At 29.3% G+C, this 56278-nt stretch carries 55 protein-coding genes, 2 tRNA genes and 1 rRNA gene (1 of these 58 running past the window's edge); 35 read left to right on the top strand and 23 right to left on the bottom strand.

The window, feature by feature from the left end; translation table 11 throughout:
* Positions 1-551: ribosomal RNA gene (locus tag BLV71_RS00780) — 16S ribosomal RNA — on the bottom strand; the annotation flags it as partial.
* A gap of 864 nt (positions 552-1415) precedes the next feature.
* Positions 1416-1556, bottom strand: a complete 141-nt coding sequence (locus BLV71_RS00775) for an ATP-binding protein (protein WP_093868711.1) — start codon at positions 1554-1556, stop codon at positions 1416-1418.
* 145 nt (positions 1557-1701) lie between these two features.
* Here BLV71_RS00775 and thrS point away from each other — a divergent pair, with 145 nt between their 5' ends.
* The 5 genes from thrS (at position 1702) to BLV71_RS00750 (ending at position 5584) form a co-directional block, all read left to right on the top strand.
* Positions 1702-3648: a threonine--tRNA ligase gene (thrS, locus tag BLV71_RS00770; protein ID WP_093868710.1), complete on the top strand. Its 1947-nt coding sequence runs from the start codon at positions 1702-1704 to the stop codon at positions 3646-3648.
* Positions 3649-3718: 70 nt separating this feature from the next.
* On the top strand, positions 3719-4237 hold the full coding sequence (gene infC / locus BLV71_RS00765; RefSeq protein WP_093868709.1) for a translation initiation factor IF-3: 519 nt from the start codon (positions 3719-3721) through the stop codon (positions 4235-4237).
* Between the two features lie 36 nt (positions 4238-4273).
* Positions 4274-4471: a 50S ribosomal protein L35 gene (rpmI, locus tag BLV71_RS00760; RefSeq protein ID WP_093868708.1), complete on the top strand. Its 198-nt coding sequence runs from the start codon at positions 4274-4276 to the stop codon at positions 4469-4471.
* A 92-nt stretch (positions 4472-4563) separates the two neighbouring features.
* Entirely contained in the window at positions 4564-4908 is a 345-nt protein-coding gene (gene rplT / locus BLV71_RS00755) for a 50S ribosomal protein L20 (RefSeq protein WP_093868707.1), read from the top strand.
* A gap of 91 nt (positions 4909-4999) precedes the next feature.
* Complete coding sequence (locus tag BLV71_RS00750; RefSeq protein WP_093868706.1) at positions 5000-5584, top strand: hypothetical protein; 585 nt, start codon at positions 5000-5002, stop codon at positions 5582-5584.
* 49 nt (positions 5585-5633) lie between these two features.
* On the opposite strand, the gene BLV71_RS00745 is transcribed toward BLV71_RS00750, so the two are convergent.
* Positions 5634-6758 carry a histidine decarboxylase gene (locus tag BLV71_RS00745; RefSeq protein WP_093868705.1) on the bottom strand — a complete coding sequence of 375 codons (1125 nt, stop codon included), beginning with the start codon at positions 6756-6758 and terminating at the stop codon, positions 5634-5636.
* Positions 6759-6908: 150 nt separating this feature from the next.
* Here BLV71_RS00745 and BLV71_RS00740 point away from each other — a divergent pair, with 150 nt between their 5' ends.
* A complete protein-coding gene (locus BLV71_RS00740) occupies positions 6909-7373 on the top strand; it encodes an Lrp/AsnC family transcriptional regulator (RefSeq protein ID WP_093868715.1) in 465 nt (154 codons plus the stop codon).
* A gap of 18 nt (positions 7374-7391) precedes the next feature.
* On the opposite strand, the gene BLV71_RS00735 is transcribed toward BLV71_RS00740, so the two are convergent.
* A complete protein-coding gene (locus BLV71_RS00735; protein ID WP_093868704.1) occupies positions 7392-8183 on the bottom strand; it encodes an energy transducer TonB in 792 nt (263 codons plus the stop codon).
* 151 nt (positions 8184-8334) lie between these two features.
* Between BLV71_RS00735 and BLV71_RS00730 the strand changes: the two genes are divergently transcribed.
* Entirely contained in the window at positions 8335-9591 is a 1257-nt protein-coding gene (locus BLV71_RS00730) for a sensor histidine kinase (RefSeq protein ID WP_093868703.1), read from the top strand.
* Between the two features lie 4 nt (positions 9592-9595).
* On the top strand, positions 9596-10294 hold the full coding sequence (locus tag BLV71_RS00725; protein ID WP_093868702.1) for a response regulator transcription factor: 699 nt from the start codon (positions 9596-9598) through the stop codon (positions 10292-10294).
* A gap of 77 nt (positions 10295-10371) precedes the next feature.
* Here the strand turns inward: BLV71_RS00725 and BLV71_RS00720 are convergent, their stop codons facing one another.
* The gene (locus tag BLV71_RS00720) at positions 10372-10731 is read right to left on the bottom strand and encodes a hypothetical protein (protein ID WP_093868701.1); all 360 of its coding nucleotides are present in this window, start codon (positions 10729-10731) and stop codon (positions 10372-10374) included.
* A 303-nt stretch (positions 10732-11034) separates the two neighbouring features.
* Here BLV71_RS00720 and BLV71_RS00715 point away from each other — a divergent pair, with 303 nt between their 5' ends.
* Complete coding sequence (locus tag BLV71_RS00715; protein ID WP_093868700.1) at positions 11035-13062, top strand: ComEC/Rec2 family competence protein; 2028 nt, start codon at positions 11035-11037, stop codon at positions 13060-13062.
* An 8-nt stretch (positions 13063-13070) separates the two neighbouring features.
* On the opposite strand, the gene BLV71_RS00710 is transcribed toward BLV71_RS00715, so the two are convergent.
* From BLV71_RS00710 to BLV71_RS00695, 4 genes are all read right to left on the bottom strand, one after another.
* A complete protein-coding gene (locus tag BLV71_RS00710; protein ID WP_093868699.1) occupies positions 13071-13589 on the bottom strand; it encodes a thioredoxin family protein in 519 nt (172 codons plus the stop codon).
* 95 nt (positions 13590-13684) lie between these two features.
* Positions 13685-15235, bottom strand: coding sequence for a peptide MFS transporter (locus BLV71_RS00705; RefSeq protein ID WP_093868698.1), 1551 nt, complete (start codon positions 15233-15235; stop codon positions 13685-13687).
* Positions 15236-15308: 73 nt separating this feature from the next.
* On the bottom strand, positions 15309-16862 hold the full coding sequence (locus BLV71_RS00700) for a peptide MFS transporter (RefSeq protein ID WP_093868697.1): 1554 nt from the start codon (positions 16860-16862) through the stop codon (positions 15309-15311).
* A gap of 13 nt (positions 16863-16875) precedes the next feature.
* On the bottom strand, positions 16876-19023 hold the full coding sequence (locus tag BLV71_RS00695) for a S9 family peptidase (protein WP_093868714.1): 2148 nt from the start codon (positions 19021-19023) through the stop codon (positions 16876-16878).
* A 146-nt stretch (positions 19024-19169) separates the two neighbouring features.
* On the opposite strand from BLV71_RS00695, the gene BLV71_RS00690 reads away from it, so the two are divergent.
* The 3 genes from BLV71_RS00690 (at position 19170) to BLV71_RS00680 (ending at position 22666) form a co-directional block, all read left to right on the top strand.
* Positions 19170-20441, top strand: a complete 1272-nt coding sequence (locus BLV71_RS00690) for a hydroxymethylglutaryl-CoA reductase, degradative (RefSeq protein WP_093868696.1) — start codon at positions 19170-19172, stop codon at positions 20439-20441.
* An 87-nt stretch (positions 20442-20528) separates the two neighbouring features.
* Complete coding sequence (locus BLV71_RS00685; RefSeq protein WP_093868695.1) at positions 20529-21458, top strand: GYDIA family GHMP kinase; 930 nt, start codon at positions 20529-20531, stop codon at positions 21456-21458.
* Positions 21455-22666: a BaiN/RdsA family NAD(P)/FAD-dependent oxidoreductase gene (locus tag BLV71_RS00680; protein WP_093868694.1), complete on the top strand. Its 1212-nt coding sequence runs from the start codon at positions 21455-21457 to the stop codon at positions 22664-22666. Before BLV71_RS00685 ends, BLV71_RS00680 begins: the two co-directional genes overlap by 4 nt.
* A gap of 47 nt (positions 22667-22713) precedes the next feature.
* Here BLV71_RS00680 and BLV71_RS00675 read toward each other — a convergent pair whose 3' ends face one another.
* The 4 genes from BLV71_RS00675 to BLV71_RS00660 form a co-directional block, all read right to left on the bottom strand.
* Complete coding sequence (locus BLV71_RS00675) at positions 22714-23001, bottom strand: hypothetical protein (RefSeq protein WP_093868693.1); 288 nt, start codon at positions 22999-23001, stop codon at positions 22714-22716.
* Positions 23002-23023: 22 nt separating this feature from the next.
* Positions 23024-23257: a hypothetical protein gene (locus BLV71_RS00670; protein ID WP_093868692.1), complete on the bottom strand. Its 234-nt coding sequence runs from the start codon at positions 23255-23257 to the stop codon at positions 23024-23026.
* A 74-nt stretch (positions 23258-23331) separates the two neighbouring features.
* The gene (locus BLV71_RS00665) at positions 23332-24381 is read right to left on the bottom strand and encodes a serine hydrolase domain-containing protein (RefSeq protein WP_093868691.1); all 1050 of its coding nucleotides are present in this window, start codon (positions 24379-24381) and stop codon (positions 23332-23334) included.
* Positions 24382-24415: 34 nt separating this feature from the next.
* Positions 24416-24775 (bottom strand): hypothetical protein, encoded by a 360-nt coding sequence (locus BLV71_RS00660; protein ID WP_093868690.1) that lies wholly within the window; start codon positions 24773-24775, stop codon positions 24416-24418.
* A 360-nt stretch (positions 24776-25135) separates the two neighbouring features.
* Between BLV71_RS00660 and BLV71_RS00655 the strand changes: the two genes are divergently transcribed.
* The 9 genes from BLV71_RS00655 to BLV71_RS00615 all read left to right on the top strand — a co-directional run bounded on the left by BLV71_RS00655 (position 25136) and on the right by BLV71_RS00615 (position 34986).
* Positions 25136-26047 (top strand): sensor histidine kinase, encoded by a 912-nt coding sequence (locus tag BLV71_RS00655; protein WP_233487155.1) that lies wholly within the window; start codon positions 25136-25138, stop codon positions 26045-26047.
* The gene (locus tag BLV71_RS00650) at positions 26040-26756 is read left to right on the top strand and encodes a LytR/AlgR family response regulator transcription factor (RefSeq protein WP_093868688.1); all 717 of its coding nucleotides are present in this window, start codon (positions 26040-26042) and stop codon (positions 26754-26756) included. The genes BLV71_RS00655 and BLV71_RS00650 overlap by 8 nt, the downstream gene beginning before the upstream one ends.
* A 34-nt stretch (positions 26757-26790) precedes the next feature.
* Positions 26791-27870: a diphosphomevalonate decarboxylase gene (locus BLV71_RS00645; RefSeq protein ID WP_093868687.1), complete on the top strand. Its 1080-nt coding sequence runs from the start codon at positions 26791-26793 to the stop codon at positions 27868-27870.
* 19 nt (positions 27871-27889) lie between these two features.
* The gene (locus BLV71_RS00640; protein ID WP_093868686.1) at positions 27890-28384 is read left to right on the top strand and encodes a toxin-antitoxin system YwqK family antitoxin; all 495 of its coding nucleotides are present in this window, start codon (positions 27890-27892) and stop codon (positions 28382-28384) included.
* 53 nt (positions 28385-28437) lie between these two features.
* Entirely contained in the window at positions 28438-29364 is a 927-nt protein-coding gene (locus tag BLV71_RS00635) for a mevalonate kinase family protein (protein ID WP_093868685.1), read from the top strand.
* Between the two features lie 14 nt (positions 29365-29378).
* Positions 29379-30296 (top strand): geranylgeranylglycerol-phosphate geranylgeranyltransferase, encoded by a 918-nt coding sequence (locus tag BLV71_RS00630; RefSeq protein WP_093868684.1) that lies wholly within the window; start codon positions 29379-29381, stop codon positions 30294-30296.
* A 46-nt stretch (positions 30297-30342) separates the two neighbouring features.
* Positions 30343-31182 carry a pseudouridine synthase gene (locus tag BLV71_RS00625; protein ID WP_176974317.1) on the top strand — a complete coding sequence of 280 codons (840 nt, stop codon included), beginning with the start codon at positions 30343-30345 and terminating at the stop codon, positions 31180-31182.
* A 272-nt stretch (positions 31183-31454) separates the two neighbouring features.
* Complete coding sequence (locus BLV71_RS00620; RefSeq protein ID WP_093868682.1) at positions 31455-34370, top strand: ligand-binding sensor domain-containing protein; 2916 nt, start codon at positions 31455-31457, stop codon at positions 34368-34370.
* A complete protein-coding gene (locus BLV71_RS00615; RefSeq protein ID WP_093868681.1) occupies positions 34363-34986 on the top strand; it encodes a response regulator in 624 nt (207 codons plus the stop codon). The genes BLV71_RS00620 and BLV71_RS00615 overlap by 8 nt, the downstream gene beginning before the upstream one ends.
* Before the next feature lie 6 nt (positions 34987-34992).
* Here BLV71_RS00615 and BLV71_RS00610 read toward each other — a convergent pair whose 3' ends face one another.
* The 3 genes from BLV71_RS00610 to BLV71_RS00600 all read right to left on the bottom strand — a co-directional run bounded on the left by BLV71_RS00610 (position 34993) and on the right by BLV71_RS00600 (position 38133).
* A complete protein-coding gene (locus tag BLV71_RS00610) occupies positions 34993-35355 on the bottom strand; it encodes a heavy-metal-associated domain-containing protein (protein WP_093868680.1) in 363 nt (120 codons plus the stop codon).
* A 33-nt stretch (positions 35356-35388) separates the two neighbouring features.
* On the bottom strand, positions 35389-37653 hold the full coding sequence (locus BLV71_RS00605; RefSeq protein ID WP_093868679.1) for a TonB-dependent receptor: 2265 nt from the start codon (positions 37651-37653) through the stop codon (positions 35389-35391).
* 63 nt (positions 37654-37716) lie between these two features.
* Entirely contained in the window at positions 37717-38133 is a 417-nt protein-coding gene (locus BLV71_RS00600; RefSeq protein ID WP_093868678.1) for an HYC_CC_PP family protein, read from the bottom strand.
* Positions 38134-38245: 112 nt separating this feature from the next.
* Here BLV71_RS00600 and BLV71_RS00595 point away from each other — a divergent pair, with 112 nt between their 5' ends.
* The 8 genes from BLV71_RS00595 (at position 38246) to rodA (ending at position 46189) form a co-directional block, all read left to right on the top strand.
* Positions 38246-38701: a GAF domain-containing protein gene (locus tag BLV71_RS00595; RefSeq protein ID WP_093868677.1), complete on the top strand. Its 456-nt coding sequence runs from the start codon at positions 38246-38248 to the stop codon at positions 38699-38701.
* Between the two features lie 92 nt (positions 38702-38793).
* Complete coding sequence (locus BLV71_RS18775) at positions 38794-38919, top strand: hypothetical protein (protein ID WP_255405063.1); 126 nt, start codon at positions 38794-38796, stop codon at positions 38917-38919.
* A gap of 147 nt (positions 38920-39066) precedes the next feature.
* Positions 39067-40599: a bifunctional phosphoribosylaminoimidazolecarboxamide formyltransferase/IMP cyclohydrolase gene (purH, locus tag BLV71_RS00590; protein ID WP_093868676.1), complete on the top strand. Its 1533-nt coding sequence runs from the start codon at positions 39067-39069 to the stop codon at positions 40597-40599.
* 83 nt (positions 40600-40682) lie between these two features.
* Complete coding sequence (locus BLV71_RS00585; RefSeq protein ID WP_093868675.1) at positions 40683-41711, top strand: rod shape-determining protein; 1029 nt, start codon at positions 40683-40685, stop codon at positions 41709-41711.
* 16 nt (positions 41712-41727) lie between these two features.
* Positions 41728-42546 (top strand): rod shape-determining protein MreC, encoded by an 819-nt coding sequence (gene mreC, locus BLV71_RS00580; RefSeq protein WP_093868674.1) that lies wholly within the window; start codon positions 41728-41730, stop codon positions 42544-42546.
* A gap of 1 nt (position 42547) precedes the next feature.
* Positions 42548-43054, top strand: coding sequence for a rod shape-determining protein MreD (mreD, locus tag BLV71_RS00575; RefSeq protein ID WP_093868673.1), 507 nt, complete (start codon positions 42548-42550; stop codon positions 43052-43054).
* On the top strand, positions 43051-44931 hold the full coding sequence (gene mrdA, locus BLV71_RS00570) for a penicillin-binding protein 2 (protein WP_093868672.1): 1881 nt from the start codon (positions 43051-43053) through the stop codon (positions 44929-44931). Before mreD ends, mrdA begins: the two co-directional genes overlap by 4 nt.
* Entirely contained in the window at positions 44912-46189 is a 1278-nt protein-coding gene (gene rodA / locus BLV71_RS00565; protein WP_093868671.1) for a rod shape-determining protein RodA, read from the top strand. Before mrdA ends, rodA begins: the two co-directional genes overlap by 20 nt.
* A 243-nt stretch (positions 46190-46432) precedes the next feature.
* On the opposite strand, the gene rpsT is transcribed toward rodA, so the two are convergent.
* From rpsT to proS, 4 genes are all read right to left on the bottom strand, one after another.
* Positions 46433-46684: a 30S ribosomal protein S20 gene (rpsT, locus tag BLV71_RS00560; RefSeq protein WP_093868670.1), complete on the bottom strand. Its 252-nt coding sequence runs from the start codon at positions 46682-46684 to the stop codon at positions 46433-46435.
* Positions 46685-46720: 36 nt separating this feature from the next.
* Positions 46721-46792: transfer RNA gene (locus tag BLV71_RS00555), tRNA-Glu, on the bottom strand.
* 121 nt (positions 46793-46913) lie between these two features.
* Positions 46914-46985 (bottom strand) — tRNA-Glu (locus BLV71_RS00550).
* A gap of 75 nt (positions 46986-47060) precedes the next feature.
* Complete coding sequence (gene proS / locus BLV71_RS00545; protein ID WP_093868669.1) at positions 47061-48539, bottom strand: proline--tRNA ligase; 1479 nt, start codon at positions 48537-48539, stop codon at positions 47061-47063.
* 148 nt (positions 48540-48687) lie between these two features.
* Here proS and BLV71_RS00540 point away from each other — a divergent pair, with 148 nt between their 5' ends.
* The 5 genes from BLV71_RS00540 (at position 48688) to BLV71_RS00520 (ending at position 53703) form a co-directional block, all read left to right on the top strand.
* Complete coding sequence (locus tag BLV71_RS00540) at positions 48688-49857, top strand: hypothetical protein (protein WP_143032739.1); 1170 nt, start codon at positions 48688-48690, stop codon at positions 49855-49857.
* A gap of 24 nt (positions 49858-49881) precedes the next feature.
* Positions 49882-51243 (top strand): OmpP1/FadL family transporter, encoded by a 1362-nt coding sequence (locus BLV71_RS00535; protein WP_093868667.1) that lies wholly within the window; start codon positions 49882-49884, stop codon positions 51241-51243.
* Between the two features lie 104 nt (positions 51244-51347).
* Entirely contained in the window at positions 51348-52241 is an 894-nt protein-coding gene (locus BLV71_RS00530) for a NifU family protein (protein WP_093868666.1), read from the top strand.
* 27 nt (positions 52242-52268) lie between these two features.
* Positions 52269-52997: a bifunctional demethylmenaquinone methyltransferase/2-methoxy-6-polyprenyl-1,4-benzoquinol methylase UbiE gene (gene ubiE, locus BLV71_RS00525; RefSeq protein WP_093868665.1), complete on the top strand. Its 729-nt coding sequence runs from the start codon at positions 52269-52271 to the stop codon at positions 52995-52997.
* A 1-nt stretch (position 52998) separates the two neighbouring features.
* Positions 52999-53703, top strand: coding sequence for a type IX secretion/gliding motility protein PorT/SprT (locus tag BLV71_RS00520; protein ID WP_093868664.1), 705 nt, complete (start codon positions 52999-53001; stop codon positions 53701-53703).
* A 307-nt stretch (positions 53704-54010) separates the two neighbouring features.
* On the opposite strand, the gene BLV71_RS00515 is transcribed toward BLV71_RS00520, so the two are convergent.
* Genes BLV71_RS00515 through BLV71_RS00505 form a run of 3 tightly spaced genes read right to left on the bottom strand, consistent with a single transcriptional unit; the run spans position 54011 to position 55633 of the window.
* Complete coding sequence (locus BLV71_RS00515) at positions 54011-54829, bottom strand: mechanosensitive ion channel family protein (RefSeq protein ID WP_093868663.1); 819 nt, start codon at positions 54827-54829, stop codon at positions 54011-54013.
* Between the two features lie 25 nt (positions 54830-54854).
* Positions 54855-55055, bottom strand: coding sequence for a hypothetical protein (locus BLV71_RS00510; protein ID WP_093868662.1), 201 nt, complete (start codon positions 55053-55055; stop codon positions 54855-54857).
* A gap of 5 nt (positions 55056-55060) precedes the next feature.
* The gene (locus BLV71_RS00505) at positions 55061-55633 is read right to left on the bottom strand and encodes an RNA polymerase sigma factor (protein WP_093868661.1); all 573 of its coding nucleotides are present in this window, start codon (positions 55631-55633) and stop codon (positions 55061-55063) included.
* Positions 55634-55855: 222 nt separating this feature from the next.
* Here BLV71_RS00505 and BLV71_RS00500 point away from each other — a divergent pair, with 222 nt between their 5' ends.
* Positions 55856-56278: the start of a sigma-70 family RNA polymerase sigma factor gene (locus BLV71_RS00500; RefSeq protein ID WP_093868660.1), read on the top strand. 441 nt of this gene lie beyond the right edge of the window; only the first 423 of its 864 coding nucleotides appear in the window; the start codon lies at positions 55856-55858; its stop codon lies off the right edge, out of view.

Genomic DNA, 56278 nt, shown 5'->3' with positions numbered 1-56278 from the left:
GGATAACGCTTGCACACCCTCCGTATTACCGCGGCTGCTGGCACGGAGTTAGCCGGTGCTTATTCTTACAGTACCGTCAAGGCCGTACACGTACGACTGTTTCTTCCTGTATAAAAGCAGTTTACAACCCATAGGCAGTCATCCTGCACGCGGCATGGCTGGTTCAGAGTTGCCTCCATTGACCAATATTCCTCACTGCTGCCTCCCGTAGGAGTCTGGTCCGTGTCTCAGTACCAGTGTGGGGGATAATCCTCTCAGACCCCCTACCTATCGTTGCCATGGTAAGCCGTTACCTTACCATCTAGCTAATAGGACGCATAGTCATCTTGTACCCATAAATGTTTAATTAAAAAGCGATGCCACTTCTCAATATTATGGAGTATTAATCTTCATTTCTAAAGGCTATCCTCCTGTACAAGGCAGATTCTATACGCGTTACGCACCCGTTCGCCGGTCGTCAGCGGAAGCAAGCTCCCCTGTTACCCCTCGACTTGCATGTGTTAAGCCTGCCGCTAGCGTTCATCCTGAGCCAGGATCAAACTCTTCATTGTATAATCTTTAATATTATTAATGAATAAGTTTCAAAAGAATTTTTTTAATCTAACTAATTAGACTGTGGTAATTCTACTCTTTAATTACGCTGTCAATTTCAATATTTTCAATGAACTTTGTTAATCTTAATACTTGATATCTCTCAATCAAAATCTTAATTAACTTCTTGTAGAAACGTTAGAATCGAACTAACTGACTTTTTAACAGTCTTTCCAAAATCTCTGTGATCGTGTCGCTTTCTCTAAGCGGATGCAAACCTACAAACTATTTTTAATCTGACAAAAACTTTTTTGAAGTTTTTTTTAATTTGTAAATTCCATAAATCAATGAACTATCCCCTAAAATTCGGACTGCAAAGATACTCACTTTCATTTGTTTTAAACAAGCTTTTTTTTACTTATTTTTTAACCCTCTCTTAATACCTTAATAACCCTATCTTAATGAACTTTGCTTACTTTTAAACTCTACGCTTATCCGTTTGCGGGTGCAAATATAGATCCCTTTTCTAACATGACAATGACTTTTTTGAAGTTATTTTTAAAGATTTCCTTAATCAACTACCTGCTAAGCTTTTAAACCAAAAAGTTTTTTTGAAGTTTATTATAAATACTCTTTTCTTCTAGTAATACCTATACATTATATAACTCTATACATATATAATTGTTCTCCATTCTTCAGCTTTTATCCCAAAAGCAAACTTCTTATTTACTCTAACTATTAGTTATAATGCACCTGTGTTAGGGATTGAAGCAGGTGTTTGAGCTCTTTTGTTCCTTTTTTAAAACAAAAAGCGAGCGCAAAAAGCCCGACGTTAGCTTTTTCTAACGGAACACCCTATACATATATATAGTAAACCTGATTTATTATTCTTGTATTGTTATGTAAAATGTAGTGCCTTTTCCTAAAGAACTCTCTACCCAGATTCTACCACCATTTCGCTCTATGATCTTTTTTACTAAAGCTAGACCTATATACAACTGTCTATTCCACCTAAAACAGATCATGTTTTAAGCTAAGAAAACAACTTACTGATTAAATTAATTTAAAATACACACATTATATTGTACAAAATCGGGTTTTACAATATCTTTGCATTTCCAAAAATCTTCACTTGTAAGAGGATTTAGCAATAATTATATATATAAAATAATGATTAAAATTACATTACCTGACGGAAGCGTTAAAGAATTTGAAGTAAATAGTACAGCAATGGATGTTGCTAAAAGTATTAGTGAAGGGTTAGCAAGAAATGTTATTTCTGCTAGTTTTAACGGAAAAACAGTTGAAACCACCACCCCTTTAACCACTGATGGTTCTTTGGTATTGTATACATTTAATGATGATGAAGGAAAAAATGCTTTTTGGCATTCATCTGCCCATGTATTAGCACAAGCTATTTTAGATTTTTATCCAAATTCAAAACTAACTATTGGACCAGCTATAGAAAGTGGTTTTTATTATGATGTAGATTTTGGAGAGGACTCTATTTCTGAGAAAGATTTTGAAAAAATAGAGAAGAAGTTTTTAGAGCGAGCAAGAGAAAAAGCTGAATTTAAATTACGTTCAATTTCAAAAGCTGACGCACTTTCTTATTATAAAGAACAAGGCAATCAATATAAAGTAGAGTTGATTGAAGGATTAGAAGATGGAGAGATTACTTTTTGTGATCATAGCGACTTTACAGATTTATGTAGAGGTGGACACATTCCAAATACTGGGATTATAAAAGCTATAAAAATAATGAGTGTTGCTGGTGCATACTGGCGTGGTGATGAGAAAAATAATCAGTTAACTCGTGTTTATGGAATATCATTTCCTAAACAAAAACAATTAAAAGAATACTTAGAGTTATTAGAGGAAGCGAAGAAACGTGACCACAGAAAACTTGGTAAAGAATTAGAATTATTTACTTTTTCTCAAAGAGTTGGTCAGGGATTGCCTTTATGGTTACCAAAAGGTGCTGCCTTAAGAAATAGATTAGAAGACTTTTTAAAGAAAGCACAAAAAAAAGCGGGTTATGAAATGGTAATGACTCCTCATATTGGTCAGAAAGAATTATATGTTACTTCTGGTCATTATGCTAAATACGGAGAAGACAGTTTTCAACCAATTACCACTCCAAAACAAGATGAAGAGTTCTTATTAAAACCTATGAACTGCCCTCATCATTGTGAAGTTTACAACCATAAACCTTATTCGTACAAAGACTTACCTAAGCGTTTTGCTGAGTTTGGTACTGTATACAGATATGAACAAAGTGGTGAATTACATGGATTGACTCGTGTAAGAGGGTTTACTCAAGACGATGCTCATATATTTTGTACACCTGATCAATTAGATGAAGAGTTTAAGAACGTTATTGATTTAGTATTATATGTTTTTGGCTCATTAGGTTTTGAAAAGTTTACAGCCCAAGTTTCTATTAGAGATATGGCGAACCCTGATAAATATATAGGTTCTGTTGATAATTGGGAAAAAGCTGAACAAGCAATTATTAATGCTGCAAAAGATAAAGGTTTAGATTATGTTATTGAAGAAGGTGAAGCTGCTTTTTATGGACCTAAATTAGACTTTATGGTGAAAGATGCTTTAGGAAGAAAATGGCAATTAGGAACTATTCAAGTTGACTATAATTTACCTGAACGCTTTGATTTAAATTATAAAGGAGCAGATAATCAATTACACAGACCAGTAATGATACATAGAGCTCCATTTGGATCAATGGAACGTTTTATTGCTGTTTTACTAGAGCATACGGGAGGAAACTTCCCTCTTTGGTTAACTCCTGAGCAAGTTATTATACTGCCTATCAGTGAGAAATACCAAAATTATTCAGAAAAAGTTTTAGATTTGTTAGAAAATTCCGAAATTCGCGCCCTGATAGATGATCGAAATGAGAAAACGGGTAGAAAAATTCGTGATGCGGAAGTAAGCAAAATACCTTTTATGGTTATTGTTGGTGAAAATGAACAAAAGGATGGTACGGTTTCTGTAAGGAAACATGGTGAAGGAGACTTAGGCGTCTTTACAATTGAAGAGTTTACCTCTTTAATTAATAAAGAAGTTAGCAAAACCTTAGTCCCTTTTGGAAAATAATTAGATAGTAATTTTAAATTTATAAGTCATAGCAATTAGAAGAAGAGGCGGACGTAGACCGCTCAGAGTAATTAAAGAAGATCAACATAGAATTAATGAAAAAATTAGGTATGTTGAGGAAGTTCGTCTAGTAGGCGATAACATTGAAGTAGGTGTGTACCCTTTAGCAAAAGCAAAAGAAATTGCTAAAGAACAAGAGTTAGATTTAGTTGAAATTTCACCTAAAGCTGTACCTCCTGTTTGTAAGGTTATTGATTACAAGAAGTATTTGTATGAGCAGAAAAAACGTGAAAAAGCCTTAAAATCAAAAGCAACGAAAGTTACTGTTAAGGAAATTCGTTTTGGACCTCAAACAGATGAACATGATTATGAGTTTAAAAAGAAGCATGCTATAAAATTTTTACAAGATGGAGCAAAACTAAAAGCATTCGTGTTTTTCAAGGGACGTTCTATCGTGTTTAAAGAGCAAGGGCAAATTTTATTATTAAAATTAGCACAAGAGCTTGAAGAGTATGGAAAGGTTGAGCAAATGCCAAAACTTGAAGGTAAACGTATGATTATGTTTATTGCTCCTAAGAAAACGAAATAAAGAAAGTTATAAGCAAGATAAAACGCAAAACAAAAGATGCCTAAAATTAAAACAAAATCTAGTGCCAAGAAACGTTTCAAGTTAACTGGTTCTGGGAAAATCAAAAGAAAGCACGCGTTTAAGAGTCACATCTTAACAAAGAAGTCTAAAAAACGTAAGCTTGCATTAACACATGCTGCATTAGTACACAAGTCTGATGAAGCTAACATTAAGCAACAATTAGTTTTAAAATAATTGTTAGCAAGGTAGTAAATTATTAACCATGGAGTTAGGCTCAAAAAAGTACTTTTAAATAAGTCGCCTACTACAAAAAAACAATTTGAATTATGCCAAGATCAGTAAATTCAGTAGCTTCAAGAAATAGAAGAAAAAAAATCTTGAAGCAAGCAAAAGGTTACTTTGGACGTAGAAAGAACGTTTATACAGTAGCAAAAAATGCGGTTGAAAAGGGAATGTTATATTCTTACAGAGACCGTAAAAACAATAAGAGAAACTTCCGTTCATTATGGATTCAACGTATTAACGCTGGAGCTCGTCAGTTCGGAATGTCTTACTCACAGTTTATGGGTAAAGTAAAAGCTAATGAAATTGAGTTAAACCGTAAGGTTTTAGCTGATTTAGCTATGAACAACCCAGAAGCTTTCAAGGCCATTGTAGAGAAAATAAAATAAGTTTCATAAACTTGCTTATACTAAAAACCCAAACTTTACGTTTGGGTTTTTTTAAACCATTAAATTATACTTTATACTTAAAAAACTTTTTATGAAATTTTTAAAAGTCATATTATTTTTTACTTTAACGAATGTAGCTGTTAGCCAAAATTCATCTCAAAACTCTACGAATAACTCGATTAAAAAACAATTTGAAACTCTATATAAAAAGTCGGGTAGTTATCAAAAATATAAAGTTATAGAAAAGACTTTATTCAATGCTTTACAAAGAAGGACTGTAGATACTATTAAAAATCTTAAATCGACAATTGTTTCAAAACAAGATTTAATAAACAATCAAAACAAAAAACTTACAAGCTTAGAAAATCAGATTACCTCTCTAAAGAATAACTTAACTGAATCTTCAGAAAAAGAAGATCAAATTTCTTTTATAGGTATTAACTTAACAAAATCAAATTACAACCTAATTGTTTGGATTATTATTTTCACAATACTAAGTTTATTAGTGTATTTTATATATCGATTTAAAAACAGTAATATCTTAACCAAAGAGACTCGCAGTTCATTTGATGAAATTGAACAAGAATTTGAGCAATACAAGAAAAAATCAATTGAGAAAGAACAACAATTGAGAAGGAAACTACAAGATGAAATTAATAAACAGCGTGGTGTTTAATTAAAAATAAACTCAAAAAAGGCCTCAAATTAAATTTGAGGCCTTTTATTTAAACTTCTAGTAAAACTAAATTTTCTTTTTCTTTCTTCTCATTTTCCAAATCAAAAAGTAATGAATCTATTCGTTCCTTTTTAATACCTGGTACACATATAATGTGAGCTATTGCTTCCTCTGATGCTAATTGATATTTTTCACACACTTTTTTAGATGGCTTATCAAAAACAACTGTTAGTGCTTCTTTATTTCTCCAAGCATTAACTCCTATTTCATTTAATTTTCGTTCGGTGTATGCTGCTAGTTCTTGTGATTCACATACCCTTCTTTTTAATCCGTCTTTACCATGTTTTTCAATAAATGACCATAAAAATAATGGTGTTAATCCATTTCTTGACCCTGTAATAGTTGTGTCTAAAGTACCTACATAAGATATGGAGTTTGCTACCCTGTTTCTATGAGCTCTTTTACACATTACTATTCCACATGGAATTGGCCCTCCAATAAATTTATGCCCAGAAATAGAAATACTATCTACACCTTCAGAAAAATCAAACTTAGGTTTTGGCTCAACAAATGGGGCTATTGTTCCTAAAAATGCTGCATCACAATGAATATAATAATCTTTAATTGCGTATTTTTTTATTATTGTTTTTATTTTTTCTAAATCATCTACAGCTTCTGTCATAGTTGTTCCAACATTCAAGAAAAAAACTGCTGGTTTATCTCTATGAATAGTTAAAATCTGTTCTAAATCTTCGTAATCAATTTCACCGTTCTCTTGACTTCTAACAACAATGTTTCTCATGTTTAATAAGTGAAGATTTTTCTTTACGCTATAATGTGTAGATTCACTATAGTAAACAACGGCATCTGGATAACACTCCCTAGCTAGATATAAACCATACAAATTACCTTCTGTACCTCCATTAGTAACATACCCCCAAACATCATTTACTGTTGTAGATAATATATCTGCGAAGAACGAAATACATTTTTTCTCTACTTCTTTCGTGTCAATTGTTAATGTAGACTTAGCTTCTGGGTCTCCAACGTTGTTTATACAAAGGTCTAAAAATGGTGCAAATTCACTAAATGTAAAATCCTTTGCTAATGGATACCCTAAAAATTTATCAGAACTATCCTTAATTCTCTTATATATATTTTCTAAACCCTTCATCTTTATTAATTTCTAATACAAAAGTACAAACAAAGAATAATAAACCACAACCTAATAGTTTTATAAGTAATTTTTACCAATAATTATTTATTTAAAAGAAAATAACTACTTTTGAGATCTATTATATCTGCTTATATAAAAAAAAATTCTATGATTCACTTAGATCCTATAGACTTAAAAATAATAGAGGAGTTACAAAAAGATGGAAAACAATCTATAAAACAACTTTCTCAAAAAATAAACCTTTCCATTACTCCAACTCATGAGCGAATAAAAAAAATTGAAGCTAGTGGAATTATAGAAAAATATGTTGCAATAGTTAATCCTGAATTACTTGGGAAAAATTTAATTGTTTATTGTCAAGTTACATTAGTACAACATGAAGACAATGCATTTAAAAAATTTGAAGACTATGTTAATTCTATATCTAAAATTCTTGAAGTTTCATACATAGCTGGAAGTTTTGATATTCTTTTAAAAATCATATTAAAAGATATGAATGAATACCAAAATTTTGTTTTGAAAGAAATGTCACAATTAGAAATCATATCTAATATTCAAAGTTCTTTTGTTATAAAACAAATAAAAAATGACACTTTGATAAGTGTCATTTAATTAAAAATTCATTGATATTTAACACATTCCATCACGAATTGTAAATTTAAATTCTTGTATTACAGCTTCTCCTTTTATGTTTTTTGCTGGTTTCCAAGTAGGCATAGCTTTAATTAAATTGATTAATTCTTTATCTACTTCATAATTACCTGAAGTTTCTTTTACATTAACATTTATTGCTTTACCATTTTCATTAATAGCAAAACATACAACAGCTCCATTATTTGCTTGGAAATTACAGGCTTGAATATTCATTGAAGTATTCCCCCTTAGATAAGTAATCATTTTGTCATAACCTCCATCAAAAGCGGCTTCTATTTCTGGCACAACTACCATATTAATTATCATTTCACTATTTTCTAATTCTTCTGTTACAGAGTTTTTAGTTTTATAATCTACTTTTATTGTAACTACATCTGATATGTTTACTGAATTAATTAATTTAATTTGTTTTTCAGTAAACACATTGTTTTTTCCTAATTCTTTTACTTCTTTTCCATTTTTTATTATCCCCATTTTAACCGACTTGTAATTAACAATCCAACTTGATGGATAATACGCTATTAAATCACCAACACTATGTGCTTCTTTTATTTTCTTTTTAGTTATAGTTCGTTTATGTTTTCCTTTAACAGAGTACATTAAGCTTTTTTCAGCGACAAAATCATTCAAAAATGTATTATCGTTCGTAAATAAACTTTTATCAATTGGTTTGCAAGTAACTATATCTTTGTTATCTTTTACAAAACCATAGATTACAAGTAACATAACAGTCATAAAAAAACCAATAACAACAACCTTATTTTTCATACTAAACATATTTTATATTGCTTAACAAATTTAATACTAACCAATTACAATTTTAAAAACTAATTGTAAATAGTTGTTATTGAAGTGTAAAAAAATGTTATTGAAATGTAAATTACAAGTAACCAAACAAGAATTAATATAACTTTGTTATATGTCATCAAAAACAATACGAACTATTTTATCTTTAATGTTGCTAACTATATTTGGATTATTTATAACTCAGGTATATTGGTTTAAAAAATCTTTTTCTTTAGAAGGAAGACAGTTTGATGAAAAAATAAACATTGCTCTTAGAAATGTTGCAAATACACTACTAATATTAGATAATAACAATTTATCGAAAATTCCCCCGATTTCAAAAACTGCCTCTAATGAATATTATATAAAAACCAACAGTTATTATAACTTAGCTACTTTAGATAGTTGCATTAGAAAAGAATTTTTACTAAGAAATATAAATGTAAATTTTGATTATTCTATTGTAAAAGCTAAAAATCAAGAACTTGTTTTAGGAAATACTATAACAAACTTGTTTGATGATCCAAGTATTGCTTGTATTGGAAGAATGGATGATAAAGAAAACCTTGATTTCAAAATTCGTATTAATAACAAAACTTCGCATTTATTAAATTCAATGGGAATATGGTTATACTCTTCCATTAGTTTATTAATACTATTAGCGGTTTTTACATTTATAATACTTTCTATTATTAAAGAAAAAAAACTAGCTATGCTGAAAAAGGATTTTGTGAATAACATGACGCATGAACTAAAAACCCCTATAACCAATATCTCAGTTGCTTCTGATGCAATTAGAAACAGAAATGATATGGATAATCAAAAGCTAAAAAAATATGCTGATATAATATATAATGAAAACACTAGGCTACATAATCTCGTTGATACCGTTTTACAAATTTCAACTATAGAAAAAAAAGAGGAATCTCTTTCATTCAAAATTATTGATTTACATACCATTATTAATAATGTAATTACTAGTTTTCAACCATTAATTCAAGAAAAAGAAGGTAGTCTTAAATCAAAACTAAATGCAAATCAATACCTTATTAATGCTGATGAAACTCATTTAACAAATGTAATTTATAATTTAATTGAAAACGCTATAAAGTATTCCAAAAACTATCCTGAAATAATACTTACAACAAAAAATGAAAAGGATGGCATTTTCATTGAAATTAAAGATAAAGGTATTGGAATGAGTAAAGAAACTCAACAACGCATTTTTGAAAAATTTTTCAGAGCTGAATCTGGAAACATTCATAACACCAAAGGTTATGGTTTAGGTCTAAACTATGTCAAAATTATTATTGAAAAACATTTAGGAAACATTACCTTTAAAAGTACAAGAAATGTAGGAAGCTGTTTTAAAATTTATTTACCTATTTAAATTTATGAATATCCAAAAACGTATTTTACTTATTGAAGATGATGAAAGTATGGGCTTTTTATTAAAAGACAGTCTTGAAGGATATAATTTTCACGTAACTCATTTAACAAATGGATTACCAGCTTTACCTTTATTAAAAAAACAATCTTTTGATTTATGTTTATTAGATGTAATGATGCCAAAAATAGATGGTTTTAGTTTGGCTTCCGAAATTAGATCTTTCAACCTAGACATTCCTATTATATTTTTAACTGCTAAATCAATGAAAGAAGATAAAATAAAAGGGTTTAAAGTTGGTGCTGATGATTATGTAACTAAACCTTTTAGCATAGAGGAATTAGTATTAAGGATAAAAGCTATTTTAAAAAGGGGGAAGACTACTAATTTAACCAATGAGTCAATAAATTTTGATGCTTATTCTTTAGATATTACTAATTTAATATTGCATACTCAACAAGAAAGTATTCAGTTAACTCAAAAAGAAGCTGATCTTTTATCATTATTCGTTAAAAACCCAAATACATTACTTAGAAGAGAATATATTTTAAAATCGATATGGGAAGATGATAGTTATTTTTTAGGTAGGAGTTTAGATGTTTTTATTTCAAAATTACGCAAGTACTTTAAAGAAACATCTTCAATTAAAATAAGTAACATTCATGGTACCGGTTATAAGTTTGTAATTTTAGATTCATCTTTATAATTATATTAATTTAAAAGCAACTACATGTATATGCAGTTGCTTCTTAATTTAATTAAAGTTTATTAAAAACTTATTTTTTAGCATTTACCAAATGTTTGGCTAATTACAGTTACCCCCCCAATAACAACAGAAAGTTTAACACCTGTAGGAATTCCCCAAGTTGTACAAATACCTATACATGCCTTACCTGCAGTTCCGTTTGGAATGCTAACAGGAATACTAAAACAATGTTTTCCAAAACCTAAAGGTAATTTTATACAAATCTTGTGATTTTCAACTGTAACTGACACACATTGTGCACTTACAAACAAATCTCCTCCTTTAGTTGTATCAAAACTAGCATTTGCTGCTTTTAATTCTCCGCCGCCATGTGTGTTTCTTGCTGCTTCTAGCGCTTGTTCAATTGCTTCATCATCGAACGAATAAAATGTTCCCATAATTTTTTATGTTTAAGTTAGTTTCTTACTCTTTTTAAAGGATTTTCAGACTTCTCCTTGGTAATAAAAAAGATGTAGCTACTTCTAATTTTTACTTAACCATTAATAAACTTAAGCTTATCAACACTGTAAATATCTGCATTACGCTCCCTTAAACTTCCAAAAACACCGCGACCGATTATTATAATGCTATCAACATTATAAAATACTTCGCAAACGAAAAAAGATAAATTAATTAATTGCAATTGTAAGATCAAAAAGGTTTTTGTCGATTAAAAAAGAAAAGATTAATTTTACCTAGCTATGAAAAAATTACTTGGTTACCCACCATTTCACTACCTCTTATGCTTAATTTTTGGAATAACTTTACAGTTTCATTTCAAAATATGGAGTTATAGTTTTTTTAAACTGTTTTTAACTTCCATACTATTAAGCTTGATTTTACTTATTTTAAAAAAAAATAAGTATGCTGTTGGATTTAAATTTATATCTCTTTTTACTTTCCTCTTCTTAGGGATTACATCAGTATATATTCAAAACCCTAAAAACTATTCAAATTATTTTATAAAACATGTAAACAATAATTCTTATACTACTATAACAGTTACTAAAAAATTAAAATCTAATACTTATTTTGATAAATATGTTGGCTCCATTAATTATGTTGATAAAAAAGAAGTTAAAGGAAATGTTTTAATAAATATAAAGAAAGACAGTTCTTTACAATTATTAAAAATCAACGATCAAATAGTAATAAAACCTATTTTTAAAGAATTATCCTCTCCTTTAAACCCTTATCAATTTAATTACAAAGACTATCTCTCAAAACAATATATATATCATCAAATATCTATCAGTAAGAAACACTATAAAATTACAACAAACAAAAAGTTTTCAATAGTTAGGTATTCAAATAGTTTTCGAGAAAAGATTCAAACTTCTTTAAAAAAACAAGTTTTTTCAAAAGACGTATATGCCATTATCAATGCCTTATTACTTGGTCAACGTCAAGATATATCAAAAAAAATTATTGCAAATTACACAAACGCTGGTGCCATACATTTACTAGCTATATCAGGATTACATATTGGTATCATTTTGTTAATACTCTTAAATATACTAAAACCTTTACATTATTTTAAACACGGTACTCGCCTAAAAACCCTTAGTATAATACTCGTTTTATGGTGGTTCGCTTTTATTGCTGGTTTGTCTGCATCAGTAGTTAGAGCAGTTACCATGTTTACTTTTATTGCAATTGCAGAACTATTTAAAAAGAAAAGTATCATAGAACATTCACTTATAAGCTCCATGTTTTTATTACTTCTTATAAAACCTTTATTTTTATTCGATGTTGGTTTCCAATTAAGTTATATTGCTGTTTTTGGAATTGTTTGGATTCAACCATTACTTTATAAGATTTGGAATCCTAAATTTTCATTATTAAATAAAATATGGAAATTATTTACAGTCTCAATTGCTGCACAACTAGCTATTTTACCAATTAGCTTATATTATTTTCATCAATTTCCCTCTTTATTTATCCTTTCTAATTTAATTATAATACCCTTCCTTGGTAGTATTTTATTCTTTGGAATTATAATTATGCTACTATCTACTTTAGATTTACTGCCAAACTTCTTAGCTAAAATCTATAACTATAGCATTCAATACATGAATAATTTTATGGAATGGATTGCAAATCAAGAAAACTTTTTACTGACAGAAATACCTATGTCTCTTTTACAAGCATTTTTATGGTATACTTTTATAATTTTTTCTTTTCAGCTCTTTTTAAAACCTACTACAAGAAAATTAATTTATACTTTACTTTCAATTAGTCTGCTACAATCTACTTATTTAGTAGAAAAACACAAAAGTGAATCGAGGAATGAATTTGTCATTTTTCATAAAAATCAACACTCAATAATTGGGGAACAAAAAAAAGGAAAACTTCTCATTTATCATGACTCTTTAAAAGTATTAAATATCACTAATGAAAAATTAGTAAAAGCATATCGTATTGAAAAAAACATTAATACAATTTATAAAAACACTATCCCTTCAATGTTTTTAACAAAAAAAGATACTATTATGATAATTGATAAACTCGGTATTTACAATGTTAAAAACCTTAAAAACTGTATTGTTTTATTAATAGACAATCCAAAAATAAATTTATCTCGTTTAATCAAACAAGTAAAACCAAAATTAATTATAGCTGATGGCAGTAATTATAAAAGTTATACTAATCAATACAGGCTAACTTGTAAGAAACAAAAAACACCCTTTTGGAGTACTTACCAAAAGGGTGCTTATATATTAAATTAGTTCTTTAACTATATAGAACTTTTAAAGTTTTCAGAAAAATCTTTCCATTTTGTAGTTTTATAATTTTCACCTGAAAAGAAGGCTAATATTTTTTCAAAACGCTGTTCAGCTAAATAGCCAGGAACATTTTGTATGAGTTGTTTATCTTTATTTAAAAAAGCTGTTGATGGGTAACTAAGTTTTCCATTCATTATTGCCGCAGCTAGTTCATGATATCCTCTCCTACCTTGTGCTTTATAGGTAAATTTTCTTCCTTGGTAGTTTATATCTCTCTTCTCTTCTCCATTTAATTTTACAGCATAATAATTTTCATTAATATACTTTACAATTACTTCATTCTTATAAGTAGTTTTATCCATTTTCTTACACCATCCGCACCAATCGGTATAAATATCAATTAAAATAGGCTTCGGGTTTTTCTCATTTTTCTCTATGGCTTCTTCAAAAGTTAACCATTTAACCTTGTTTTGTGCTTTAACACTTATAGAAGCTACTACTAAAACTACTACTATTATAAAATTTCTCATACTCCGTTTGTCTCAATAAGTATTCCAAATTTACAAAAAAACCTGTTAATTTTTTCAAACTAACAGGTTATATATTTTTCTACTGATAAAAATTATTATCGAATACCGTGCATTAATTTCTTAATTAATGGATTTAATACCAAAAAGATTATCCCAACTGCTCCAGGGATTATAGTAAATATTAAAAAGAAAAAGGACATAGAATATTGTTCTACAATAGGATCTATATAACTACCTACTTTAGCAGCAATAAAATTACCTAGGGCATTTACTAAATACCAAATTCCGAACATCATACCTATTTTTTTCGCAGGCACTAATTTTGAAACATAAGAAAGTCCTACTGGAGATACACATAATTCTCCCATAGTGTGAAATAAATATGCTAACACAAGCCAAATTAAACTTACAGATGCTGTTTTAGCTCCTTGAGGAATAGCACTAGAACCATAAGCTAAAGCACCAAATCCAATAGCTAAAAGTACCATTCCAATTCCGAATTTTACTGCCGCAGATGGATTAAACTTACTTTCCCACCATTTAGAAAATAGTGGAGCTAAGAAAATAATAAACAATGAATTTAATATTAAAAACCAAGATGCCTCAATTTCTGCATTTTGCTGAGGAATGATTACACTTAATTTCCATATTACTATTGCCCAAATACTCACAAAGCTAATACCTAAAACTATATTAGATAAAGATATTTTTTTAAATGTTTGTCCAAATAATTTTAACAATACCCAAGAAATAATAATTAAAGGCACTGTTGAAACTAAAACATCTACAATTTTGAATATAACTGCAGAATTACCTGTTAAAGCTCTTTGTGTATAATCTCTTGCGAAAATGTTCATAGATCCACTTGCTTGTTCAAAAGCTGCCCAAAAAAACACTGTGAAAAAAGCTAAAATACCAACTACTATGTATCTATCTCTTTGAACATTATTAGGAACTTTTTCTTCTTCAATAACCTCAACATTTTCAATAGCGTCTGATAAATCTACTTTTTTACTTGGTGCATTTCCTATATTTTCAAAAATGTCTCTACCAAACCAAAATTGTAAAGTTCCTAAAAACATAAAAATACCGGCAAGCCCGAATCCCCATGAATAACTTAAATTATTTGCTAAAAAACCACATAGAAGAACTCCTAAGAAACCACCAGCATTTACTCCCATATAAAAAATGGTAAAAGCCCCATCTTTTCTTTCTGGGTATTTGTCATATAAACCACTTACTATTGAAGTAACGTTTGGTTTAAACAAACCATTACCTATAATCAAAAGACCTATACCTAAATACAATGTCATTTCTGTTTCTAAAGCCATAGCTGCATGCCCCAATGTCATTGCCAAAGCTCCAAGCGCTACTGCTTTTTGATATCCTAAAAACTTATCTGCAATGATACCTCCAATTAAAGGTGTTAAATAAACAGAACTTGTATAAATACCTAATAATCCTAAGGCACGTTCTCTAGTCCATTCCCAGCCACCATCAGAAAATGATGCTGTTAAAAACAATACAAATATTGCACGCATTCCATAATATGAAAAGCGTTCCCACATTTCAGTAAAAAACAAAACAAACAGTGCTGGTTTATGTCCTAAAAGACTAAACTCATTAGATTTCAATGTTGTACTCATAAATATTTATTTAATTTATAAACAAAACAAACCTCATAATATTTCTATTATGAGGTTGTTAAATATATTTTTATTAATTATCAGCTAATTCAAATCCTTCTGCCTCTTCCTGCTTTAAATCCCTTTCCTTCTCTTCAGCTCCATGCGTTAAACGCTTTAAAGGTTTTAATATTAAAATAAATAAACCACCGATTAAAACAGTAAAAATTAATATTCCAGAAAAAATAGTTAACTCACCATAATCAGAAGCTGATTCTCCTACTATTCCTGCTACTTTATTACCTAAACCTGTAGCTGCAAAATAAACTCCCATCATTAAAGCAGCATATTTTACTGGTGCTAACTTAGTGATAAAAGAAAGTGCTACTGGTGAAATACATAATTCACCTATTGTATGAAATAAATACGCCAATACTAACCATAACATGCTAGATGTTCCAGATTTCTCGAACTCCATAGCTGCAAAAACCATAAAAAGGAAACCAAATCCCATTATAATAATACCTAAAGCCATTTTAAATAAAGAAGAAGCTTCTTTTGATTTCAGCTTTCTATTAGCCCAAAAACCAGCAACCCCAGTTGCAAATAAAATAATAAAACCAGCATTTAAACTTTGAAACATTACTGTTGGAATTTCCCAACCAAAAAGAACTCTATTTGTATTTGTTTCTGTATATAAGTTCATTAATCCTCCAGCTTGCTCAAATGCTCCCCAAAAAATAATAACCATAATAAAAGATAATAAAAGAACTAAAAAACGATCTTTAAAAACCTGAGTTTCTAATTCTTTGTAAATCATCATTAATAATGCTGTAATTGCTGTTAAAAACAAAAATAACATTCCATAACCCCATCCTAACTTATACCATCCAAACGCAGATGCCGCTAATAAAACTACAGTAAAAACCAACTGTTTAGGTGAACTAAACAGCTTTGAATATAACTTCCCGTAAGATATTGAGTTCTCATCATTTTTACTTGGCACGAAATTACCTACTTCTTTTAAATATTTTTGTCCATAAACATAGTTTATTAATCCTAATACCATTACAATACCTGCTAAACCAAAACCTGCATGCCATCCCCATTTTGCAACTACTAATCCTATTACCATCGTTGCTAAAAGAGAACCTAAATTTATTCCTATATAAAAAATAGAAAATCCTTTATCTCTTCTAATATCTCCTTCTTTATATAATCCTCCAACCATAGTTGAAATATTTGGTTTTAATAAACCAACTCCTAAAATAACTAACCCTAACCCTGTATAAAAAGCCCAAGTATCAGTCATTATTAGAACTCCATGACCTAGGCACAAAATAATTGCCCCTAATAATACCGATCTTTTTTGTCCAAGTAATTTATCTGCAATCATACCTCCGGGTATAGACATTACATATACCAACATGGTATACCAACCATATAAAGCTAAAGCTTCTTTACTTGTCCAACCTAACCCTGCTCCTCTTGGATCATCTCCCATTGCAGAAGTAGTCATATATAAAACTAATAAAGCTCTCATTCCATAATATGAAAATCGTTCCCACATTTCGGTTAGAAACAGGATATATAAACCTACTGGTTGCCCAAATAATTCTTTTTCATGCGGCTGTTTTACTGTACTCATGTTTGTTAGATTTTTATAAGTTGTTTTTAATAAAATTTGTCATTTTAGTATATAAATGTAAACGTGTATTACCACCATAAATTCCGTGGTTTTTATCTGGATACATTGCCCAATCAAATTGTTTATTAGCTTGAATTAAAGCCTCTGCCATACGCGTAGCGTTTTGTACATGTACATTATCATCTCCTGTACCATGAACTAATAAATATTTTCCTTTTAATAATTCTGGATAGTTCAATGGTGAATTATCATCATACCCTGTTGGATTTTCTTCAGGAGTACGCATATAACGTTCAGTATATATTGTATCATAAAAACGCCATGTTGTTACTGGAGCAACTGCTATTGCTGCTGCAAAAACGTCATTCCCTTTTAAAATACAATTGGTACTCATATGACCACCAAAAGACCATCCCCAAATTCCAATTCTATTTGCATCTACATATGAAAGTTTTGCTAACTCTTTAGCAACCGCAATCTGATCTTCAGTTTCATGCTTTACTAAATTCATATAAGTAACTTTCTTAAAATCTCTACCTTTATAACCTGTACCTCTTCCATCAACACATACAACAATATACCCGTTTTGAGCTAGCATTTGGTGCCAGTAATCATTTGAACCATTCCATCTATTAGCTACATTTTGAGATCCTGGCCCAGAATATTGATACATTAAAACAGGGTACTTTTTATTTGCATCAAAATTTGATGGTTTAATTGTATACATGTTTAAATCATTCCCATTTATGGATATTGTTGAGAATTCTTTTTTACTAAGATTGTATTGAGTAATAGTTTGCTTTAAACTTGCATTATCTTTAATTGTTTTTAAAACTTTACCTCCTTTATTCCTTAATGTATACACCTGTGGAGTATTAGCATCAGAAAACGTATTGATAAAGTAATTCATATTTTTACTAAAAGAAGCACCATTAGTTCCTGAAGGATTACTTAGTAACTTTTTGTTATCTCCTTTTAATGAAACACTATATACCCCTCTATTAATTGATCCGTTTTCTACAGATTGATAATAAATAGTTTTTTCTTTAGCATTATACCCGTAATAAGAAGTTACTTCCCAATTACCTTTAGTTACTTGATTTATTAATTTACCTTTATTATCATAATGATAAATATGGTTATACCCATCTTTTTCACTAGTCCAAATAAAGCTATTATCATCTAAAAAAGTTAAATCGTCAGTAACATCAACATAAGCCTTATCTGTTTCATTAAGTATTAATGTACTTGCAAATGTGTTAGCATTAACAAAATACATTTTCAAATCATTTTGATGGCGATTTAATGTACGTACAGCTAATAAGTTTGAATCTTTAGTCCAATTAATTCTTGGAATGTATTCATATTCTCCAAAAACTATTTCTGCAGTTTTATTGGTGCTTAATGAAAAAATATGCAATGAAACTTTTGCGTTTTTTTCTCCAGCTTTTGGATATTTAAAAACATGTTGAGTTGGATATTTCCCTTTACCATACACATCCATAGAAAATGTTTTCACTTTGCTTTCATCAAAACGTAAGTATGCAAGGTTTTTACTATCTGAACTCCACTCAAAAGCTTTTACAAAACCAAATTCTTCTTCATATACCCAATCAGTAATACCATTAATAATTTCATTTTTCTTTCCACTACTTGTTATTTTAAAAACAGTTTCATTTTCAGAAAAATCTTTAATGTATAAGTTATTATCCTTAGCGTATGCTATTTTTTTACTATCTGGTGAAAAAGTAGGTCTTTGTATATCTTCTCCTATTAATGATATTTTTTTTGAAGCAATATCATATAAGTAAAATGTACCTAAAAAAGAACGACGAAATATTGGTTTAAAGTTGGTACCTAAAATCAATTTAGTTTCGTCGTTATTAAATTTATAAGATTGAATGTATTTTAATTCATTTAAATCTTTACTATCAACAATTGTGGCTATTTTCTCTAATGTTTCATAACTGTACTTATCTACAGTTGAACTTTCTTTTGAATAATTTAAAAGGGAGTAAAAATCTCCATTCATTGAGTTTAAAGAATTCATATAATCAGCTCTAAACGTGCCTTTTCGCCATATATCCTCTAAAGAAATATCTTTTTTCTGAGCTTGTATAAACGTAGAAACTCCAATAAAAAATATTAACAGTTTTTTCATATTTAGTTGTTGTTTAAGTAAAAAGTTTGCCAAGTTTACGGAAAATTCATTAAATTCTGAGTTAAAAACCTTAGAAATATACATTATGAAAGCTATTTTAATAGGATTCATTTATCTTTGACCCCATTAAAAAACAAAAACAAAGAATGCCTAAAGTTATTTCTGGATTTTCTAAACTTTCTAAAGAAGACAAAATAGATTGGTTAGCTAAAAATTTTTTTAACAATCAAAATGAAACTATAAATGTTATAAAACAGTATTGGAATGACAATTCTAAGCTACAACAACTTCATGATGATTTTATAGAGAATACAATCACTAACTTTTATATGCCCTATGGTATTGCTCCTAACTTTATTATTAACAATAAAGAATACGTAATACCTATGGTAGTTGAAGAAAGTTCTGTAGTTGCTGCTGCTTCTCTTGTAGCTAAATTCTGGAGTACACGTGGAGGTTTTAAAACAACAGTTATTTCAACAACTAAAATTGGTCAAGTTCATTTTATGTTTGCTGGTAATAAAAAAGAACTCACTAGTTATTTTAATGAACAAAAATCTAAATTAAGAGAAGTAACTTCCTCTATTACCAAAAACATGGAAAAAAGAGGTGGTGGTATTTTAGATATTGAATTAATTGACAAAACTAAGCAACTTGATAACTACTATCAATTGCATGTTACTTTTGAAACCAAAGATTCAATGGGAGCTAATTTTATTAACTCTTGTTTAGAAGCTATGGCTAATCAATTTAAAAGACATGACATTGAAATAGTTATGAGTATTTTATCTAACTATGTTCCTGAATGTATTGTTAAATCTGAAGTTTCATGCTTAATTCCTGATTTAGGAGGAGAGAATCCTGAGAAGTTTGCTAAGAAATTTGAACAAGCCGTTAAAATAGCAGAAATTGAACCTTTTAGAGCTGTTACTCATAACAAAGGAATCATGAATGGTATTGACGCAGTTGTTTTAGCTACAGGAAATGATTTCAGAGCTATTGAAGCTGGTGCCCATGCATATGCCTCTAAAGATGGATGTTATAAAAGCCTAACTCACTGTGAAGTGAAAAATGGTATTTTTAAATTTTGGATAGAAATACCTTTGGCTGTTGGAACAGTTGGTGGATTAACAGCTTTACATCCTATGGCTAAACTATCACTAGATATGTTAAACAGGCCATCAGCACGAGAGTTAATGGAAGTAATGGCGACCGCTGGTTTAGCTCAAAATTTTGCAGCTCTAAGAGCTCTTACTACTAAAGGAATTCAGCATGGTCATATGAAAATGCACTTAATGAACATTCTAAATCAATTAGGAGCAACTGCTGAAGAAAAAAACACAATTGCTAAAAAATTTGAAAACGTAACTGTTTCTCATAGTGCAGTAGTGGAAGCTTTCAATAAATTAAGAGAATAGAAAGAATATGTCAACTCGAGTGGAGTCGAGAAGTCATATATTAATAATATAAAAAAGGTTTCGACTCCGCTCGACCTAATACTTGTTTTGAAAAAATTTTACTCAAACGGAAAGTTATTATTAACTGGTGAATACCTTGTTTTAGACGGCGCAAATGCATTAGCTATTCCTACAAAATCTGGCCAAGATTTAACAATACAACCAATTAACGAACCTCAACTCATTTGGGGCAGTTTTACCAACGAAGGCAATTGTTGGTTTGAGGCTACGTTTAACATTTCTAAACTACGTTTAACCTCAGCTACATTTGATTCCAATAAAGAAGGAGGGGCTGAATTTATAGCAGAAACGCTTCTAAATATTTTAAAAGAGGCTAAAAAATTAAACCCTGATTTTTTAAATATCGAAAATGGATTGATTGTAAAAACAAATTTATCATTTCCTAAAAACTGGGGGCTAGGAAGCTCTTCAACACTAATTAACAATATTGCTTCTTGGGCAAATGTAGACCCTTTCAGGTTGTTATGGAATGCTTTTTCTGGAAGTGGTTATGACATTGCTTGTGCCAAACATAATACTCCAATTATATATACTCTTAATAACGGAATACCTTCAATTAAGGAAACTCAATTCGTACCAAGTTATGCTGATGAATTATTTTTTGTGCATTTAAACCAAAAACAAAACAGTAGAGAAGGTATTGCTCAATATAAACAATACAAAGAAGAAGCAAAACTTCTAATTCCAGAAATAAATAAGTTAACTCAAGAATTTTTAGAAGCTTCTTCTACTGAAAAATTAAATAGTATTATTATAGAACATGAGCACATTATAAGTTCTATTATTAAACAAGAACCGGTTAAAAAACGTCTATTTTCTGATTATTTTGGAGAAATTAAAAGTTTAGGTGCTTGGGGTGGTGACTTTGTTTTAGCTACTGGAGGTAAAAATACCCCTGAATATTTTAAAAATAAAGGGTTCAATACAATTTTACCTTTTAAAGAAATGGCTTTATGAAAAAAGTAATAATTATAGGTGGAGGTGCTGCGGGTTTTTTTACAGCCATAAATGCAAAAGAGCTAAATCCCAATTTAGACATTACTATTTTAGAAAAAGGAAAAGAAGTTTTACAAAAAGTAAAAATATCTGGTGGTGGACGTTGTAATGTTACTCATGCTTGTTTTGAACCAAAAGAACTAACTAAATTCTACCCTAGAGGAGAAAAAGAATTATTAGGTCCTTTTCATAAATTTATGACTGGTGATACATTTGAGTGGTTTGAGAATCATGGAGTTCCTTTAAAAATAGAAAATGACAACCGTGTTTTCCCTGAGGCAAATACATCTCAAGCTATTATAGATTGTTTTACTAATGCTGTTAATAACCTAGGTATTAAAGTGTTTAAAAACCATGGTGTAACTTCAATTCAAAAACAAGAACCTATCTGGACTATCAACACTAAAGAACGTCAATTTAAAGCAGATGTTCTAGTAATTGCAGCCGGTAGTAGTAAAAAAATATGGGAGATGTCTGAAAATCTAGGGCATTCAATAATTAATACTGTTCCTTCTTTATTTACTTTTAACATTAAAGATTCTAGAATAATAGATTTAGGTGGCGTTGCTGTTCCAAATGCAGAAGTTAGTATTGCCAAAACTAAACTAGAAAGCTCGGGCCCATTATTAATTACTCACTGGGGATTAAGTGGTCCTGCGATATTAAAGCTATCTGCTTTTGGTGCTCGTATTTTAGCTGATAAAAACTATCAGTATAATGTTATTGTTAATTGGTTAGGAATTGATGCAGATACAGTTTTTGAAAAACTCCTTGAATTAAAAAATACCAATGCTAAGAAACAAGTTATTTTAAAATCACCATTTCCAGATATTCCTCGTCGCTTATGGGAACGTTTAGTTATAGCTTCAGCTATTAAAAACAACCAAAACTGGGCAGATATCAGTAATAAACATCTTCAAAACTTAACAAATCAATTAACCAACGGGTTATTTAATGCAAATGGGCGCACTACTTTCAAGGAAGAATTTGTTACTGCTGGCGGTATTGATTTAAAACAAATTGACTTTAAACGTTTTGAAAGTAAACTACATCAAAATTTATTTTTTGTAGGTGAAACATTAAATATAGATGCTGTTACTGGAGGATTTAACTTTCAAAATGCTTGGACAGGTGGATATATATGTGCTAAATCTATCTCAGAAAAATAAATAAAAATATAAAGGTCAAAATAAAATTATTTTGACCTTTATATTTTTTAATCTTCCTCTTCATAACAGTTAAAAACGATAGAATACCCATACTCTAGAGCTTCCGTATACAAGTCTTTCTGCTCTTCATCTACATCATCAATAGAGTCAAGTGTGAAATATTCGTCTTCTATTTCAGTAACTTTCCATCCTTCATCTTTAATATAAAAATTTGCTAATTTTAATGCGCCTTGAATATCCTTATAATCAATATACAAACTTACATACGCTCCTATTACTTCATCATAATGCTCAGATGATTTTTTAGGTTTTGCTAAGGCATTTATTAAATACATATTATTTGATTTTTTTATTTGTTTAAGCTATTTCTCCTCTGTGAGGTTTTAAGGTATCTCTAAATGTTTTCATATCTGATTCATTGACTATAATAAAAGCTATAGTATGTAAATCATTTAATTGGTTATACCCAACTTCATGATAATTCAAGCTATCAATTTGGGCAAATTCTTTTAAATGAACACAATGGTGTTTAGCAGTTTCTAATCCGTCAGGACCCTTAAAGTCCCATATAAGTTTTATTTTTCTATCCACAATTATAATTTAAACCACAAAAATACCTAATTCTAAATTGAATTAGGTATGCAATTATATTAACTAATTAAATATTAGTTGCTTTTTTGAGTTATTGTATACTTATAAGCTTTGAAAATCTTAAGTAATTTTTGACTATGAGAACCCGAAGATGCATTAAAAGTAAAACAAATTGTAAGTTTTAATTTTGGCATATATGCAGCTATTGAACGAAAACCATCAATTGCTCCATCATGCCCGTAAACCACTAAACCATTAAATTCATTAACTGAAATCCCCATACCCATTTCTTCTTTGGGTGTGGTCATTAATTTTAAGCTTTCTTTTGAAATCAATTTACCTGTAAAAAGGGCATTATAAAAAATACTTACTTCTTTCGCATTAGAAATAACACCACCTGCTCCCATTGTTCCTGTTAAATTAGTGTGGAAAGTAATTGGATGCCATTTACCATTTTCAGGATAATAACACATTGCTTCATTTTTAGAAAAATCAATATCTTTTCCAAAATCTGTTCTTTTTAAATTTAACTTGTCTATAATTCGATGATTAACAATTTCACCAAATGTTTTCTTATCTATGTTTTCAGCAATATAAGCAAGTAAGATATAATTAGAATTAGAATATTCTAATTTAGAATTTGGTTTAAATAAACTAGCTTTACTTTTTATTTTAGTTATCATTTCATTCCTACTTCTAGGTTCGCTTATCCAAACTTCAAAATTTTTATCTGTTGTAATATTATAAATACCACTTCTATGATATAACATATCAGAAATTGTAATATTTTCTGAATTTGGAATTTCTGGAAAATATTGACTTAAAGAATTTTTTAATGATAATTTCCCTTCATCTAGTAATTGTAAAATAATGGTAGCTGTAAATGTTTTACTGATAGAACCAATTCTAAACTTAGTTTCAGCATTGTTCTTTTTATCAAGTTCAATATTAGCGTATCCAATAGATTTTTCATAAAAATTATTTCCATTTTTTAAAATAGAAACAGTGCCCATTGCCTCATTTTCTTTCTCAAAATCATTTAATAATTCATTTAAGTTTTGGCTTTTAGTACAGCTCACAAAAAAGCATAAAGTTCCGAAGAATAAAAAAATTCTTTTTTTCATAATATATTAAATTTTGTATGTGATTAGTTATTAACTAGTGTTGTTTTTTTAAGTTTAAAGCTATAAGCCCTAATCTAACAATTAAAAACACTAACATTCCAAAAGTGGGACTTAACAATGCTTCTTTTAAACCAACTGCTAAAACTGAATGATGTATTCCTGTTGCTATTGAAATCGAATCAAAAGCCCAAATCATATTTATCATAAAACCTAAAAATCCCCAAACCAAAGTAAACAAACTTAAATGTCCTATTATTTTTTGTTTTTTGCCTTTTTTATCACCATCCATAAAAGATTTTATAAGTAAGATTATACACAAAATTAACAATATCATCATTGGATACATAAATTCAGGACCTCCTTCATATAATATATTCATAAATAAGAAATTCATAGTTTTAAGTTTTTTAAGTTATTATGTTTCAAATCTAAAAATAGTTTATTGTTCTTTTTTTAGATTGCGACGATTGAATGTTTTATAAAGACAAACTACTAATTGAAGCTTATATAGCAACGTTATTAATCTTATATGCAATATCACGTCTTTATTTTGAATTTCATCGCAAAAAACAATGCATTTAAATAAAAAAGGTATTATTGTACTCTTATGAAAAAATATTTTTCGTTAGTTAAAATCTTAATTAATATCTTAATACACTTGTTATTCTGGATTGGTGTGTACTTTTTTTATACTTATTTTTTAGGATATGGTAGTAGTAATATAAAATATGTAAACAAATTTTCATTCTATTTAATGCCTATAACAATTGTAATAGGTTATTATTTTTATTTTTATTTAATTCCTAATTATCTACTTTCAAAAAAACAATATTTCTTTTTATTATATACAGTATACTCTTTAATAATCTCTTTTTTTCTTATCTTATTTTCAGTTTTTTATGGAGTTATTTTTTCAGCTAGTTTAACTCCAGAAAACTCAATACCTTTAACTAAAAGTCTCCCAATAATAATCTTAGGTGTTTATTTTGTTATACTTATTGTTATAATGCTAGGTTTAATAGCACATCATTATAAATCAACATTAAAAAATGAAGATTTAAAAAACAAATTTCTAGAAACACAATTACAACTTAAAGAACAGGAGTTAAAGTTTTTGAAAATGCAAATCCATCCACATTTTTTATTCAACACACTTAATACTCTATATGGTTTCACACTAAAAAAAGCAGATGAAGCTCCAGATATGATTCTAAAGTTATCTAATCTATTAGATTATATCTTATATCAAGTAGAAAAACCTAAAGTTTTATTGTCTGACGAAATTCAACATATTGAAGATTATGTTTCTTTAGAGAAAATGCGCTTCCAAGAGCGTTTAATCATTGATTTTCAAAAGGAAACATATAATAATCATGTTCAAATTTCTCCAATGCTCTTATTACCTTTTGTTGAAAATGCTTTTAAACATGGTAGTCAAAAGAATGGCGCACTAGAAATATCTATCTTTTTAAAAACAACCAATTCTGAATTAATTTTTGATATTTACAACACAGCAAAAAATGAGAATATTAAAAAAGGAGGAATTGGATTAGAAAACATAAAAAAAAGATTAAATATGGTTTATAAAGATAAATTTGATTTATCAACTTCTTTCTCAAATAATCTCTTTACAGCCCAATTAAAAATACTACTTAAGAATGAATAGGAAAGTTAATTGTATTATTGTTGACGATGAGCCAATGGCTCGTGAAATACTAGTAACTTATATTACAAGAATCACAAATTTAAACCTTATTAAAAGTTGCTCAAGTGCCATAGAAGCATTAAACTTAATAAATGATAAAAATATTGACTTACTTTTTCTAGATATTAACATGCCAGAAATATCAGGGCTATCATTAGCTAAATCTACTCATAAAAAAACAAAAATAATTTTTACTACTGCCTATCGTGAATATGCAGCAGACGGATTTGACTTACAGGCTATTGATTACTTATTAAAGCCAATAGCCTTTGATAGGTTTCTTCAAGCTGTTAATAAATTTCTTGAAATTCCATCTACTTTAAAAAATCACCCCATAGAAAACAAATCATTCACAAATAACAATTTTATTTTTGTTCGAGTAGATAGAAAAATGCTTAAAATAGATTTTGATTCTATTCTTTACATAGAAAGCTTAAGTGACTATATTAAAATCCACACCAAAAACAAAACGATAGTTACTAGAGAAACCATTACTAATATCCAGACCAAATTACCAACTACTTCATTTTTACGAATACACCGTTCTTTTATCATTTCAATTTCATCTATTAATTCTTACACTAATGAATACATAGAGATTAATAAAAAAGCAATTCCAATTAGTCGTAGCTATAAAGAAGAGGTCTTGAATAAATTAAATTCTATTTAGTGTTAAACAATTATCTTTGTCAAAATTTTTGACATTGAACATATCTGATTTTATATTTAAGGAGACTAGAAATACAATAGAAAAGGCAACGTACACTTGGAAAACACCGAGTAATATAGCCTTAGTTAAATATTGGGGAAAAACAGAACCTCAACTACCTAAAAATGCTTCTATTAGTTTTACGCTAAATAATTGTCATACAATTACTACTATTGAGTTTACAAAAACAAAAAAAGTTACTGAAGCTAACTTTGAATTATATTTTGAAGGAAATAAGAAAGATGACTTTAAACCAAAAATAGCTAAGTTTTTCAGTAGAATTGAAAAATATTGCCCTTATATTTTAGAATATTCAATGGTTATCAATTCAGAAAACTCATTCCCTCACAGTAGTGGGATTGCTTCATCAGCAAGTGGAATGAGTGCTATAGCTATGTGTTTAATGAGTTTAGAAAAAGAGTTAACGCCTAGCTTAACATTAGAGTGTTTAAATAAAAAAGCTTCTTTTTTAGCTCGTTTAGGTTCAGGAAGTGCAAGTAGAAGTATTGAAGGGCCAATGGTTGTTTGGGGTGAACATCCAAAAATAAAAGGTAGCTCTGATTTATTTGGCATCAAATTTCCATACGAAGTACACCCTATTTTTAAAGATTATCAAGATAGTATTTTATTAGTTGATAAAGGTGAAAAACAAGTATCTAGTACTGTTGGTCATAACTTAATGCATAATCACCCATATGCAGAGCAACGCTTTAAACAAGCAAATGAGAACTTAGATAAATTATCTATAATATTACAAGAAGGAAATATTAAAGAGTTCATTAATTTAGTAGAAAGTGAAGCATTAACACTACATGCAATGATGCTCACAAGTAACCCTTACTTTATATTAATGAAACCTAACACTTTAGAAATAATTAATAAGATCTGGGAATACAGATTAGCCACTAAAAGTAATGTTTGCTTTACCTTAGATGCAGGCGCAAACGTGCATATTCTCTACCCAAAAGCTGAAAAACAAGCAGTTGAAGATTTTATAAAAACTGATTTGTTAAAATATTGCCAAAAAAATCAGTATATTTGTGATAGTACGGGGTTAGGTGCACAAACCTCATAAATTTAATTCCCTTAATATTATGAAAACTTCAACATTACTTATCGTAGTGTTTGTTGGGTTTTTTACTTTATCATTAACAGCCCAGGAAACAGTATGGTTCGACGCCAATTGGCAAAAGACAACTAAGGACAAAGGCGAGTACTATCGTCCATCACCAAAAAAAATTAAAAATGGTTACTGGATAATAGATTACTTTGAAAACGGACAAGTGCAAATGGAAGGATTTAGCACTACTAAAGAGTCGGGAGAAGAACATTTTGATGGATTAGTAACTTACTTTCATTCAAATGGTAAAACATGGCATAAAGCCAATTATGTAAACGGTAAACTTCATGGAGTTCGTAAAGTTTTTTACAAAACTGGCGAGCTCAAAGAACAAGGTAAATATAAAGAAGGCAAACGAGAAGGTATTTGGAAGGTTTATTACAAAAACGGTAAAATAAAAGAGAAAGGCAAATACAAAAACAACAAAAAAGCAGGTGTTTGGAAAACTTTTTACAAAAACGTTTACTAATAAATTGTAAACTAGACCTTTTACTTGTACTTTTGCATTATAATTAAACATCTATGAAAGGACCTTTATTTTATGCAAAGATTTTACTCTTCGGAGAATATGGTATCATTAAAGATTCTAAAGGATTAGCAATTCCTTTTAACTCTTATAAAGGTGCTTTAAAATCTGCTAAAAACTTAACAGGAGAAGCAAAGAAATCAAACGAAAGTTTAGCTAATTTCTATAATTACTTAGTTAACTTATCTTCTGATGAAGTTTCTTTTGATGTTGAAAGTCTTAAAAATGACATTGACAACGGAATGTATTTTGACTCATCAATCCCTCAAGGATACGGAGTTGGAAGTTCTGGTGCGTTAGTTGCTTCTATTTATGACAAATATGCAAATAACAAGATTACAGTTTTAGAAAACTTAACTAGAGATAAGCTTTTAACCTTAAAACAAACTTTTTCTTTAATGGAGTCTTTTTTCCATGGTAAAAGTTCTGGGTTAGATCCTTTAAACTCTTATTTAAGTTTACCTATTTTAATCAACTCTAAAGAAAATATAGAGGCTACTGGCATACCTTCTCAGAAAGAAGGAAAGGGAGCTGTTTTCTTATTAGATTCAGAACAAATAGGAGAAACTGAACCTATGGTTAACATTTTCATGAATAAAATGAAAAATGAAGGCTTTAGAAAAATGTTAAGTGAAGAATTCTCTATTCATACTGATGCTTGTATAGATGATTTTTTACAAGGAAACATTAAATCATTATTTGGAAACGTAAAAAAATTATCCAAAGTTGTATTCACTAACTTTAAACCTATGATACCTACTGCATTTCATAGAGTTTGGGAAAAAGGAATACAAACAAACGATTACTACCTGAAACTTTGCGGATCAGGTGGAGGTGGATACATTTTAGGTTTCACTAAAGATTTTGAAAAGGCTAAAAGCAGTTTAAAAGACTATAAGTTAGAATTAGTGTATCGTTTTTAAATGATTTTGTTGCGATGAGTACCCCCAAAGCAAACTCACTTTTTTATAAATTATTTAGTCTCTTATCTGTAATTAGAGGATATAACATATTAGTATTAGTAGCAGCCCAATATTTGGCTGCTATTTTTATTTTTTCAGAAAAAAAATCACTTAAACTTGTTATTTTTGATTCGCACTTATTTTACTTAGTTCTTGCTACTATTTGTATTGTTGCATCTGGATATATCATTAATAATTTTTACGATGTTAAAGCTGATAGGATTAATAGACCCATTAAAACTGGATTAGATTCTTACGTAAAGCAAGAAACAAAACTTTCTTTATATTTTTTATTAAACTTTATTGGCTTCTGTTTTGGCTGGCTTGTTTCATGGCGTGCAGCATTCTTTTTTGCCTTCTACATCTTTGCTATTTGGCTTTATTCCCATAAACTAAAAAAACATCCATTAATTGGTTTAGTAACTGCTACTATTCTAACCATACTTCCCTTTTTTTCAATTTTTATTCATTTTAAAAATTTTTCAAAAGTAATTTTCATACATGCTTTTTTTCTTTTTTTAGTTATTATGGTTCGTGAAATCATTAAGGATTTGGAAAACATTAAAGGAGCAATTGCAAATAACTACAACACTTTTCCTGTAAAATATGGAGAACGCAACGCAAAAAAAACAATTATTTTATTGTTAGTTTTAACATTAATACCTGTAGCTATTTTATTTAATTACCCCGCAATAACTTATATGAAATATTATTTTTATTTAGCTTCTTTCATATTAATTTTTGTTGGTTTTTATACCTTTAAAGCATCTCAAAAAAACCAATATCGATTATTACACAACATTTTGAAACTCTTATTATTAATAGGTGTTTTTAGCCTACTTTTCATTGACAAAACATTAATATTAGACAAAGTGGTTAATGTTCTAGATTAAAAATCAAATAATTAACGTACATTTGCCCGCATTTTAAAAAGCAATTATGAATTCAAAAAACTCGTCGAGAGGACGACAAGCTGGAAGTAACAGCAATCCTCAAAGTAAAGGTCAATTTAAAAAAGATTTTAGAAAACCAAAACCTACGAATAAACCTTCACAAAAAAAGAGTGAAAGCACGGGTATTCGTTTAAACAAATACATTTCTAACTCAGGTATTTGTTCACGTAGAGAAGCTGATACATATATTGAACATGGTAGTGTTACTATAAACGGTAAACTAGTAACTGAAATGGGATATAAGGTACAACCGAATGACGAAGTTCGTTTTGACGGTACACTTATTTCTATGGAAAAGAAACGTTATATTATTTTAAACAAGCCTAAAAACTATATTACAACTATGGAAGATGACCGTGGTAGAAAAACGGTTATGGAGTTGATAAACAATGCTACTAAAGAAAGAATTTATCCGGTTGGCAGATTAGATAGAAATACTACTGGATTGTTACTTTTTACTAATGATGGTGAATTAGCAAAAAAACTAACTCATCCAAAACATAATGTTCGTAAACTTTATCATGCTTCATTAGATAAAAAACTAACCATGTCTGATTTAGAAAAATTAAGAGGAGAAGTTATTATTGAAGGTAGAAAAGTTTTTATTGACGCAGTATCTTACGTTCAAGGTGAGAAGAAAACTGAAGTAGGTATTGAAATACACTCAGGAAGAAACCGTATTGTTCGTAAAATATTTGAACATTTTGGATACACGGTTACAAAACTAGACCGTGTTGTTTTTGCAGGTATGACAAAAAAGAATTTACCTCGAGGTAGATGGCGTGAATTAACACAATTAGAAGTTAACAACTTACAAATGTTATAAAATATTTACAAAAGTGTTGAAAGTTAAAACTTCAACACTTTTTTTTTAAAATAACAATCAAAAAAACCGAGCTATTACACTCGGTTTTTAATTACTGCATTTACCCCTTCATTTTAAATACAGCTAGAAAAAACTTTACTCAATTTATATTTTTCAAACACATAATTATAAAGCTTCAAAAGTAGTTCTACACTACCTTTATTAACTCACCCATAAAGGGTGATTTTAAGTCTCTTTTTTTACAGATATTTGTATCCCCATTTTAAATCAACATGCTGAAAAAAATAGCTTCTACAAAAAAAATACTTCTAACAACATTTGTAGTTAGTTTATTTGTAGCAGTTAGCTACTCACAACAACCCGTATACAAACACTATACAGCTGAAAACGGATTACCTCATGATATAACCTATCAAATTATACAAGACAAACAAGGACATATATGGATAGGAACTGATGATGGATTAACAAAATTTAATGGCTCTGAATTTACTAATTACACTTATGAAAACGGCTTACATTCTAATTTTGTAATAGATATTTTTGAAGAAAATTCTAATAAATATTTATTAGCGACTTGGGGAGCAGGTATACATCAATTAAAAAATGATAGTATTAAACTTATACCTCAAGAAAACAATAAGGTTACCAAAGTAAGAAACGTATATAAGCTTAATGATTCTATTATTTTTGGAGATTTCAGTAACAGTTTATACTTATACAACACTAAACGTAACTGGAAAAAAACGGCCATAATAATAGAAGATTCTATTCTCAAAAAACCTAAAATAAGTTTTAAGAAAGCTTCTAGGCAATCAAAATCATACTCTTTTAGTGAAACATTTCTTAATAATAAATTATTTTTATTTGCTTCTGGAAATAGAAATACTCCGAAAACCATTAAACCTTTAAAAGGAATTTTTGTTTTTGATGGTTATTCTTTAAAAAAAAATAAATACTCAAAACTAAATTCTAGGGAAGTCCATTCAATAACCATATCTAGTAACTATTTGTTTGCTGCTTCACACAACCATGTATTTGTTTTTAACGAAAAAAAATCACTGGTTTCACAAAAAAAAATACCTATTAAAAATGAAATAATAATTCAACTTAAAGTTATAAATCAAAAATTATATTTTGTTTCTAAAAATTATAAAGATGGTACACAAAAAATTTATATGTATGATTGGGACAATAACTTACTAACAAATCTTTCTCAAAAACTTGCTATAAACAGTTTAATTTCAGACTTTTTATTTGACTCAGGAAAAAATCTTTGGATAACAACTTATGGTCAAGGCGTATACTTTCTACCAAGAACTACTAATACTTTTTTTGGTAAAGAAGTATTTATTAACCCAGATTTAAAAGATATAACCAATACAAATAACAACTTAATTGTTTTAGCCACTAATATGATTTATGAATTCACTAACAATCATATTACATCTAAAAAAGTAGTACCAACGCATGCTGAAGCACTACAAATTAATAAAAGGAAAAGAAAAATCACCATCATTTCATCTTTATTCAACCCTAATCAAAAACATCTAGGAACAAATAATATATCCTATAAACATTCAAAATGTTTTAATTTCAACATTGATTCTACTTTAATTGAACTAAAGGGAAACCTGTTTAGTTCAACAAAAAAAGGAATCAATACAAAAACAGTTATAAATAAAATTCACGATTCCTACATAAGAACTGCCTCATTATATAACAATTCAATTATAGCATTATACGGAAAAGGAGGTATTATAAATATTACTCCTCCTTTTAAAAATGAAATTACTTCTTGGAATAGAATAAATAAAAAGTTTACTAACGGGGTTTTTAGTGATCTATTTATACAAAAAGATACTGCTTGGGTAGCAAGCAATATGGGATTATTTAAGGTAACCCCTAAAAAAACCATTAGATTTACAACTAAACAAGGATTACTAAGCAATCATATAAATGACATCCATATAGATTCTCATGGCGTTTTATGGGTTGCTACTCAAAAAGGGCTAAACGTATTTAAAAATAATTTATTCCTAAGTATTGAGAAAGAACTTGGACAACAGTCTACTTTTGTTACTAAAATCACTGAACAAAATAACCACATATATGTTACTGGCAACAGAGGCCTTTTTAAACTTAATAACATTAAACCTTTTTCTTCTCAATGCAATACTAAACTGCTAGTAAAGCAGAATAAAAGCAGCTTTTATCTTAATACTATTAATTACATTAACCCTAAATCAATAACCCTTGCCTATCAACTAAACAATAATCCTTGGATAAAAACATCAAGTAATAATTTAGATTTTAAAAACACAAAACAAGGCAAATACAATATTAAATTTAGGTTCAAAGACAACCTTAGTAATTGGAAATATTCAAAACCTTATCAGTTTAAAATAACCTATCCTTGGCATCAACAAACATGGTTTTATGTAACAATTACAGTACTACTTCTTGGTGCAATTGTATTACTATTAATTTATGTACTACAAAAAAGTATAAAAAAGAATAAAAAACTTAACAAAAACATAGAAGAAAAAGAGAAGCTACAAAAAGCGCTAAAAGAAGTTCGAAAAAATGTAGCTAGAGATTTTCATGATGAACTAGGAAATAAATTAGCAAGCATCTCAATAACTTCAAACTTATTAACAGATATAAATTACAAAAACGACAAAGAAACCCAAGAAAAGAAATTAAAACAGATTAAAAAAGATGCCGATTATTTATACCATGGAATGAAAGATTTTGTTTGGGCTTTAGACCATAAAAATGATGATTTACAACAGCTCCAAGTATATTTAAATGATTTTGGTGAAAGCTTATTTGAAAACTCAACTATTAGATTTTACTCCAATCACAACTTAAGCAATCAAAAAATAGAACTTCCATTTTATTGGAGTAAACAATTAGTCTTGATTTTTAAAGAAGCCATGACTAATTCTTTAAAACACAGTAACGCTACAAAAGTATTTTTAACCTTTAATATTCAAAAAAATATTTTAAAAATCATGTTAGAAGACAATGGAAAGAGTTTTAATATTAACAAGTTAAAACGAATAAATGGAATTCAAAACATGAAGTTCAGAGCAGAATCGTTAAATCAAAAAATTCATATCCACACTAAAAATGGTGTGAAAATAATTTTTACAGGAATCCTTAATAATCTAAAAAATGAATAAACTAAACATAATAATTATTGAAGATCACGAAAGTATTTTAGAATCTTTTAAAGAAATAATTAACTCTTCTGATAAATTTAAAGTTACGGGTGCTTTTTTATCTGGTGAAAATGCTATTGAATTCATCAACAATAAAAATAGTGCTGACATTATGCTTGTAGACATACAGCTGGGAGGTATCAATGGAATAGAAACTATTAAAGAAATTAAAAAGAAAAACCCTTCAATTTTACCAATTATAATTTCAGTTCATGAAAATTCTAAGTTTATTTTTGATGCACTATGTGCAGGAGCTGTAGGTTACCTTAATAAAAATATTTCACCAAAAGAACTAATTACTGCTCTAGAACAAACCTGTAGTGGAGGTGCCCCAATGAGCAGTAATATAGCTAGAAAAGTTGTAGAGTCTTTTCAATTACCACATGAAAAAGAATTATCAGAGAGAGAAAATGAAGTATTAACACTCCTTGCTAAAGGAAAGAGTTATGCTTCTATTGCTGACGAATTATTTCTTTCTATTAATACTATAAAAACACATACAAGAAACATTTACGAAAAACTTCAAGTTAATAGTAAAAAAGAAATCATGGATAAATATGGTAAAAAAACAAAATAAGCACTCTTATTTTTTATGATCTTCTCTTACTTCTTCTTCTCTATACTTACAACAAGGGTGCAAGTTATCATAATCTTCTGTAGTAGCTTTTATTTCTTTTGTGTCATGTCCTACTTTGGCCACTCGTTGTTTTATAGCTTTAAGATCAACTTTACGCTCATCAAAAATCAAACTTAAATCATGTGACTTAACATTCCACACCGCATACTTTACTCCTTTGGTACTCAATGCCGCTTTTTCTATACGTTTCTTACACATCATACAAACTCCATCAACTTTAAAAGTAGCTTTTGCATTCTTTTTCTTTTTTTGCGCTGACATCGGCACACTTAAAAATAAAACTGTAAGTATTAAAAATATTTTTTTCATCTGTATTAATTTAATTTTATAAAAGTTTATTATTTAATTTATTTTAAATCGAAGCCCCGTATAATAATTACTTCCAAAAATAGGAGCATACACTATTGTTGTATCAAAATTCGCCCCAAAAGGATCATCACTCCCAACTATAGGGCTCTTTTGTTTATAATTCGTAATATTTTCAGCACCAGCATAAATCTCAAATCTTTTTGAAAACACTTTAGTAATTTGAGCATTTAATAAACTATAACTTTTAGCAAATGCTGGCAATTGATATCGAATAGGATTACTTTGTGTATTCGGTAACCTTTGCTTCCCTAACCAATTGTAAGTTACATCAAATTTCCATTTTGCTCCATTACTACTCTCAAGAGTTTCATAAGAAACATTCGTAAAAAAACGATTTTTAGCCTGTAACGGTTTTGTTAAATTCCCTTTTTTATAGTCAGTAGTCACATCATATACTTTGTAAGCCACCCTTACATTAAAATAAGGCATTATATTTTGATTTACCTCTAACTGAAAGCTATTTGCAACACTTCTGCCCTCCAAATTATAAAACGAAATTTCTTGTGGATTTTCCCAATCAACTACTACCTGATTCTCAAAACTGGTTTGATAAAAATCTAAAGTAACATCACCTTTTTTTCCAAATAACTTATACCCTTGTAAAAAAGAAAAACCATAATTCCAAGCTATTTCAGGCTTTAAACCATAAATTCTCCCGTCATTACTTCCTATATTTATACTTCTTGATGATGCAAACATTTGTTGATTTTCAGCAAAAATATTAGCACTTCTCTTCCCTCTTCCAATTGATGTTCTTAGTACCCCTTTTTCCCAAGGTGTATATCTTACATGTAATCTTGGTGTTAAAAATGTTCCTAACAAATTATGATTATCAACTCTTACTCCAGCTGTAACACTAATATCATCAGAATTATCATAAGCATATTCAAAGAAAGCTCCTATAGCATTTTCACTTCTTTCATAATTATTATTAATACTTACTATTCCGTTATAATCTCCTACAAGCTCATCATAATTATCATACATAAAATTAATTCCAGTTTTAAATTTATGTCTAGTATCACCAATAATTGAATTAAACAACAAACTACTATAAAAACTTTGATGTTTAATATCATAATCTCTCAAACCAAAATAAGACTCTTGGTTATGATTACTATAAGCCATTTGAAATCCAAAACTTTGAAAAGGTAATTCTGGAAAAACGTACCCCAATTTAGTTGAGACTTCAAATCTTTTAGTAGCTATTTCACTTCCCCAAGCATTTTTAGTTCCCTTATCTAATTCGGGCTTAAAATTAACTTGTCCCAATTGTTTAGTATCTTTTAAATACCTGAAATTTGTAAAACTAACCCATCCTTTTTCTGCATCTGTATACTGCCAGCGATTCATTACATTAATTTGATCAGACAATGGATTATCAAGAAAACCATCACCATTTTTATCAAATCGTTGCCCTCTATGATTGCCATGTATATACAAACCTGTTTGCCATTTGTCAGTAATCTTTTGATTAAAATGAGTATTTAACTCTAGCCTTCCTCCTAATGCACCATATGCGTTAATAAAAAATTTATTATCCGAAAAAGGTTTAACCAGTTCTGTATTAATTTGTCCTGATATACTCTCAAAACCATTAACAACACTCCCTGCTCCTTTAGTTATCTGAATACTTTCAACCCAAGTACCAGGTGTAAACGTAAGTCCAAAAGCCTGAGAAGCTCCTCTTATTGATGGAATATTTTCTTGAGTAATCAATAAATAAGGGCTCGTTAAACCCAACATTTGTATTTGCTTAGTTCCAGTAAGTGCATCAGAAAAATTCACATCAATCGACGGATTCGTTTCAAAGCTTTCTGCCAAATTGCAACAAGCAGCTTTTAGCAATTCTTCACTATTAATAGTCATTAAATTTTGCGCCTGTAAATATGATTTTTGAGTAGCCTGTTTTTTAGAATTAATAGCTACTTCTTCTAAAAAATTTTCTTCTTTTAAAAAGTGATGAATAGGTTTTAAACTATTAATTATTAGTGTATCTGTTTTGTAACCTACAAAACTAACTACTAATTTTTTGTATTCTTTTTTATAAGGAATAGTAAACCAACCTTTTTCATTTGTTGTAGCTCCTATATCTGTATTAAGCCAATATACAGAAGCTCCATAAATTCCTAAATTATCTTTCGGATTGTTTTTATCCATAATCATTCCCTTAAAAGTATTTTGTGAGAATGATACTATTGTATACAGTATACAAATACTGAATATATATTTCTTCATTGTTGTTTTATATCATTTAAAATTTTGCAATAACTCTCTTTATTCTAAAAAAGAATTGCAAAATCATATGATAAAAACATCGTTCAACACTTGGATGTCTCGAATTATTTTGGGTGGTGAATAATTTTTATGAGGTATAAACTGCTTTTCTAAACTTTCAAATAAAAGTTTGTAAGAAATGCTGAAAGCTATAATAAACTTTTGTTGCTCAAAGGTTATTTTTTCATTTGCAGTTTTTTTTATGTCATCTTGCCCTTTTATATGAGCTAATTCATCTTTACAACATTTCTTTTTAACAATTACTGATTCTCCATTACAGCTTTTCTGAGTCTCTCCTTTACATGAATCAGCATCCCCTAAAAATGAAACATCAATTAAAAAATCACCACAAAAATGCTTCTCTACTGTAAAAGATATAGTAGAAAACACTAGCAATAAAGCTAGAAACAATGATGATATTTTATATAGTAACGATTTCATTTACAATGCAAATTTACAAAAAATTAGAAATATTTCTCAAAAACATTTCTTAAACCTATTTTTGTAAGTTTTTAACCCTTTTTTCGAATAAAGTACTGAATTAATATATAACATGGGAAATTTACAAAACTTAAAAAATAGAATTACAGAAATTTCAGAAGAAAATTCAACTAAAGAAGAAAAACTACAACAAATATGTGATTTTTTAGCTTCTGAAATCTCTTATTATGATTGGGTAGGTTTTTATTTCAAGAACGGAGATAAAGATGAATTAAAACTAGCTCAATATAACGGAGAAGAAACTGAACACACAATCATACCTTTTGGAAAAGGAATTTGTGGACAGGTAGCTGTGAGTAATAAAAACTTCGTTGTTCAAGATGTAAAAGAACAGACTAACTATATTTCATGTGGATGGAAAGTAAAATCAGAAATTGTAATTCCAATTTTTGTCAACAATGAAAACATTGGACAAATAGACATTGATTCACATACAGTTAACCCTTTTACAGCAAAAGATGAAGAATTATTAGAATTTACTTGTGAAAAAGTAGCTAGTTTCGTATAAAAACTCGTAAACATTTGATTATTAAAGTTTTTTTTACTTTCTTTGGTGAAATTTTATTAACAACTTTATTAACATTTTTAACCCCTTAAATTATGAGTAATAGAGATTTCCCCTCTTATGCTGCTTTGAGTGATAGTAATACTCAAACAAGATCACAACAAACATTTATAGAAAAATTCACTAATTGGTTTAGGAATTTTCTGGAAAATGCAGAATAGCAAACCTATTCTCCATTTTGTTGTTTAAAAACGCTATCTAAAGACATTAACTTTCGATAGCGTTTTTTTAATTAAAAAAGTTAAATACATTTATTGTAAAAGCACGTAGCTTTTAGTAATTTTGCGAGTTTAACACAACACAACAAAATGAACAATACAAAAACTATTAAATCTGCACTAATATCTGTTTTTCATAAAGATGGATTAGAACCTATAGTAAAAAAACTTAACGAGTTAAACGTTACTATTTATTCTACAGGAGGAACAGAAAAATTTATTAAAGATTTAGGTATAAATGTAATACCTGTTGAAGATGTTACTTCTTACCCTTCAATATTAGGAGGAAGAGTAAAAACACTTCACCCAAAAGTTTTTGGCGGTATTTTAAACAGGCAAGACCATGAAGGAGATATTGCTGAAATGCAAGAATACCAAATTCCTCAATTAGACCTAGTAATTGTTGATTTATACCCATTTGAAAAAACAGTAGCCTCAGGAGCACCTGAACAAGATATCATCGAAAAAATTGATATTGGTGGTATTTCATTAATTAGGGCTGCTGCAAAAAACTTTAAAGACACAGTAATTGTTTCTTCTATGGAACAATATGACGAATTCTTAGCAACTATCACAAACAATAATGGAGAAACATCTATCTCTGAAAGAAAAAAGTTTTCTGCCAAAGCTTTTAATGTTTCTTCTCATTATGATACTGCTATTTTCAATTATTTCAATGCAGATGATGAAGAAGCTGCTTTAAAGATCAGTGAAACTGAAGGTAAAATTTTACGTTATGGAGAAAACCCACATCAAAAAGGTTATTTCTTTGGAGATTTAGATGCAATGTTTGATAAACTTCATGGAAAAGAATTAAGTTACAACAACCTACTAGATGTAGATGCTGCTGTTAATTTAATGAATGAATTTAAAGGTGAAGCTCCTACATTTGCTATTTTAAAACATAATAACGCTTGTGGCTTTGCTCAAAGAGAAACAATACATCAAGCATATGTTGATGCTTTAGCTGGTGATCCTGTATCTGCTTTTGGAGGGATTTTAATAGCTAACACTGAAATTGATAAAGCAACTGCAGAAGAAGTTCATAAATTATTTTGTGAAGTGGTAATTGCTCCAGCATTTACAAATGAAGCTTTAGATATTTTAAAAGGAAAAAAGAACAGAGTTCTTTTAATTCAAAAAGAAATAGAGTTACCTAAAACTACAGTTAGAACTTGTTTAAATGGAGCTTTAGTTCAAGATAGAGATAATATTACTGACGCTCTTGACGGTTTATCTTATGCTACTAACAATAAACCTTCTGAAAACGAGTTAAAAGATTTATTATTTGCTTCTAAAATTTGTAAACACACGAAATCTAATACTATTGTTTTAGTTAAAAACAATCAATTATGTGCAAGTGGAACAGGACAAACAAGTAGAGTTGATGCATTAAGACAAGCTATTGAAAAAGCAACAAATTTCGGATTTGATTTAAATGGATCTGTAATGGCTAGTGATGCTTTTTTCCCTTTTCCTGATTGTGTAGAAATTGCGAATAAAGCTGGAGTAAAAAGTGTAATTCAACCAGGTGGATCTATAAAAGATCAATTAAGCATTGATTATTGTAATGAAAACAATGTTGCTATGGTTTTTACAGGAACAAGACATTTTAAACATTAATATTGTATTTGATGTAAAAACAACTCATATTTTTTATAAATTTGTGAGAATACATCAATTTTTAGATAAAACATCAAAACTTTATGGGGTTTTTCGACTTTATGACTGAAGACATTGCAGTAGATTTAGGTACTGCAAATACACTTATAATCCACAATGGCAAAGTAGTTATAGATAGCCCTTCTATTGTTGCTAGAAATAGATTGACCGGTAAAATTATAGCTACTGGTCATGAAGCCAATAGAATGCAAGGAAAAACTCATGAAAACATCAAAACTATTCGTCCTTTGAAAGACGGAGTGATTGCAGATTTTCAAGCTTCTGAAGAAATGATAAAGGAATTCGTTAAAAAAATTCCTGCTATCAAGAAAAAGCTTTTTCCACCATCTTTAAGAATGGTTATATGTATTCCTTCTGGTATTACTGAGGTTGAAAAAAGAGCGGTAATTGATTCTGCTCGTCATATGAATGCCAAAGAAATTTATTTAATTTATGAACCAATGGCTGCTGCTATTGGTGTAGGTATTGATATTATGGAACCAAAAGGGAATATGATTATTGATATAGGCGGGGGTACTACTGAAATTGCTGTTATAGCATTAGCAGGTATTGTTTGTGATCAATCAGTAAAAGTTGCAGGTGATTTGTTTACTAGTGATATTATGTATTACATGCGAACTCAACATAACCTTTACGTTGGTGAAACTACTGCTGAGAAAATAAAAATCCAAATAGGTTCTGCTACTGAAGATTTAGATACACCTCCTGAAGACATAATGGTACAAGGGCGTGATTTATTAAGTGGAAAACCAAAGCAGGTACAAGTTTCTTATCGTGAAATTGCAAAAGCGCTAGACAAATCTATACTACGTATAGAAGATGCTGTAATGGAAACCTTATCAAAGACTCCTCCAGAATTAGCTGCTGACATCTATAATACAGGTATTTATTTAGCTGGTGGTGGTTCAATGCTAAGAGGTTTAGATAAACGTTTATCAAGAAAAACAGATTTACCTGTTTATGTTGCTGAAGACCCTTTACGTGCAGTTGTTCGTGGTACTGGAATTGCTTTAAAAAATCTTGAAAAATACAAATCTGTATTAATCAAATAAAATCAGTTGATTATTTATGCAACAGCTTATTTATTTCTTTAGAAAGTATAAACACTTTTTATATTTTTTGTTTCTAGAAATTATAGCTGTTGCATTAATCATAAATAATCATTCTTTTCATAAAAGTAAATTTATAAGTTCTGCTAATACTATATCTGGTGGTTTGTTACACAAAATAAGTAACATTAATGAATATATGAACTTAAAAAATGAAAACAATTTACTTTTAGAAGAAAACACTTTATTAAAAAATAAGCTAGAAAATCTTTATTCTTTAGTTGACACTGTGAAAATAAATACTATAGTAGATTCTTTAGAATTCAATCAAAAATACTACTACATAAATGGTAAAATTACTAGTAATGATTACCATACCCCTTATAATTTTATAACAATTAACAGAGGCAAAAGCAACAATATTACTACTGAAATGGCTGTAATAAACAGCAAAGGAATAATTGGTATAACTGAAAATGTTAATAGTAAATACGCTAGAGTTCAATCAATTTTAAATAAAAATAGTAAGATAAATGTACGCTTCAAGAACAGCCATCACTTTGGCACACTTATTTGGGATGCTAAAGATTATAACACTGTTCAATTAATAGATATTCCTCGTCAAGCAGTTTATAAAATTGGAGATACAATTATTACTGGTGGTAAATCAACTATATTTCCTGAGGGAATACCAGTTGGAACTATAAAAAATGTTCCTGAAAAAATATCTGCTTTGAATACTCTTAATATAAAATTATTCAATGATATGAGTAATTTAGGAAGTATATATATTATTACAAATTTTCATAAGACAGAAATAAAAAAAGTGGAGAATTAAAATGAACAAAACACTTTACCTTATATTTTTATTCATATTCTTTGTACTACTACAAACACTAATCTTAAATAACATTCTTTTATTTGGTCATGTAAATCCATACATATATATAGCTTATGTATTTATATTTCCATTAAATCAAAAACGAATATCTTTTTTAACAATTAGTTTTCTATTCGGACTTTGTATAGATTTCTTTTCTAATTCTGGTGGTATTCATGCCTTTGCTACGCTTTTTATTGCATACATACGCTTATTTTTAGTTAAAACAATTTTTAAAAAAACGGAATCCGATTATCTTTTATTCGATTTAAAACTGGAAACATTTGATAAAACTTTTAATTATATAGCCATTTTAACAATTATTCATCACTTTATTTTATACAGTTTTATTAATTTTAGCTTACATAATTTTTCAAATGTTATTATCAATACACTATTATCAACTACATTTACGTTAGTACTGTATTTCTTAGGAAGTTTTATATTTAGAAAAAAGCTATCATGAAGCGAAGTTTTTTATTACTCTTTTTAATTACAGTTGTTGGCTTAGTTTATATTTTTAGACTTTTTCAATTACAAATCATTCATGGAAAAAAATCAAACCCTACCTTAAGTTCAACTGTTAAGGTCGAGTATGATTACCCTGAAAGAGGTTATGTGTACGATAGAAACAACAAACTTGTTGTAGCAAACCAACTTTCGTATGATGTAATGGTAATTCCCAAAGATGTAAAACCTTTAGATACAATCCAATTCTGTTCTTTACTTAAAATATCAAAAGAAAATTTTAAATACAGATTTAAAAAAGCTGAAAAATATGCTAGGTGGCTACCTTCAGTATTCCTTAAACAACTTGCAAAAGAAGATTTTGCTTTTTTACAGGAAAAGCTACAAAAATTTAAAGGTTTTTACATCCAGAAACGTATCATTCGTAATTACCCTTTAAAATCAGCAGCTAATGTTTTAGGCTTTATTAGTGAAGTAAATGAATATATAGCAAAAACAAGTGACTATTACGAGCAAGGTGAATTAATTGGTAAGTTAGGTGTTGAAAAACAATATGAAAAAATTCTTAGAGGTATTAAAGGTAAAAAATATTTTAAAAGAAACAACCTTAATAAAATAACTGGCTCATATAAAGATGGGAAATACGATACCCTCGCTGTGGCTGGTAAAGATTTAACTTTAACTATTGACAGTGAACTTCAACAATACGGTGAACAGCTGATGCAAGGTAAGAGAGGTGGTATAGTTGCTTTAGAACCCAATACTGGAGAAATTTTAGCACTTATTACCGCTCCTTCATATGACCCTAATTTGTTAGTAGGTAGAAAACGTTCTCCGAATTCTGTTAAATTATTTAACGACAAAATTAATATGCCCACATTTGACAGAGGTTTACAAGCAATGTACGCCCCTGGATCACCTTTTAAAATAATTAATGGTTTGATTGCTTTAGAAGAAGGTGTTATTGACGAGAATTTTTCTGTACGTTGTTACCATGGTTACAGATATGGGAAACGAAAAAATGAATTTATGGGGTGTCATTGTCGTATTGTAGGTCGCCCTATCAGATTAAAAACTGCCATTGCTAAATCGTGTAACAGTTATTTCTGTACTGCTTATAGGAAGATAATTGACAAAGCTGAAAACTCAAAAATTGGTTTAGACAACTGGAATAAACACGTCAAAAGTTTTGGTTTAGGTAATTATTTAGGATATGATTTACCCACTGGCCAAAAAGGGAGAATTCCAAATTCAAAACTTTATGATGCTCGTAATAAATTTAGATGGGGAGCAACCACAACAATATCAAACGCTATTGGCCAGGGAGAGGTAGAAACAACTCCTATGCAGCTAGCAAATATGACTGCAGCCATTGCCAACAAAGGATACTTTTACACTCCTCACATAGTAAAAAAAATAAACTCCTCTCCTATTAAGGATTCTACATATACAATTAAAAAATTCACAACAATTTCTCCACAACATTTCCCTATTGCTATTGAAGCAATGCATGAAGTATTTACTAGAGGAACTGCTAAATCTAGTCAGGTAAAAGGACTAGATATTTGTGGAAAAACTGGTACTGCGGAAAATTTCATACGCGTTAATGGAAAAAAAGAACAATTACCTGATCATTCAATTTTAATTGCTTTTGCACCTAAAGACAATCCTAAAATTGCCTTAGCTGTGTATATAGAAAACGGAGGATACGGCTCTACAATAGCTGCTCCTATTACCAGTTTATTGATAGAAAAATATTTAACAGGGAAAATTTCACGAAAGCATATAGAAAAAAGAATGCTTGACTTAAGTCTTAAAAGTGTATACGAAAAGCTAATTCCAAAAAAAGATACTATTGCGACAGGAACGAAATAATATATTTGCAGAAATTGATTGGATTTTAATCCTTCTTTATATCTTATTAGTAAGCTTTGGTTGGTTAAACATTTACGCAGCTTCTTCAAATGAAGAAACTCGTGAAGTTTTCAATTTTTCAGCAAGATATGGTAAACAACTTATATGGATAGCATTAAGTTTACCTATTATGATATTTGTTTTATTTTTTAACGCAAAATTTTATGAAAAATTTTCTAGCTTACTTTACTTAATTTCTGTTATTATATTAGCTGGTGTTCTTGTTTTTGGTAAAAAAATAAATGGGGCTACATCATGGTATAATTTTGGAGGTGTAGGACTTCAACCTTCTGAATTTACAAAAACATTTACAGCTTTAGCTCTTGCAAAGTTAATGAGTGACAGACAGTATAACCTAAACCTTATAAAGAATCAATTAAAAGCCTTTGTAATAATATTTACTCCTGCATTTTTTATTGCATTGCAACCAGATATGGGGTCGGTATTAATTTATTTTTCATTTTTTTTTGTACTCAATAGAGAGGGACTTACCCTTGCTTATTTTATAATAGGCGCATTATCTATAATACTATTCTTATTAACCATATATTTTGGCATAAAATGGGTTTTAATAACATGCTTATTATTTATTACATTTTACACCTTATATGCTGTTTATAAAAACAAACGTTTCCTAAGATTTAACATATTTAAAGTTATTTTTTTATATGTATTTACTAGTCTTTTTATTGTTGGAATAGGTTATACTTATAACAATATTTTAGAGCAGCATCAAAAAGATAGATTTGACATATTATTAGGGAAAATAAAAGATAACAGAGGAGTTGGTTACAACACCTATCAATCAGAATTAACAATTAGTTCAGGAGGATTAACAGGAAAAGGATTTTTACAAGGTGATAGAACACAAGGTAATTTCGTTCCTGAACAAGATACAGATTATATTTTTAGTACTGTAAGTGAAGAATGGGGCTTTCTTGGAAGTTCATTTGTTATAATTCTTTTCACTTTACTCTTATATCGAATTATCTTTTTAGCTGAAACGCATACCAACAAATTTGGAAGAATTTATGGATATGGTATTGCATCTATACTATTTTTTCATGTGTTAGTAAACATTGGAATGGTGATAGGGATTCTACCTACAATAGGTATCCCTCTACCCTTTTTTAGTTATGGAGGTTCCTCACTATGGGGGTTCACTTTACTTCTATTCATATTTATCCGATTAGATGCCCATAAGAAATATGACTGGTAACATAAAACGTTCTTTAGAGTTGTAAATTGAGTTTAGAAAACACAAATTCCACAACAGCTAAAGAAATTCTTCTCTATCTACTTTAAAACTACTTAGAGAAGCATATACTTCAAGAAAATACTTTTTAAAAGAATACCACTAACAAAAAAGACTAGAACTCCAAAATATTATAATAAAACATACATAACAAGAAAAGCGTTTTCATTTTCATGAAAACGCTTTTACTTAAAGTAATTTTATTTCTTATAAAGCTGCTACGTGCTTAGCTAATTTAGATTTTAAATTTGCTGCTTTATTTTTATGAATAATATTATTCTTTGCTAATTTATCTAACATAGAAACAACAGATGAAAACATCCCTTCAGCTTCTGTTTTATCAGTACTTGCTCTTAATTTCCTAACAGCATTACGTGTAGTTTTATGCTGATATTTATTTCTTAAGCGCTTAGCTTCGTTACTTCTTATTCTCTTTAATGCTGACTTATGATTTGCCATTATACTAAAATCGTTAATTGTTTATAAAAAACTTTGTAGTCCGTACGGGAATCGAACCCGTGTTACCAGGATGAAAACCTGGCGTCCTAACCCCTAGACGAACGGACCAAATACAATCTTTATGATTGCGGGTGCAAATATAAGATATTTTTTTATACCTGCAATTAATTCTTTTTAATTTTTAAAATTTTTAAGGTTTAATTTTTTACTTAAATCTTAAAAAACTTTGTAGTCCGTACGGGAATCGAACCCGTGTTACCAGGATGAAAACCTGGCGTCCTAACCCCTAGACGAACGGACCAAAACAATCTATTTTGCGATTGCGGGTGCAAATATACAAACTGTTTTCATATACACCAAACCTTTTTTATTTTTTTTAATACGCTTTAGCAAATAAAACTCTTTCTGTTGATGGTTTTCCAGTAAAAACACATATTCCATCCTCTTTTTTAGCATCATTCGCTATACAACGTATTGTAGCTTTTGTTAATTCTTTAATTTTATCTTCAGTCTCAATTGTCCCATCCCAATGAGCAGAAACAAAACCTCCTTTATTTTCTATAACTTCTTTAAACTCTTCAAAAGAATTAACTTCAGTGATATGTGAGTCTCTATAGTTTAAAGCCTTAGTAAATAAGTTTTCTTGTATCTCTTCTAATAATTTAGTTACATGCTCTACTAAATCTACTTGGTTAATTGTTTGCTTCTCAAAGGTATCTCTACGAGCAACTTCAACAGTTCCATTTTCTAAGTCTCTATTCCCTATGGCAACTCTTACAGGAACACCTTTAAGTTCATACTCAGCAAACTTTGCACCAGGCCTCATTGTATCTCGAGTATCAAATTTTACAGAAACTCCTTTACCTCTTAACTCTTTAACAAACACATTAACTCTTTCAGAAATAGCGTCTAATTGTTCTTCTCCTTTATATATAGGAACAATAACAACTTGGATAGGTGCTAATTTTGGAGGCAAAACTAAACCTGCGTCATCAGAGTGTGTCATTATTAAACCACCTATTAAACGTGTAGAAACACCCCATGAAGTAGCCCAAACGTATTCTTGCTTACCTTCTTTGGACGTATACTTAACATCAAATGCTTTAGCAAAGTTTTGACCTAAGAAATGTGAAGTTCCCGCCTGCAAAGCTTTACCATCTTGCATTAATGCCTCAATTGTATAAGTAGCTTCTGCACCAGCAAAACGTTCACTTTCAGACTTTGCTCCTTTAACAACAGGCATTGCCATAAAGTTTTCTGCGAAATTTGCATACACGTCTTGCATTTGTTTTGATTCAAAAACAGCTTCAGCTTTTGTAGCATGAGCAGTATGCCCTTCTTGCCATAAAAATTCAGCAGTACGCAAAAACAGGCGTGTTCTCATTTCCCAACGAACTACATTTGCCCATTGATTAATTAACAAAGGTAAATCTCTATGAGACTGAATCCATTTTTTATAAGTACTCCATATAATTGCTTCTGACGTAGGGCGTACAATTAATTCCTCTTCTAATTTAGCTTCAGGATCAACGCGTAACTTCCCTTCATTATCAGGATCATTTTGCAAACGGTAATGAGTTACAACAGCACATTCTTTAGCAAATCCTTCAGCATTTTTTTCTTCAGCTTCAAACAAACTCTTGGGAACAAAAAGAGGGAAATAAGCATTTTCGTGTCCTGTTTCTTTAAACATTCTATCTAATTCTGCTTGCATGTTTTCCCATATTGCATATCCATATGGTTTAATCACCATACAGCCTCTTACCGCTGAATTCTCAGCTAAATCGGCTTTTACAATAAGTTCGTTATACCATTTAGAGTAGTCTTCTGCTCTTTTTGTTAAATGTTTGCTCATAATCAAAAGTTTGGCATAAATATTGTTATCTTTTATGCGTAAAATTGTATGTGCAAAACTACATTAAAAAGCCTACAAGCCCAACAAAAAATAGTTTTTTGCAAAATCATTTAAATAATTTTATTGTTCTAACTTAAAAATAATAGACATGAAACCACAATACTTCAAAACAAAACCTTACATATTCATATTATCATTATTTTTAATAACCTCCTTTATTTCTTGTGGTACAATGCAAACTGTAAGTAGCAGTGATGGTATTTATGATGATGAAGTTGAAAGCACTCAAAACCAAGAACCTCAACGTAAAGTTGTTGTTATGGATACTAATGAATACAATAATTATAAGGAAAACTATTTTAGGAAAGAAGTTGAACGTTTAGAAAATTTAAATGGCTCAGATGTTTTTACTGATATTGAAAACTACAGATCTGATACTAGTGAGTACGATTATGAAGAAGATGTTATTGATGAGGAAACTCCTAGAACTCGCATTACTTATAATTCAAATGATCCATGGGGCTATAACAGTAATAGTAATGATGTAGTTATAAATGTAAACACATACCCAAGATGGGGATTCTATAACGATTGGGGTTGGGACTCATATTATGGATATAATTATAGACCATGGTGGCGTTCTCGCTTCTACAACAACTGGGGATACAATTCATACTGGCACCCATATAATTATGGTCATTACTACTCTGGTTTTTATGTAGGATGGAATAATAACAATTTTTATTGTCCTCCATATTATAGAAACAATTATTTTAACAATCGTTATTATAGAGCAAATAGAGGTGCTAACCCATATAGAGCAGTTACTTCTAGAAGAAATTATAGTAGTAGACGAGGGTATAGTGCAAGAAACACAACTAGATCAAGACGTTCATCGAATGTATACCGAAGAAGCTCAAGAACAAATAGAACAGCTAGTAGTCCAAGAAATGACAGAACTAGAAGAAGCTACAATACAACAAGAGGTGACAGATCAACAAGATCAGTAAGAAGAACTAGAACAAGACAATACTCAACTGGAGGGCATAAACCTACAAGATCAGTAAGAAAGACTAGGACAACTAGACAATATTCTACTGGAGGACATAAACCTACGAGAAGAGCTAATACTCGATCTACAAAAAGTAATACAAGAAGCTACACACCATCAAGAACAAAAAGAAGTTCAAATAGAAGCTACACACCTTCTAGATCTAGTAGTAGATCAACTCGCTCTTACACTCCAAGCAGAAGCTCTTCTAGAAGCTCAGGATCGAGAAGTTCAAGAAGTAGTTCTAGCAGCAGAAGAAGAAGATAATTTATTTAAAAAAAATTAAGAAACATGAAACGAATTTTAATAATTGCAATTTCGATTGCATCATCTCTTAGTGCCTATTCACAATCACTAGATTATAATGATTTAGGCCTTTTGTTTTCAAAAGATGATAATTATGGTACAGCAAGATATGAAGCTATGAGTGGTGCTTTTGGAGCTTTAGGTGGTGATATTTCAGCTTTTAGTATAAATCCTGCTGGTAGTTCTGTGTCAAAAATTAGTACTGCTTCGGCTACCCTAAGTAATCGAAATACAGATTATTTAACTTCGTATTACGGAAATTCTTCATCTTCACAAAATGATTATTTCAACCTTTCACAAGCAGGCGCAATTCTTTCTTTTGATACTGCGTATAATTCAGAATGGAATCGTTTTGCTCTTACTTTTAATTATAAAATTAAAAGTGATTACAGCTCTTTTTATTCAGTTAAAGGGAATAGCGGTTTCTTATTTCATAGCGAACATTTTAACGATACAAGTTCACCAAAAAATAAATTTGATGGTTCTATTGAACAAGGTTATTCTGTAGAAAAATCAGGACAATCAAGTGTTTTCAATCTAGGTTTCTCAGCAGTTCATCAAAACAAATTATTTTTGGGAGCCTCGTTAAATTTTCATGATATAGATTTAAGCAGAGTTGCTTTATTAAACGAAGAGAATGATGATGCTAATGGAAATATATTAAAAGCAAAAAACAGAATAGATTCTTATATACAAGGTAACGGTGTGTCCTTAAGTTTAGGGTTTCTATATAAATTAAATAAAAATATTCGTGTTGGTTTAGCCTACGAAACTCCTACTTGGTATGAAGAGATAGCAGAGGACTATAAAAATGACTTAATACTATCAGATGTATCTAATTTAGGAATAAACGGTGGAAGTGATTTAATAAGTGAATTATATATCTATAGATTCAAATCTAATAGTAGAATAACAGCAAGTGGAGCCTACATATTTGGTAAACAAGGATTGATAAGTTTCGATTACACCTATAAAGATTACCCAAATATAAAATATAGAGAAAATGATACAGCTTTTATTGAAGCTAATCAAAATTTTGCCACTCAATTTAGAACTACTCATGCATTAAATGTTGGTACTGAATGGCGTTTTGACAGATTAAGCATTAGAGGTGGTTATCATTATGAGAAAAACCCTAATCTTTTATCTGCTGTAGGAGGTAGTGTTAATAAAGATAATATCAAAGGGTTCTCAGCTGGTTTAGGTTATAATTTTGGTAACATGAAAATTGACTTATCATACAGAAAGTCTGAAAATTTAGAATTTCAAACATTATACAATTTAGGAGACATTAGCCTTAATAATAATACGAGTAGAATATCAGGAACTGTTACTATAAATTTATAATTATATAAAATTAACATACAGAAAAGGTCTTGTAGTATTACAAGACCTTTTCTGTATATATATATCAGTTTTTTACCGTAATTTTGCATTTCATTTATTATGACATGGATTCAATAAAAATTAACATACAAGAAACTAATAATGAAACTATTATTAAATTTGTGAGTAACACAATTTTAATTAATGGTGGAAGTTATGAATTTAACAATATAGACGAGGCTAAAAACTCACCGCTAGCTCAACAACTTTTTTACCTTCCTTTCGTAAAAAAAGTTTTTATTACTGCTAATTTTATCGCAGTTCAAAAATTTGATATTGTTCAATGGAGTGATGTTGAAGAAGAAGTTAAAGAACAGATTCAAAACTATATTCAACAAGGAAACCCTATAGTTAAAGAAGAAACAACTAAAAAAGACGCTACTGAAGTTTATGCTGAAGTAACTCCAAATCCAGCAGTAATGAAATTTGGAACTAATAAAGCGTTAACACAAACTGATGTTGAGTTTAAAAACATTGATGAAGCTAGTAAATCTTCTCCTTTAGCACAAGCCTTGTTTAATTTTCCTTTTGTGAATGAAGTATTTATTTCAGAAAACTATATTTCTATTACTAAATATGACATGGTAGAATGGAATGAGGTATATCAAGAAGTTCGTACTTTTATTCGTGGATATCTTCAAGAAGGTAAAAAAATAATTTCTGAACTTCCTAAACAACAAACTAAACAAAATGTTGCAGTTCCTAAAGAAAACTTATCCGACACTGAAGCAAAAATTGTTGATATATTAGACGAATATATAAAACCAGCAGTAGCTTCTGATGGAGGTAATATTGCCTTTCAATCGTATGACGAAAACTCAAAAAGAGTAAGTGTTATTTTACAAGGAGCATGTAGTGGTTGCCCATCATCTACCGTAACATTGAAAAATGGTATTGAAACCATGCTAAAAGAAATGTTACCTAATCAAATTAATGAAGTAATTGCTATTAACGGATAATTTTACACTTAAAATCATCAACTTTTTATGTCTGAACAAGTAAAACCATATAAAGATTCCGAATTAGGAAAAAAAGAGCAGGTAGCTCAAATGTTTGATAATATTTCTGAGGATTATGACGGTTTAAATCGTGTTATTTCCTTAGGTATTGATGTTAGTTGGAGAAAAAAAGTTGTTAAATTAATTGGAGAAAACAACCCTAAACAAATACTAGACATTGCTACTGGAACTGGTGACCTTGCTATAATGATGGCAAAATTAAATCCTGAAAGAATTGTTGGACTAGATATTTCTCAAGGAATGTTAAATGTAGGAAAACAAAAAATAGAGAAAGTTAGCTTATCTGATAAAATAAAAATGGTAGTTGGTGATAGTGAAAACATTCCATTTGATGATAATACTTTTGATGCTATAACAGTTTCTTTCGGTGTTCGTAACTTTGAAAACTTAGACAAAGGCTTAAAAGAAATACTTCGTGTTTTAAAACCAGGAGGAAAATTTGTTGTTTTAGAAACTTCAAATCCAACTAAATTCCCGTTTAAACAAGGTTATAAGTTTTACACTAACTTTATATTACCAGTAATTGGTAAACTTTTCTCTAAAGACAAAGTTGCTTACTCTTATTTATCTGAAAGTGCAAATTCTTTTCCTTTTGGAGAAGCTTTCAACAATATTTTACAAAAAAATGGGTTTAAGAATGCAAAGAATTTACCTGTAACTTTTGGGGTTGCATCAATTTATACAGCTTTAAAATAATATGTTTAAAAATATTTTATTATTCGTTTTACTATTAACAACATCATTAACAGCTTTTAGTCAGGCAGAAAAAATACTAAACCTCCCTAGTTTTGACAAACCATTATTTCATTATGGTTTTTATTTAGGTCTAAACAACAACAGTTATAAGGTTTCTTATAAGCCAAGCGCTATAAGTTCTCCAAACATAGAAGTTAGCTCATCTGTTGGTTTTAACGTTGGTTTAATAGCAGATTTAAGATTACATAATAATATCAATCTTCGTTTTGAACCAGGATTAATGTCAAATACAAAAACTTTAGTTTTTAATCACATTGGTGGCACAAACGAAAATATAAAAACAAGAGAAGTTGGAGCAACATTTCTTCATTTACCAGTAATTTTAAAGCTAAGCACAAATAGACTTAATAATATTAGACCATATGTACTAGGTGGTTTATCCTTTGATTATAACTTTTCAAGTAATGAAAGTAGTGATGATGATAATTTTGCAGGAAAGTTTAGAACTACTACAGGAAACTTCATGTATGAAATAGGAATAGGAGTTGACTTATATTTAAATTACTTTAAATTCTCTCCTTCTATACGTGGTGTATTTGCTATAAATAATGAAATTAAATACGACAATACATCTCCTAGTCAATGGACAGACCCAATTGACTTTCTTGGTACTAGAGGTATCTTTTTACATTTATCTTTCGAATAACTCGCATTACAATAAAAAACAAATGGCTTCCAAAACTGGAAGCCATTTTTTTTAAAAGAAAATTCTTCTCTTTTAACCTTATTAGATAGAAGTCCCCCGAAATCTATCAATTATATAATAAGACACCTTTATAATTAAAAAGGTCACATATTTTTTCAAAAAAAATAAAGACTATCAAATTTGATAGTCTTTATAGCGTAAAGTTTTTACTTTACTATTAGATAGAAGTCCCCCGAAATCTATCATTAATATTATCTATAACAATAGTTTATACTGTACAAATATATGGATATTTTTTAACATCTCATCACTTCACAAAAACTATTTTACTGTTAACCACATCTTTAATTGGTAATACAACATTACCATTTGAAGTATTAATAGTCATACAAATGTTATCAATTGCAGTAACTACTCCTTCTACATCACCAACAATTACTCTTTGACCAATACCTATATTTTTTCTAGAATAATAGCCAAACAACAATCTTGTTACCACATCCTTTGCTCCTAGTCCGAAAGCTATTGTAAACGCTAATAACACAGAACCAATAACCAATGTTAAATTACTTTTTATTACTGAAGTATCAACACCTGCCTGATCTAGAGCTGTTATAGATAAGAATACTACGATTAAATAAAAAGCAATGTTACCTACTAAATTACCTCCTGAAATTTCAAGCGATTTAAACATTGACTGAATGGCCTTTTTCACCATAGTTCCTAAATATGCTCCTGCTACAAAAATTCCAAGTGCTGTTAATAATTTTGGTAAGTAAGCAAAGAAACTTTTAATTCCTTCAGAAACTGCTACAATGCCAAAAATACTTGACCCTGCCATTACAAAAATTAAGATTAAAAACCATTTAAGTACTCCTAAAATTATTTTAGTTAAAACAATATTTATTGTAGAGTTTCCAAAAATTTCAGTTTTACTTAATTTTTTAGACCATTCATCTATTTTAGTTTTTGCTAAAGCTTTTCGTACGATATACAAAAACACTTTTATAAATAGCCAAGCTATTATTATAAAACTAATGAACCCTAAAACGGTAGGTATAGAATCATTTAGGTCATTCAATATTTTTTTAAAAGGATTGAGAATATTCATTTGTAAAAAAATCATAGTAGTATTAGTTTAATTATAACAGTTATTCAGTTTCTTTATTATCAGTTTTTTCTTGAGTTCCACCACCGTTTAATAAGTCAGCTACAACGTTAGGGTATTTTACCACAAATAAATCAGCTACATCTATAGAAAGCTTAATCATTGCCACATCATTAAGTACTTTTTCCTTAAGCACCTCTGGCAATTCTTCGTTATGTAATATTTTCTTAAATGGATTATCCATAATAATTACAACTCATTATACGTTTTTACGACTTTCTCTTTAGCTCGCTTCAAACGCATTTTAACAGCGCTTTCGCCTAATTCTAACACTCCTGATATTTCTTTAATACTCATATCATCTTGATATTTCATTAATAAAATCATTTTTTCAGAAGGTGGTATCATTTCGAGTACTTTAGCCAACTTTTCTGACTTTAACTCAAATAATGTGGTATCATCAATCTCATCAAACCCACTATCTTCCTCTTTAATTTGGTCAGTTACTACTGTAACTTTTTCTTTTTTCTTTGCGCTGTTCCTTTGAACATAATTCACGCAAAAATTATATGTAAATGAATATAACCAAGTAGAAAATTTAGATTTCCCTTTAAAAGTACGCAATTTTACAAATAAACGAATAAAAAGATCGTGCGTTAAATCCTGTGCTTCCTCTTTACTTTTAGAGAAACCATAGCATTTATTATACACAACGCCAGCATATCGGTCATATAAAATAGCGAATAAATGAGTATCATTTTTCTCTACTATTTTTTTAACCAGCTCTTCGTCACTTAATTTTGTAACATCAATACTTTTCAAAGGCTAAGTTTGATTATTGTTTGTTTAGACTTGTAGTAAAATAAGACACATTCTTTTTTAACAAGTCACTTTCTTATTTTTAACTCAATCAAAATTAACAATTCTTTAACGGTTATGGAATTAAATTTAAAAAAAATAATAACTTTTGTAACATTTTTTAATAATGCTACGTATAAGTATATGTAGAGTGATTGATAATTATAAAAAAATAGTTTTTTTTACATGAGACAACTTAAGATTACAAAGCAGGTTACCAATAGAGAAACTGCCTCATTAGATAAATATTTACAAGAAATAGGAAAAGTAGATTTAATTACTGCTGATGAAGAAGTAGAATTAGCTCAACGTATAAAAGCTGGAGATCAAAGAGCTTTAGAAAAGCTAACAAAAGCAAACTTACGTTTTGTGGTATCTGTAGCTAAACAATATCAAAATCAAGGTTTAACTCTTCCTGATTTAATTAATGAAGGGAATTTAGGTTTAATTAAAGCGGCAAAGCGTTTTGATGAGACTAGAGGATTTAAATTTATCTCATATGCAGTTTGGTGGATTCGTCAATCTATCTTACAAGCACTAGCTGAGCAATCTCGTATTGTTCGTTTACCTTTAAATAAAATTGGTTCCATTAACAAAATCAATAAAATG

The organism is Tenacibaculum sp. MAR_2010_89 (genome assembly GCF_900105985.1).
In the GTDB taxonomy this organism is placed as follows: domain Bacteria; phylum Bacteroidota; class Bacteroidia; order Flavobacteriales; family Flavobacteriaceae; genus Polaribacter; species Polaribacter halocynthiae.
Note: the sequence above shows the minus strand (reverse complement) of the source record. Positions and strands in the feature narration are given on the sequence as shown.

What these genes read in the sequence shown, in the direction of transcription:
- BLV71_RS00775 (WP_093868711.1), bottom strand. Translation starts at nt 1,556, where the DNA reads ATGATCTGTTTTAGGTGGAATAGACAGTTGTATATAGGTCTAGCTTTA.
- thrS (WP_093868710.1), top strand. Translation starts at nt 1,702, where the DNA reads ATGATTAAAATTACATTACCTGACGGAAGCGTTAAAGAATTTGAAGTA.
- rpmI (WP_093868708.1), top strand. Translation starts at nt 4,274, where the DNA reads ATGCCTAAAATTAAAACAAAATCTAGTGCCAAGAAACGTTTCAAGTTA.
- rplT (WP_093868707.1), top strand. Translation starts at nt 4,564, where the DNA reads ATGCCAAGATCAGTAAATTCAGTAGCTTCAAGAAATAGAAGAAAAAAA.
- BLV71_RS00750 (WP_093868706.1), top strand. Translation starts at nt 5,000, where the DNA reads ATGAAATTTTTAAAAGTCATATTATTTTTTACTTTAACGAATGTAGCT.
- BLV71_RS00745 (WP_093868705.1), bottom strand. Translation starts at nt 6,758, where the DNA reads ATGAAGGGTTTAGAAAATATATATAAGAGAATTAAGGATAGTTCTGAT.
- BLV71_RS00740 (WP_093868715.1), top strand. Translation starts at nt 6,909, where the DNA reads ATGATTCACTTAGATCCTATAGACTTAAAAATAATAGAGGAGTTACAA.
- BLV71_RS00735 (WP_093868704.1), bottom strand. Translation starts at nt 8,183, where the DNA reads ATGAAAAATAAGGTTGTTGTTATTGGTTTTTTTATGACTGTTATGTTA.
- BLV71_RS00730 (WP_093868703.1), top strand. Translation starts at nt 8,335, where the DNA reads ATGTCATCAAAAACAATACGAACTATTTTATCTTTAATGTTGCTAACT.
- BLV71_RS00725 (WP_093868702.1), top strand. Translation starts at nt 9,596, where the DNA reads ATGAATATCCAAAAACGTATTTTACTTATTGAAGATGATGAAAGTATG.
- BLV71_RS00720 (WP_093868701.1), bottom strand. Translation starts at nt 10,731, where the DNA reads ATGGGAACATTTTATTCGTTCGATGATGAAGCAATTGAACAAGCGCTA.
- BLV71_RS00715 (WP_093868700.1), top strand. Translation starts at nt 11,035, where the DNA reads ATGAAAAAATTACTTGGTTACCCACCATTTCACTACCTCTTATGCTTA.
- BLV71_RS00710 (WP_093868699.1), bottom strand. Translation starts at nt 13,589, where the DNA reads ATGAGAAATTTTATAATAGTAGTAGTTTTAGTAGTAGCTTCTATAAGT.
- BLV71_RS00705 (WP_093868698.1), bottom strand. Translation starts at nt 15,235, where the DNA reads ATGAGTACAACATTGAAATCTAATGAGTTTAGTCTTTTAGGACATAAA.
- BLV71_RS00700 (WP_093868697.1), bottom strand. Translation starts at nt 16,862, where the DNA reads ATGAGTACAGTAAAACAGCCGCATGAAAAAGAATTATTTGGGCAACCA.
- BLV71_RS00695 (WP_093868714.1), bottom strand. Translation starts at nt 19,023, where the DNA reads ATGAAAAAACTGTTAATATTTTTTATTGGAGTTTCTACGTTTATACAA.
- BLV71_RS00690 (WP_093868696.1), top strand. Translation starts at nt 19,170, where the DNA reads ATGCCTAAAGTTATTTCTGGATTTTCTAAACTTTCTAAAGAAGACAAA.
- BLV71_RS00680 (WP_093868694.1), top strand. Translation starts at nt 21,455, where the DNA reads ATGAAAAAAGTAATAATTATAGGTGGAGGTGCTGCGGGTTTTTTTACA.
- BLV71_RS00675 (WP_093868693.1), bottom strand. Translation starts at nt 23,001, where the DNA reads ATGTATTTAATAAATGCCTTAGCAAAACCTAAAAAATCATCTGAGCAT.
- BLV71_RS00665 (WP_093868691.1), bottom strand. Translation starts at nt 24,381, where the DNA reads ATGAAAAAAAGAATTTTTTTATTCTTCGGAACTTTATGCTTTTTTGTG.
- BLV71_RS00660 (WP_093868690.1), bottom strand. Translation starts at nt 24,775, where the DNA reads ATGAATTTCTTATTTATGAATATATTATATGAAGGAGGTCCTGAATTT.
- BLV71_RS00655 (WP_233487155.1), top strand. Translation starts at nt 25,136, where the DNA reads ATGCCTATAACAATTGTAATAGGTTATTATTTTTATTTTTATTTAATT.
- BLV71_RS00650 (WP_093868688.1), top strand. Translation starts at nt 26,040, where the DNA reads ATGAATAGGAAAGTTAATTGTATTATTGTTGACGATGAGCCAATGGCT.
- BLV71_RS00640 (WP_093868686.1), top strand. Translation starts at nt 27,890, where the DNA reads ATGAAAACTTCAACATTACTTATCGTAGTGTTTGTTGGGTTTTTTACT.
- BLV71_RS00635 (WP_093868685.1), top strand. Translation starts at nt 28,438, where the DNA reads ATGAAAGGACCTTTATTTTATGCAAAGATTTTACTCTTCGGAGAATAT.
- BLV71_RS00630 (WP_093868684.1), top strand. Translation starts at nt 29,379, where the DNA reads ATGAGTACCCCCAAAGCAAACTCACTTTTTTATAAATTATTTAGTCTC.
- BLV71_RS00625 (WP_176974317.1), top strand. Translation starts at nt 30,343, where the DNA reads ATGAATTCAAAAAACTCGTCGAGAGGACGACAAGCTGGAAGTAACAGC.
- BLV71_RS00620 (WP_093868682.1), top strand. Translation starts at nt 31,455, where the DNA reads ATGCTGAAAAAAATAGCTTCTACAAAAAAAATACTTCTAACAACATTT.
- BLV71_RS00615 (WP_093868681.1), top strand. Translation starts at nt 34,363, where the DNA reads ATGAATAAACTAAACATAATAATTATTGAAGATCACGAAAGTATTTTA.
- BLV71_RS00610 (WP_093868680.1), bottom strand. Translation starts at nt 35,355, where the DNA reads ATGAAAAAAATATTTTTAATACTTACAGTTTTATTTTTAAGTGTGCCG.
- BLV71_RS00605 (WP_093868679.1), bottom strand. Translation starts at nt 37,653, where the DNA reads ATGAAGAAATATATATTCAGTATTTGTATACTGTATACAATAGTATCA.
- BLV71_RS00600 (WP_093868678.1), bottom strand. Translation starts at nt 38,133, where the DNA reads ATGAAATCGTTACTATATAAAATATCATCATTGTTTCTAGCTTTATTG.
- BLV71_RS00595 (WP_093868677.1), top strand. Translation starts at nt 38,246, where the DNA reads ATGGGAAATTTACAAAACTTAAAAAATAGAATTACAGAAATTTCAGAA.
- BLV71_RS18775 (WP_255405063.1), top strand. Translation starts at nt 38,794, where the DNA reads ATGAGTAATAGAGATTTCCCCTCTTATGCTGCTTTGAGTGATAGTAAT.
- purH (WP_093868676.1), top strand. Translation starts at nt 39,067, where the DNA reads ATGAACAATACAAAAACTATTAAATCTGCACTAATATCTGTTTTTCAT.
- BLV71_RS00585 (WP_093868675.1), top strand. Translation starts at nt 40,683, where the DNA reads ATGGGGTTTTTCGACTTTATGACTGAAGACATTGCAGTAGATTTAGGT.
- mreC (WP_093868674.1), top strand. Translation starts at nt 41,728, where the DNA reads ATGCAACAGCTTATTTATTTCTTTAGAAAGTATAAACACTTTTTATAT.
- mreD (WP_093868673.1), top strand. Translation starts at nt 42,548, where the DNA reads ATGAACAAAACACTTTACCTTATATTTTTATTCATATTCTTTGTACTA.
- mrdA (WP_093868672.1), top strand. Translation starts at nt 43,051, where the DNA reads ATGAAGCGAAGTTTTTTATTACTCTTTTTAATTACAGTTGTTGGCTTA.
- rpsT (WP_093868670.1), bottom strand. Translation starts at nt 46,684, where the DNA reads ATGGCAAATCATAAGTCAGCATTAAAGAGAATAAGAAGTAACGAAGCT.
- proS (WP_093868669.1), bottom strand. Translation starts at nt 48,539, where the DNA reads ATGAGCAAACATTTAACAAAAAGAGCAGAAGACTACTCTAAATGGTAT.
- BLV71_RS00540 (WP_143032739.1), top strand. Translation starts at nt 48,688, where the DNA reads ATGAAACCACAATACTTCAAAACAAAACCTTACATATTCATATTATCA.
- BLV71_RS00535 (WP_093868667.1), top strand. Translation starts at nt 49,882, where the DNA reads ATGAAACGAATTTTAATAATTGCAATTTCGATTGCATCATCTCTTAGT.
- BLV71_RS00530 (WP_093868666.1), top strand. Translation starts at nt 51,348, where the DNA reads ATGGATTCAATAAAAATTAACATACAAGAAACTAATAATGAAACTATT.
- ubiE (WP_093868665.1), top strand. Translation starts at nt 52,269, where the DNA reads ATGTCTGAACAAGTAAAACCATATAAAGATTCCGAATTAGGAAAAAAA.
- BLV71_RS00520 (WP_093868664.1), top strand. Translation starts at nt 52,999, where the DNA reads ATGTTTAAAAATATTTTATTATTCGTTTTACTATTAACAACATCATTA.
- BLV71_RS00515 (WP_093868663.1), bottom strand. Translation starts at nt 54,829, where the DNA reads ATGATTTTTTTACAAATGAATATTCTCAATCCTTTTAAAAAAATATTG.
- BLV71_RS00510 (WP_093868662.1), bottom strand. Translation starts at nt 55,055, where the DNA reads ATGGATAATCCATTTAAGAAAATATTACATAACGAAGAATTGCCAGAG.